The organism is Cyanobium sp. Morenito 9A2 (assembly GCF_024345575.1).
GTDB lineage: Bacteria > Cyanobacteriota > Cyanobacteriia > PCC-6307 > Cyanobiaceae > ATX-6F1.
Window position 1 is genome coordinate 1 of sequence record NZ_JAGQBJ010000007.1, and the last position, 56,448, is coordinate 56,448.

Genomic DNA, 56,448 nt, shown 5'->3' on the forward strand with positions numbered 1-56,448 from the left:
AGGACGCTCAGGCCCCACTCGGCCCTCCAGGGGCGTACGCCCCTGGAGGCAGCTCAACCAAGAGCTGCCGCATGACCAAGACCACCCACTCTCATAAGCACTGGACCGATAAAGGGGGTCACGTCACACCACATCTGCCAAGACTCTCTGCAAAACCAACAGAGAGGCGCAGATGGGATGGAATGGGCAGACCACCCGGGCCCAGGTTCGGCAGGGCCATCCCTACTGCCGCCTGGACCGGAATCTCCACTGGATGGAGCGCCCAGGCCGAAAGCCCAATGTCGAGAGAGTCGCCCTCGAGACTCAAGCCAAGGACAAACCCAAGACTTGCATGAGCCAAAAGAGATTATGCAGTCTGTCGATAGAGCTCCTTAAGCAACTGGTAGGCCTCGTTCAGCCGACGCATGGTCTCAACGGATCCACCGGCGTCAGGGTGATGGCTGACGGCCTGCTCCCGGTAGGCCTCGCGGATGGCCGCCAGGGTCAAGCGATGGCCCGCTGCGGTAGGCAACTTGAGCAATTTGAGGGCACCGTGGAGGGTCAGGGTGTTTTCCAGGGCCTGGAAGGATGTTCCCCGGGGACGGCGCCGGAAACGGTGCACGAAGCGGCGAATCAGGGTGGGGATGCGCAGGGTCAAGGTGTCGGCGCTGAAGGGATCCTCCAGCAGACCGGCTGCGACAACGACGCGGGCGAACGATGGCTCACAGGGCGTCCAGGCTGGGGCGAATTCCCTGACGATCTGCTCTGTGAGACTCCAGCTGAAGGGACGCCCTTCGCCCAGATCAGACTGCCTCCACAGGTCCTGGGCCAGCCACACCATGGCGGCCTCCAGCACCGCAGCGTTCGCGGGCTGGCCATACAGATTGATCCAGTGCTCCTCGGCGGCGCGCAGGGCATCCTCCAACTCGCGTCCCTGAACCAGAACCAACGACTCCGGCCCATGGCTGGTCTTCGGCGGGGGATTGAGACTGCGTTTCACCTGGGCCGTCTGGCTGCGCACGAAGCCAGGCAAATCGATGCCAGCCGGAGGCGTTCGGACACTCTGGCTTGATCGGGGCCCCACGGGACCATCAGCCCCAAGCCATGGGCTGTCATCGAGAGCAAAATCAAACGCCAGTTCGGCCTGGGAGTCGCGGCTGACGAGCACCAAAGCCCCCCGCTCATGAAAGCTTGAAGGGGGACTCTCGTCTTCTTCGGGCGCGTCCTGCTCCTGGCCAAGAAGCACCAGTTCCAGAAGCCGCTCAATCAGATCTCCGCGCTTGCGCAGACCCCACTCCTTCTTGAGCGCATCAAGCTTGGCGAGCATCGCGATCGGCAGCTCGACAGTCGTGCGTCGCCTGTCCTGATCACTGGGGTTGGCCAAGGAGAGCGGGTGCGGGGCTCAGCGGCCCATGAGGTTCTTGATGATGCGCTGCTGGGCTTCAACCGCTTGCTGGTACCGATCCATCAGGGTCTGACTCAGGCGAGCCGGTGGGATGAACGCCGGAGGCATCCCATTCACACCCGAGGACGGTGTTCCGATCAGGGCATTGTTGATCAACGGTGGGGGCGGCGGCGGCAACGGTTTGCGCCATGCGGAGGGAGGAAACGGCCGCGGTCGTTTCGACGCTGAGGATGCACGGGGACTCATTGGCGCCTTGACCTGCGCCGCCGGGATGCCGTTGGTGGCCACAGAGGGTGGAATGGGCGCCGCCGCAGCGGAACGGGCCGCCGCCGCGCGGGCGAGTGTCACCTGGCGCTCCCGTTCGAGCAACTGGGCCAGTTGCTCCTCGGGCACCACACTGAGCAAATGACCCGGGGTGCTGTCAGCGGGGTAGACGAGGCTCACTTTGACGGTGTTGGTGACCCCAGGACGGAGGTTCAAAGAGGCCAGCTGCAGGCTCTCACCGGAGCGCATGCCCACATGGACTTCCCGGTACCCCTCATCGGTCTCGATGCCGATCGAACCGCGGAAGGCCGTGAAGGTGCGGCCGTTCGGAGTGGGATGGCTGAGGGCCAGCGCGTAAGGACCGCTGCCGATCAGATTGAGCTGGACGTCAAAGCGAACCCCATAGGTGCCGACGTTGTCGAGGGAGGAATCCACCATGCGGCTGGCCAGTGGATTCACCTGAACCTCACGGGTGCCGAAGTTGTGACGGTTGGTGCTGGTCAGGGGCACGTGCAAGGCACCCTGGCGCAGGTCGTAGGACAGCGATGCCTGGTAGGCATCGCCATAGGCCACACCAGCAACCCTGGAGAACACCCGACCGCTGTCGATGTCCGCGAGCCTGTTGAGGTAAATCCGACCAGGGGCAAGAACACCCTGATCGAGAACGGCAACGATGTCGTAGTCATTCTCAGGGTTTTTAGCCGCGACCACGGCCATCTGGAACGGGCCATCGCTCCGCCCGCGCAACAGGCCGTTGGCGATGCCCTGGGCCGGAAGCTGCGTGCGGAACAGCACCATGCGGCTTCGGGGAGGCACCACCACCTCCGACGGCAGGCGCGCGTCCAACTTCCCTCGCAGCATCGTCACCGCCGTGGCATCACCGGGCCCGGTGTTCCAGGGGCGAGGCCCCAGGGGCTTGACCCCCATCAAATAGTTGGGTCGGTAGGGGGCCTCAAAACTATTGCTGAAGGCTCCCCGATCGAAGCGGATTCGTACCGGCTGATAACCGGGATTGATCAGGATCGTGGCCAGGGCGAGCTCAGAACGAACGCGGCCAGGGGTCGGCTCAGCTCCCGGCGGAGCTGCGTACTTGTGGTGGACATGCAGCCCGAAGTCACCGTTGAAGGTGAAAGCGGCGTTGGTGAGGGGTTGTCCGCTCTCGGAGGTGACCGCCGATCCTGGAGCGGTGTTCACCAGAATCCCAGGCCCGAAAACCTCTTCGGGCTGGTTGGAATGCAGCACGGGCACGTTGTTGAAACGACCGCTCAGGGGGCGAGCGGCTTGCCCTGCCATCAGGGGGACGTAGGCCCAGGCCATGGGCGCCTGAAGAAGAGCGCCGCCAAGGGCAGCCAACAAAAAAGACCGCCTGAGACCCGTGGGACCAACCATTCTCAAAACTTGTCTGATTCGCGAACAGCTGATGGGTCAATCCGTCGTCTTCGCCCAGAGCATGTCATGACTGTGCCGGGGAGGAGAGGGAAGTGATCGGGGCTCGGGTGGATCTCACCAGCGGTGGATCAGTCGCGCGTCTTCGGTTGGAAAACCGTTAGAAGCGTGCCGAACCGCATCATTTTCCCATGTTCCCCCCATTCCTCTGCCCCTCCTCCCCAGAGGAGGCCCGGAAGACGCGGCGGCGCTACCAGGAGCGCAAACTACGCACCCTCAGCTTCTGGCGTGACGGTCTGGAGCGTCAACTGGCCGCACTCCAGGCGGCCATCAGCACGCTCGAGCAGCAAATCGCCCGGGAGTGAGCTCCGGCTCTGCCCTGAGGACCTGACGCAGCTGATCCAAACCCCTGTGGAGAAGCCGATGGGCAGTCATGGGGCTCACCTCGAGCTCCCGCGCCACCTCTCGCAGGCTGGCCCCTCCCAGCACTACGGCGCGCACCACCCGTCCTTGGCGTGGCTCCAGTTCGGCCATCGCAAGCAGAGCCCGGGGCGGCTGCTCGGGTTCGCCAGGAGCGACAGGCTCCGCCGCAATCGCGGGATCGTGCTCCAGCAGCTCAACTCGCCTGAGGCAGCAGGCCTGCTCGAATCGCTGCCATTGCTGAACTGAGAGACCGAGCACCTGGCGCAGCTGGTCGTCGGAAGGCGTTCTGCCCAGTTCCTGGGTGAGCTGTCGACCGGTGGCCCGCACCCGATCGGCCAGCTCCTGCTGACGCCGTGGCAAGCGGACGCTGGGTGCAACATCCCGCAGATAGTGAAGGATCGCCCCGCGGATGTGGGGACGGGCAAAGGCCGCAAAAGGGATGGCCCGTTCCCGTTGGTAGAGCTCCGCGGCCCGGATCAGCCCCAGCAGACCCACCTGTTGAAGATCATCCGCCTGCTCGCTGCAGACCGAGGCGTAATGAAGGGCAATCGGGCGAACGATGCCGCGGTAGTGCTCAACGCGTTGGTTACGTTCCTGGAGAGCCCTGCTGAGGGGCCTGGCGGGACGACTTGAAGCGGACGAGAGGGTGGTCAGAATCGGAACCATGGAGCAGAACAGATCGGTCAAAGGAGGGGATGCAGGTGCTGCCCCTCTTTCAACAGAGGCCTGAACGACCTCGATCTGACAACCGTGAAAACACCGAATCTTCAGGCTACGGACGGTGCCGCCACCTCCTGGAGCAGGCGCAGGGGGCCGTTCGCCCTGAGCCAATCGAGATCGGAGCGACCGGTGAGCAGCAGATAGCCCGCGAAGCCGAGGGCATTGACGCTGAAACCAGCGCCATGTTCCCGAACGCGCCGAATCGTCAGGAACCAATCGTCGTCAAACAGAAGGTTGTAGGGATGCCGGGGCCTTGGATTCAGACCTGGGCTGCCCAGGCCGAGGCTGTGGCAGTGGCGCTCGTACAGCGCCCGTAGCGCACCACCTGTGAGACCCCCTCGCCGCTCCAGCCGATAAGCCCACGGCCAGGACGCGGACTTGCCCTCCAGCTGGGCGATCAACTCGGCCGCCAGCGGGCAGCTGGGTTGACCGCTGGGGCGCGGGAGCAGTTGCAGGTGGCGATGGGGCTGACTGGCCCCGGCGACCGATGAGCTGTTGAAGAACCAGAGGCCACCGGTATCAGCTGTCACATCGGCAACGGCCTGCCAATCGCAGGCGTTCAGCCAGCCGCTCTGGGGCCACCAGTTCTGGGTGATCAGCAGCAGATGACCTTCTTGGACGGGGTACTTGTTGAGCAGCAACAGGTGCTCCTCCCCCAGCCGGCTGACCTCCAGGGGCCGCTCCCAGGGCAGGAAGGGATTGGGGCGTGGTCCTGGTTCGCGCAGGTGGCGGGGGGGCAGGCCCAGGAGCCGCCTCAGCACGAAGGGCTCACAGCCAGGAAGCTCCAGCCGTTCGGTGCTCAGGGGCGCCAGATCACCGCTGGTGGCGGCCTGGCGGCTGCGATCCAGCGCCGCACGCCAGTACTGCTCAGCCCGCACCGGGCTTGAGCCGAGCGAGGGAAGCCCCCTGGTAGTAGCGGCCGAGAATGGCGTTGTACCGAAGGCCTTGGGAGGCCAGTGCCTGGGCACCTTCCTGGCTCATGCTGGCGCCCAGGTGCCCATGGGCTTCCAGGACAATCTGCTGATTGGCGGCATAGAGGCTTTCGACGATGCCCCCCTGATAGCTCAGGATCACGCCAGCGGTGCTGGCCGCCGCTCGCTGGGTGCGTTCATTGACCGATTCCAGCCCCCGATAGGCCTGCCAGCGCGTGGTGTTGCCCAGGTGCCAATGGGCGCTGGCGGGGCGGGCCATGTGAGCAACGGCATAGGAGCGGGCGGCGATCGCCTGGGCCCGGAGCGCCTCCATGTTCCAGGAGCTGGGCATCTCCGAGCCCACCACCGAGGCGATGTAGCGCTCCAGCGCAAGATGGTTGACCACCGTGTAGGTGCCCCCCTGACGCACCAGGCGCAGGCGGCCGTCATAGCGGCGGCCCTGCACACTCACCGGATCACCTCCCTGCGTTTCAAACCACAGCTCGGCGGGGAGATCAGCGCTCGGCGAAAGGTCAGGGCCAGCGCCGCCCCCCCCCTGGCGAAGGACATTGCCGGAGCGGTCCCGCAGCAGCCAGGGCCCCTCAGACCCCAGTTGAAGCGTGGTGGGTTGATTGAGCAGGGCCACCCGAATCTCCAGGGCGAGGGGCTCGCCAGGCTCTGGTTCGGCCAGGATCAACGGTCCGGCGCCGGTGGTGGGGGCACTGGCCCGGCGGGATTGGATCCCGCTCAGGGGGTCCGGCTCAACACCATCGCCACGGACCACGGCGGCGGCCCGGCGGGGCGGAGGGGGCGGCGCTTGGAGCATCGCGTCGATCAAGGGCGCATCGAGCGCCGGTGTGCTGGGTACCAGGCCCTGGGCCATGAATCCGACACCCAGGGCACCGAAACCCACGGGGGCGGTGAGCAAGATGGCCTTGAGCCGCGCCTGGCGCGACAAGCGACCGCGCCAGCGGCGCCCGAGGGCCAGCACGCGATGACGGAGCCTTTGCACGGGTCTGGGTTCCTTTCGCAACAGCCGGATCATGCCGGAAAACGGTGCCCTGGGCCCATCAGGGTTTCATTCATTCTTGAGGGCTCGATCCATCAGGGCTCTGACGGTCTCCCTGGGCTGGATGCGCTCGTTCACCAGGGCCGCCACCTGCTCACAAATTGGCAGATGCCATGCGCGCTGCAAGGCAAGACGAACCACCGCCGTTGCCGTTGATGCCCCCTCCACGGTGGCACCCACTTGAACCAAGGTCTTCTGGTGGCCCAGCCCACTGGCTCGCAGGGACCCGTAGCGGTAATTGCGGCTCAAGGGACTGTTGGCGGTGGCCAGCAGATCTCCCAGGCCCGCAAGGCCATAGAGGCTGCTGATCTGGCCCCCGAGGCCTTCGATCACCACCCCCATCTCCGCCAGGCCGCGGGTCAGCAGTGAGGCCTTGGCGTTGGCCCCCAGCCCCAGGCCATCACAGACCCCGGCGGCGACAGCCATCACATTCTTGAGGGCGCCCGCCACCTCTGTGCCGAGGGGGTCGTTGTTGGTGTATAAACGCAGGCCATCGCCACTCAATTGGCGTTGCAGGGCGCTGGCCAGGTGGGAATGCCGGGAAGCGAGCACACTGGCGGCCGGCAGACCCTGCTCCAGCTCAGCGGCCAGGTTCGGGCCGCTCAGCACCAGCACCGGAAGCCCCGGAATCATGCCCTCCCAGAGCTGGGACGGGGTGCAAAGCCGCATGGGGTCCAGTCCCTTGCTGCAACTCAGCAAGGGCAGCCCCGGGGGCCAGTGGGGGGCCAGCCGTTGGGCCAACTCACTCACTCCGGCCATCGCCACCGCCGCCAGCACCAACTCCTGGGCCGGCAACAGGGCGGCAGGATCACCGCCGCCCCCGCGGGACCAGGTCTGTACCCGGTGACCCTGGCGCTCCAGCAACGCGCCCAGGGTGCGACCCCAGGCCCCCTGACCCAGCACCACGACGCGCACACTCATGGCCGCGATCCGCGCCCCTCAGACGTCAGCCGCATTCTCCTCCAACAGCTTCAGGGGGATCAGCTCCAGGGTCGAGACCTCACAGGCCTTGAGCAGCACCGGCGGCGCCATGCCATCTTCATGGGCCTCAAGCCAGCGGGGAGCGCAAACGCACCAGTGATCGCCCGGGTGCAGACCGGGGAAGCCAAAGGCAGGCATGGGAGTGGAGAGGTCGTTGCCCTGGGCCTTGCTGTAGCTCAGAAAGGACTCGGTGATCACGCAACAGACCGTATGGCGGCCTTGGTCGCTGGGGCCGGAGCGGCAACTGCCATCCCGGGTCCACCCGGTGAGCGGTGCACAGCTGCAGAGCTCCAGCGGCTGGCCGAGCACGTTCAGGGACTGACTTTCAAAGGTGATAGGGCCCATGGAACGCAATGGTGCGAAGGCGATGCAGACAGGAGTCTGGCGAAGGTGTGGCACAAATTCGCCCCAAGAGGTTGACGGATTCGGGGGGTCAGGCGTTAAAGGTCATTCAGCAGATCGCCCTTCATGAGCTGGGACTTCAGAGAAGACGCGGCCTTCCTGGCGTTGTGCGACGCCTTCAAGGAAAGCGGTGAGGACTCAGCGATTGAGTTTCTGGCCAGCGGCGAAGGGGCATTCCATTTCCAGGAGCTCACCCAGAATGCCGCCGGCGAAGGCATCGATCTCAGCGACTCCACGGCCCTCCAAAGCTTCCAGCAGGAGGTGATCGACACCCTTGAAGAGCTCTGCGCCTAGGGGCCGTCCGTCTTCTACCCGACCCTTCCCCGTCGCCTCAGGGCTAGGGAGGGGCACAGAACAGCTCGAACTCAGCCGTAGAAAAAGGCAATCTCCCTGGCCTTCAGGCCCTCCCAGCCCGCAGCCTGAAGACGGGCATCGAGGCTGGCCTGATCCAGGTGCTTGGCCCCGGTGCGCACGATTCGGTTGCGCATCGACTTGCGCACACCGCTGCGGGCCCGCTGGGCCTCCAAGGCCATCACCTCGTTGTAGAGCTCCAGCATTGCCGCGGGCAGGGGTGATCCGTCGAGATCAAGGCCAGCGGCGATCGCCTCATCAACGCCACCGGGTCCGGCTATGGCCATGGAAAGTCAGGCAAACAGATTGCAAGCCTGCCATCCGAGCACCCCTGGCGGTTGGCCAGCCCCTCGAGAACGGTTGGATCAGACACTGAAGTAGCGGGCGCGGCTGTGCAGGGCCACGAGGGCCGTGGTGCTCTGCTCGGGCTCAAGCTGATCGCTCTCATCCATGCGCAGGCCGATCCGCTCGGCCCCCAACCAGACCAACTGCTGGCGTGAATCGGCCACGTTCGGGCAAGCTGGATAACCGAAGGAATAGCGGCTGCCGCGGTAGCGCTGGGCCAGTACATCACGCAACTCTGAGGGCTCCTCGGCCCCAAACCCCAGCTCCCGGCGGATACGGGCGTGGGTCCACTCCGCCAGGGCTTCGGCCAGCTGCACCGCCAGCCCATGGAAGTAGAGATAATCGCTATAGCGATCGGCAGCGAAGAGCTCCCGGGCAAAGGCACTGGCCTTCTCCCCCATGGTCACCGCCTGCATCGGCACCACATCCATGGGGTGCCCCTCCACCAGATCTCTGTAGAAATCCGCGATGCAGTAGCGGTTGCCGCCCCGCTGGCGGGGCAGATCGAAGTGGCCTAATGCGCGGCTGGAGGCAGCGGGATCAAACACCCGCAGGGCATTGCCCTCGCGGCCAGCGGGGAAATAGCCATAGGCCAGGCGGGGCGTCAGCAGGTTGCCTTCCAGGCAGCGCTGGGTCCAGTCGGCCAGCACCGGCTCGGCTTTTTCCTTTAGAAAGGCTTCATAGGCCTCACGGCTTTGGTCCTTGGCCTTGCGCAGCTGCCACTGACCAGCGAACAGGGCGTTGCGATCGAGGTACGCAAACACCTCCTCCAGGGAAATCTGTTCCTCCAGCAGCACCTGGCTGCCCCAGAAAGGTGGCGTCAGCGCGGGTTCTTCCGGTACGACCTCCGATCGGGCCTCGCTGGTCGCCGGCACAGGAGCATGGCTGAAATCGTCGAGGCTGCCTTCACCAGAACCATCAGCCGTGCCGTTGCTGACGGCCTCAAGGCCGGTGGCGCCATCAAGGCCCAGGCCAGTGGGGGCGCCCGCCAGAAATCCCCTTTTCGCCTCCCACTGGCCCGTGTCACGGGCCTCCACGTAGGCATCCATGAAACGCAGATCAGCGAAGGCGTCACGGCCGTAGATCACCTGGCCGTTGTAGACGGAGCGGCAATCCTTGTTCACAAACCTGGGAGTGAGCGCCGCGCCCCCGAGGATCACGGGAACGTCGATGCCGGCTGCGTTGAAGGCCTGCAAGTTATCTTTCATGAAGGCCGTGGATTTCACCAGTAGGCCACTCATGGCGATGCAATCGGCCTGATGAAGCCTCTGGGCTTCAATGATCGCTTCTACGGGCTGTTTGATGCCAAGATTGATAACCTCATAACCGTTATTTGTGAGGATAATATCAACAAGATTCTTGCCAATATCATGGACATCTCCCTTCACAGTGGCGATCAGGAATCTAGCCTTCGCCCGCCTCTGACCGCCCGCTTCATCTCCTTCCGCCCGATCCATCAGTGGTTCAAGAAAAGCCACAGCCGCCTTCATCGTTTCGGCGCTCTGGAGCACGAAGGGTAGTTGCATCTGGCCGGAACCGAACAATTCACCCACCACCTTCATGCCATCAAGCAGGAAGGTATTGATGATGTGCAACGGCGGGTAGCTCTCAAGGGCCTGTTTGAGCGAAGCCTCCAGGCCAATGCGTTCGCCGTCGATGATGTGCTGCTTGAGCCGTTCCTCCACGGGGAGGTCCGCCAGGCTGGGCCCTGAGGCGCGGGCCTCCCGCGCGCTCACCCCCTCGAACAGTTTGGTGAGCTCGGTGAGAGGGTCATAGATGCAGACCTCAGCGTCAAAGCGACGGGCATCGTTGATGAGGTCGCGGCACACCTGCTGATGCTCAGGGCTGATCTTGGCCAGGGGCAGGATCTTCGCCGGGCTGACGATCGCCGCATCCAGACCCGCTTGGCAGCAATCGCTCAGGAACACCGAATTGAGCACGATCCGGGCGGCTGGGGAGAGTCCGAAGCTCACGTTGCTGACCCCCAGCACCACATGCACGCCTGGCAACCGCCCGCGGATCAGACGGATGGCCTCAACCGTGGCCGAGGCGTTCTTGCGGTCTTCCTCGATACCCGTGGAAATCGGCAGGGCCAGGGGGTCGTAGAAGATTTCGTAGGCGGGTAGGCCAAACCCAAGGGCGTCGCGGTAGGCACGCTGGGCAATGGCAAACTTGCGCTCAGCGGTACGCGCCATGCCCTCCTCGTCAATGGTGCCGATCACCACACCGGCCCCATAGGACTTGGCCAGTTCAAGCACCTTGAAGAAACGCTCATCGCCATCTTCGTAGTTGGTGGAGTTGAGCAGACATTTTCCGCCGGACACCTTGAGACCCGCCTCCATCTTCTGCCACTCGGTGGAATCGAGCATCAACGGCAGGCTCACATTGGTGACGAGTCGGCTCACCATTTCATGCATGTCGCGCTCTCCGTCGCGACCCACGTAATCGACGTTGACATCGAGCACGTGGGCGTTCTCCTTCACCTGACCGCGGGCCACTGCCACCAGACCATCCCAGTCTTCGGCATTGAGCAGTTCTCGCACCTTCTTTGAGCCGCTGGCATTCAGCCGCTCGCCGATGATCAAAAAGGAGTTGTCCTGAAGGTAGGGGGTGACGCCGTAGATCGAGGCCACGGAAGGCTCGTAGGCCAAGGCTGGTCGCTGTTGCTGGAGCGCCGGGGTGCGTACCGCCCGTTGGTGCGGCTTGAGGCCCTTCGCCATCTCAGCGAGGGCGGCGATGTGGGCGGTGGTGGTGCCACAGCAGCCGCCGATCACCTGCACCCCCAGATCCTCGACGAAATGCAGCAATTGCATCCGCATCTCAAGGGGCGTGAGGCGGTAATGGGCCACGCCGCCAATATTCTCCGGCAGGCCGGCGTTGGGGATGCAGCTGACCACGAAGGGGCTGTGCTCGCTGAGGTAGTGCACGTGCTCCTTCATCTGCTCAGGACCCGTGGCGCAGTTGAGGCCGAGCACATCGATCGGGAATGGCTCCAGAATCGCCACCACGGCGGCGATGTCTGAGCCCACCAACATCGTGCCGGTGGTTTCCATCGTCACCGAGACCATGAGCGGCCGGCGTTCACCGGTGGCGGCAAAGGCCGCCTCGATGCCCTGAAGCGCTGCCTTGATCTGCAGCACGTCCTGGCAGGTCTCAACGATGAACAGATCCACATCGCCGGCGAGCAGGCCTTCGGCCTGCTCCCTGTAGGAGGCCTTCAGGTCGTCGAAGGAGACATGGCCCAGGGTAGGCAGCTTGGTGGTGGGGCCCATGGAGCCGGCCACGAAACGCGGCTGCTCGGGGGTGCTGAATTCAGCCGCCACCTCCCGGGCCAGCTCGGCCGCACGCCTGTTGATGGCGAAGGCCTGGTCCTGCAGGTCGTATTCGGCCAGCACGATCGAAGCCGCCCCGAAGGTGTCGGTTTCAATCACATCGCAACCCGCCTCCAGGAACTGGCGATGCACGGCCCTGACGGCATCCGGACGGGTGAACACGAGGTGCTCGTTGCAGCCCTCCAGGGCAGCCCCACCAAAATCATCAGCGCTGAGGTTCAGCTCCTGCAGCGAGGTGCCCGTGGCGCCGTCGAACACCAGCACCGGCCTCTCGGGGCTGTGGAGCCGCTCCAGGAAGCCGATGCGCCCAGTGGCGGTGGCCGGGCGTCCCGGAGTTGGAATCCCTGCCGCCTGGCTCACCGTGGAAACGCCCATCAGTCGCTCAAACGCACACGCGTCACCCAATGGTCATAGGCGGGATCTCGGCCCTCTGTGATCGTCGTAAGCCGATCGCGCAGGAGCTCCATCACCGGGCGATGGGTGGCCAGATCAGTGCTCTCGATCCTCCGCACCGGCGTCACCCGGGCCGCAGTTCCCGTAAGGAACACCTCATCCGCGATGAAAAGTTCGGTCTTGTCAACTGCCCGCTCCAGGGTGGGGATGCTCAGATCCCTGGCGAGCTCGAGCACGCTGGCGCGGGTGATGCCTTCGAGAATGTCCTGATCAACACCCGGTGTGATCAGCACCCCATCGCGCACGATGAACAGGTTCATGCCGCTGGCTTCACTCACCTTGCCGCGGCTGTTGAGCAACAGGGCCTCATCAAAGCCGCTCTTGACCGCCTCGGTTTTGGCCAGGGAACTGGTGATGTAGGCGCCACTGATCTTGCCGCGCAGGGGCAGGGAGCGGTCCTCCTGGCGCGCCCAGCTGCTGATGCGACAACTCACCCCCTCGGGTGAGAGGTAGTCCCCCAGCTCAATGCCGTAGATCAGAAAATCGGTCTGGATATCGTGCAGGCGCGGGGCGATGCCCAGATCGCTGGTGTAGACGAAGGGCCGCAGGTACACCGGCGTGGTGGGGCGGTTGGCCTGCAGGAACAGTTCGATCGAATCGTGGACGCGTTGCTCACTGAGCTCCGTGAGCAGCAGCCGGGCACTCTGGCTCAAGCGCCTGGCGTGGCGGTCGGCGCGGAACAGCAGGATCTCGCTGGGATCGGCGGGGTTGGGCAGAGCACGCATGCCACCAAAAGCCCCGGTGCCGTAGTGGAGGGCATGGGTGGCCACCGACAGGGTCGCCTCGGGAAAGGGAACAATCTGACCGCCGAACCAGGCGTAAGGAAGAAACTGATGCATCGGTTGGCGGGGCAGTCCGACGGGACAGGGGGCGGCGGCCCAGGGGCTCGGCGTAACCCGATCTTCTCACTGTCAGGCCCCAGGATGGGGCGATGCATCGGCTTGCGGCGGTCCCTGGCAGCGACGACGGCTTCGGCAGCCCCGCCTATGTGGAGCAGCCGACGGCTCCTGTGCTGGTGCTCAGCAGCGCCGACACAGACCTGATGGCTCTCGCCGGTGTGCTGGAGCGGGAGCCGGATCTGCTCGGCGTGGAGCTGCGTGGGCTCAACCTGGCGGCCCTGGAGCACCCGGCGGTGCTCGACCACTACATCGCGAGCACCCTCCGCCCGGCGCGACTGGTGCTGGTGCGGCTGCTGGGGGGGCGGGGGCACTGGAGCTATGGGCTGGAGCAGCTGGGGCTCTGGGCCACTGAGCCAGGCCGTCAACTGATCGTGCTGGCGGGCACCCCCGACCAGGACCTTGACCTGGCCGCGTTGGGAACCGTCGATCCGGCCCTGGCGGTGGCCCTGGGTCGCTGCCTGCGCGAGGGAGGAAACGCGAACTGGCGAGCGGTGCTGCTCAGCCTGCGGCAGCTGCTGGCGGGCCGGCAACCCACCCCGCCCGCCCCCGTGCCCTTGCCCGATCCCTTGCCCCACGACTGGCGCGACGACCCTGGCCCCCGCGTGGGTGTCGTGCTCTACCGGGCCCTGCTCCAGGCCGGTGATCTGGCCCTGCCGGAGGCGCTACTCACGGCCCTGCGCAACGGGGGGCTCTGCCCCCGCGCCCTCTGGGTGAGTGGACTGCGGGAGTTGGCGGTGCAGCGGGGCGTCGCCGATCTGCTCGGGCGCGAGCAGGTGCAGGCGGTGGTCTGCACCACCTCCTTTGCCTCGGTGCAGTTCGAGGAGGCGGGTCTGGGGGCACCGCTCTGGGAAGCCCTGGCAGTGCCCGTGCTGCAGCTGCTTTGCAGCACCCAGAGCCGGGCCCGTTGGGAGGCCAGCAGCATTGGCCTGGGGCCCCTCGACCTCAGCCTGCAGGTGGCCCTGCCGGAGCTCGATGGCCGCCTCACCACCCGGGTGGGGGCGTTCAAAGAATCGGCGGGGGCCGATGGGCGCCTGGCCAGCGCCACCATGCGCTACGTGCCGGAGCCTGAACGGCTCGCCTGGGTGAGCCGGCTGGTGAAGGGTTGGGCGGATCTGCGGCTCACCCCCATCAGGGAGCGGCGTCTGGCCCTGGTGCTGGCCAATTACCCCACCCGCAACGGACGGCTCGCCAACGGCGTCGGCCTCGACACACCCGGCAGTTGCGCCCGGATGCTCGGCTGGCTGCGCGGCAGCGGCCACGACCTGGGCGATGCACCCCTGCCGGCCGATGGCGATGCCCTGATCCACCGCCTGCTGGAGGGACGCACCAACGATCCGGAAAGCGGTCACCGCCCTCCCCTGGCGCATCTGACCTTGGAGGTCTACCGGCAGTGGTACCTCGAGCTGCCCGAGCCCGGCCGACAGCGGCTTGAGGCGCGCTGGGGACCGCCGGAGATGGACCCCTCCCTGGAGCCGGACGGCTTCCCCATCCGGGGGCTCCGCTTCGGCGCCGTGGTGGTGCTGGTGCAGCCGGAACGCGGCTATGACCGCGACCCCAGCCTCAACTACCACGCCCCCGACCTGCCCCCTCCCCACGCCTACCTGGCCCAGTACCTCTGGCTGCGCCAGCAGGCCCGCTGCCAGGCGGTGGTGCACGTGGGCAAGCACGGCAACCTGGAATGGCTGCCGGGCAAGGGGCTGGGCCTGTCTCCCTCCTGCTTCCCCGAGTGGGCCCTGGGGCCGATGCCCCACATCTATCCCTTCATTGTCAATGATCCGGGCGAAGGCTCCCAGGCCAAGCGCCGCGCCCAAGCGGTGATCCTCGACCACCTCACCCCCCCGCTCGCGCGAGCGGGTCTGTACGGACCCCTGCTGGAACTCGAGACCCTGCTCGATGAACACTGGGAGGCCCGCCAACTGGGCAGCGGGCGGCTCGACCTCTTGCGGGAGCGCCTGGAGCGCCGCTTGAAGGAGCTCCACCTGCCCCTGGATCTGGAGGCCGCCGACGGTTACCTCTGTGAGCTCAAGGAAGCCCAGATCCGCACGGGTCTGCACACCTTCGGAGCGCTGCCCGAGCCCGGTGCGCTGGCAGAACTACTGCTGGCCCTGGCCCGGCCCCCCGTGGCCGGTGGCCCGGGCCTGACCCAGGCCCTGGCCCGGGACCAAGGCCTTGAGCTGGATCCCTGGGCCGACCCTGAGGAGCAGCCCCTGGGCGCTGCCGACCGGCAGCGGCTGGGGCAGGGTGTGCGCCGGGTGGGAGATGGGGTGGCGCGGCTGGAGCAGGAGGCCCTGGCCCTGATGGAAGCCTTGCTGGCCCAGCGGCAAGGCCCAGTTCCGGAAGCAGGCGCGGCCACCACGGCGGTGCTCGAACGGGTGCGCGCGGGCCTGCTCCCCAACCTGCTGGCCTGCGGCGCGGCGGAGCGCTCTGCGTTCCTGGCGGCCCTGGCCGGCGAGCGCATCGCCGCCGGTCCCTCCGGTGCCCCCACCCGGGGCCGGCCCGACCTGTTGCCCACGGGGCGAAATTTCTACAGCGTCGATCTACGCGGCCTGCCCACCGAAGCCGCCTGGGACCTGGGTCGCCGCAGCGCTGAACTGTTGATCGAGCTGCACCTGCAGGAGAAGGGCGATGACCTGCGCCACCTGGCCCTTTCGGTGTGGGGCACGGCCACCATGCGCAACGGCGGCGAGGACATCGCCCAGGCCCTGGCCCTGATGGGGGTGAGACCGGTGTGGGATGGTCCCACCCGGCGGCTGGTGGAGTTGGAGGTGATCCCCTTGACCTTGCTGGGTCGGCCGAGGGTGGATGTGACCCTGCGCATCTCCGGGCTGTTCCGTGATGCCTTCCCCCAGCTGGTGACCTGGTTCAACCAGGCCACGGAGCGGGTGGCGGCCCTGGATGAATCCGAGGCCGACAACCCCTTGGCGGCGGCGGCCCGGCGGGAGGGGCAGTCGGCGCGGGTCTATGGCTCAGCGCCGGGGGCCTACGGCGCGGGGCTCCAGGGGCTGATCGACAGCGGCCAGTGGGAGAGCCGAGCCGATCTGGGAGAGGCCTATCTGAATTGGAGCGGCTGGCGCTATGAGGGAACGGGCTCCAGAGGCACCGAGGCGGTGGCGGATCGCCCCGGACTTGAGCAGCGCCTGCGCAGCGTGCAGGTGGTGCTCCATAACCAGGACAACCGCGAGCACGATCTGCTCGATTCAGACGACTATTACCAGTTCCAGGGGGGGATGAGCGCCGCCACCGAAGCGGTGCGCGGCAGCGCCCCGGCGCTGTGGTTCGGTGATCACTCCAGGGCCCAGCGGCCACGGGTGCACCGGTTGGAGAAGGAACTCGACAAGGTGTTGCGCTCCAGGGTGCTCAACCCCCGCTGGATTGAAGGCATGGCCGGCCACGGCTACAAGGGCGGTTTTGAGCTGGCCGCCAGCCTCGACTACCTCTTCGCCTACGACGCCAGCACCGGTCAGGTGCCCGATTGGAGCTACGGCGCCATCTGCGACCACTGGCTCAGCTCCGAAGCGGTGCTGGCCTTCCTGCGTCAATCCAATCCCTGGGCCCTGCGGGACATGGCCGAGCGGCTACTGGAGGCCCACAACAGAAAGCTCTGGGATGGGGCCACAGGGGATCAACTGGAGCACCTGCGTGGTCTCGTCCTCAGCAGCGAGCAGATGGTGGAGGGCTGAACGATCGGCTGGCTGGGCACACGACCGGGGGATCAGTTGTTAAGGTCCCGTGCCGCGTTCAGCCAGGCGTCGGCGGAGCCGGGCTTGGCGGTAGGCACGGAACTGGAGGGCTGGCTTCCCAGATCGTCGCTTTTGGCACGGCGTGGCGCCGGAGCGCCTGGCTGGTTGACACCGGCCACGGCGGAGCCGTTCATCCGCTTGGTGAGTTCGGAGGCGCTCAACCTCTGAGCGAAGGTCTTCTTGACTGCCTTCGGCACACCGCCGGTGAGGTCGAGACTGGCCTCCGCCCTTGCGGTGCCGGGAAGACCATCGGCCTTATCCACCCGAGCGGCCATGGAATCGACCTCCTGGACGAACTCCTTGCCGCCGGGACTATCGACATTGCCCGGGAAGGTGCGGCGGATCGTGTTCGGGCTGCGCATGAACTCGACGTTGCCCAGGCTGCTCGAGGCATCCGGGTCGAGGTAGTAGGTGGTCGTGTCTTTCTTGGGTTTCTCGTCGGTGCTCTTGCTCCAGGAACGGTTGCCCAACAAACGATCGAAGAGTCCCATCGAAAGGGTCAGGAAAACGTGACTGAACCCTAGCGGCCGTCGAGGGCCAGACCATGGGTATCCGTACCGCAACTACGCAAAAGTCCGAGATCCGCCAACTGCTGATCGATCGCGGCACAAACCACGGGTGTGGGGTTCCAGGCCCCGGCCATGCCGTAGTCGTACCAGGCCTCTGCCCCATCGAAACCCAGCGCCGCAACCGCCTTGATCAGGCGCTGGTGGGGCAGGCGATAGCGGGCGGGGTGGGCCAGCAGGGCCAGGCCGCCGGCCGAGGCGATCGCCGCACGCACCGCCTCGGCCCGCAGGGCCTTCCCCGCCACGGAATGTCCCTGGAGGTAGGGCTGCAGGGCCCCATGACCCGGGTCGAAGCCGAGGGCCAGCACATGCACCAGACACCCCTCCAGCAGGCAGCTGATCTCGACGCCTGTCCAGAGCACCGGCACCGGTCGCCCTTGCTGGCGTTCTTGATCGAACAGTGCCTGGATCGGGCCATGGGCCCCCAGGCTGTGGTGGTCGGTGACGGCAAGGTGCTCAAGCCCCCGGTCGAGCGCCTGGCGGGCCAGGCGCTCAGGCCGCAGGCTGCCGTCGCTGCAGGTGCTGTGGCAATGAAAGTTGAAACGCTGGGGGCAACTCTCGGCGGTGACCTGGGCCAGTACGGCTGCCAGGGGGTGAGGCACTCCAACACCATGGCCATGCTGATCTGACCGCCTCTGGGTAGCGCTGAGCGCAACAGCTGCGCGGGAGTCAGCCACCGGCCACCAGGGCATCCCGTTCAGCCCTCTGGCGCCGCCAGCGGGCGTAGAACTGAATTGAGGCTGCCATGGATATCACCAGGGCCACCAGGAACCAGGTGGCCGCCCCCGTGGGGAACTGGCCCTTGAACACCACCAGCATCACCACCAACACCAGCATCAAGGTGGGCAGCTCGTTGAGGGCGCGCAGTTGTTTGGCTCCCCAGCGACAGGTGCCCGCCCCCAGCTGGCCCATCAGCCGATAACAAACCGCGTGATAGGTCAGGAGGGCCACCACCACCGCCAACTTGGCGTGCATCCAGCTCTGGTGCAACCAGGCCGGTTGCAGCGCCAGCAGCCCCACCGCCATCGCCAAGGCGACCGCCATGCCAGGGGTGGTGATGATGTTCGCCAGGCGGCGCTCCATCAGGCCGTACTGGGCCTTGAACGCCCCCCGCAGCGGCTCGGCCAACTCCTCGGCTTCCACGTGATAAATGAACAGTCGCACCAGATAGAACAAACCCGCAAACCAGACCACCACGCCCACGATGTGGAGCGTTTTGAACCACAGGTAGGCCTCGGCGGGGAGGGCCAGCGGCATGGTCAAGGCATGATGAACAGACCTTCAAGGTAAAGCTCCCGCACCTCCGGCTGGGCGACCCCCTGCTGGACGAGAAACTGGGCTAGGGCGATCTGCAGCAACTGATCGACCTCGAGACCAGGCCGCCGGCGCAGGAAAGACTGCATGGCGTCCAGCAGATCGACAGGCAGCTCGATCTCCAGCCCCCAACGGCCGCTGGCATTGTCGGCACTACATGTGGTGGCAGGAGAGGCCATGGCCCAGATATCTGGTGGATGGACGCACAAGATCCACCGCCGGCGGGTCCCTGTCAAGGGACTGAAGCAGCCACCCCGGTGGCCCCAACTCGCCTGGTGCGCTCCCCTCCAGACCCGTGAGATGCTCAGCCCATCAAGGGGGCTGACGCCATGGCTGAACGCTGGGATCTGGTGGTCATTGGAGCGGGTTCCGGGGGCCTGGCAGCGGCCAAGCGGGCGGCGGCCCATGGGGCTCGGGTCGCCCTGATCGAAGGCGACCGCGTCGGTGGCACCTGCGTGATCCGCGGCTGTGTGCCCAAGAAGCTGTTGGTGTACGGATCGGCCTACCGCGAGACCCTGGCCAACGCCACCAGCTTCGGCTGGGAGCTGGGGGACGTGCGCTGCAAGCCCGCCACCCTGCTGGCCAACGTGCGCGCCGAGGTGGATCGCCTCGATGGGTTGCACGTTGGCTTGTTGGTGAAGGCCGGGGTCGAGTTGATGCGTGGCTGGGCCCGCTTTGAGAGCCCCCATGAGCTGCTGGTCACCAGCGCCGAGGGGGAGCAGCGGATCGACGCCAATCGGGTCCTGATCGCCGTGGGCGGAAGGCCCGTGCGGCCCGCGATTCCAGGGGCGGAGCTGGCCTGGGTGAGCGACGATCTGTTTCTCCAGGACGACCTGCCCGCGTCTGTGCTGATCGTGGGCGGCGGCTACATCGCCTGCGAGGTCGCCTGCATCCTCGTCGGCCTCGGGGTGGCCGTGACCCAGCTGGTGCGTCGGGATCACCTGCTGGCGGGCTTTGACCGGGAACTCTCCGACGCGGTGCAGGCCGGCATGGGGGAACTGGGGGTGTCCATCCGCTTCGGCGCCGCTCCGGTGCGCATCGATGGTTCGCCCGGGATCCTTAGCGTGGACGACACCGCCGCTGGTGTTCATCAAGCCGCCGCCGTCCTGCTGGCCACGGGCCGCGAACCATTCACGGCTGGGCTCAACCTCGAGGCCGCCGGTGTGCGCCAGGAGGGGGCCCGCCTCCCTGTGGATGCTGATCAACGCACCAACATTCCCCACATCTATGCGGTGGGGGATGTGATCGACCGCATCAACCTCACCCCCGTCGCGGTCGATGAGGGTCGCGCCTTCGCCGACTCGGTCTTTGGCGGCAAGCCCCGGCGCACCGACCTCAGCCTGGTGGCGAGTGCGGTGTTCACCCAGCCGGAACTGGCCAGTGTGGGGCTCAGCGAAGAGGAGGCTAAACGCACCCTGGGCGCTGAGGCTGTGCGCGTGCACCGGGCCCGCTTCCGCAGCCTGGCCCTCGCCCTGCCCCAGCGCGGCCCCCGCTGCCTGCTCAAGCTGGTGGTGGAAGACGCCACCGACCGGGTGCTCGGGGCGCACATGGTCGGGGAGCACAGCGCCGAGATCATTCAGATGGCGGCGATTGCCCTGGGCATGGGGGCCACCAAGGCCGATTTTGATCGCACCATGGCCCTGCACCCGAGCGTGGCCGAAGAATTTGTGACCATGGCCTGAAGCGGGTTCGGGCAACACTGGACTGGCCTGCCTGCCCTGAACCCGGCTGACTGGAACCTGGCTGGCCTGGGCTTAGCTGGCCTGGACCTGGTCGAGCTCATCAACCTGACTTCCCTCGTCGTCATCGGGGTGGAAGTAGGACCTGATCTGGCGCGCCAGGGCCGGCCCCACGCCTGGTGCCGCGACGATCTGCTCCACACTCGCCAGCTGAATCGCCTCGATCGAGCGGAAGTGGCCCAGCAGATCCTTCACCCGCCTCGGACCGAGACCGGGGATCTCGCTCAGCCGCGAGCGCTTCATGCGCTCGCCCCGTTGCTGGCGGTGAAAGCTGACGGCGAATCGGTGGGCCTCATCGCGCAGGCGCCTCAGGAGCATCACTCCCAACTGATCGGGTTCGCTCTCCAGGGGTTGGCTGGCCCCGGGCAGGAACACCTCCTCCCGCTGCTTGGCCAATGAGCAGACCACTAGCTCCCCGTGCAGATCCAGCTCCCGCAGGGCCTCCATCACGGCCGAAAGCTGACCCTTGCCGCCATCGATCATGACCAGATCGGGCCAGTCGCCCAGGCCTCCGGTGTGCAGGGCACTCTGGCTGGACCGCCGCAGTTCGGCCAGGTTGGCTCCCTCGGCCTTGGCCTGGGCCCAGCGGCGGAAGCGGCGGCGCATGATCTCGGCCATGGCCATGAAATCGTCGCTATGGCCGGCGCCGATGCTGCTGCTCTGGATCTTGTACTTGCGGTAGTGCTGGCGGGCTGGCAAGGCATCGATGAACACCACCTGCGAGGCGACCGCATCGCTGCCCTGGATGTGGCTGATGTCGTAGCCCTCGATGCGCCGCGGTGGAACGGGCAACTCCAGCAACTGGGCCAGGTCTTCGGTGGCCAACTGATGCTGCTCAGCGCTGCGCTGGGCGCGGCTGAGCTCGAATCCGGCGTTGCGCTCCACCAACTCCACCAGATCGGCCTTCTGCTGCCGTTTGGGGTGCTGCAGGCTCACCTTGCGACCGCGGCGCTCCCCCAGCCACTCGGCCACCAGTTGCTGCTGGGGCAAAGCGTGCTGCACCAGCACCTCGGGCGGAATCTCCACGGGCTCCACCTGGCCGTAGTGTTCCTGCACCACCCGCTGCAGAATCTCCCCGGGCGTGGCGATACTGGCGTCGGCGGTGTAACCCAACCGGCCCACCAACTTGCCGGCACGCATCTGAAACAGCTGCACCGCCGCCACGCGCTCGTCGGAGGCCAGGGCGATCACATCTCGCGACACGGAGCTGTCTCCCAGGCTCATCTTCTGATCTGCCGTGAGGTTTTCAAGTCCCTGCAGCTGATCGCGCACCAGGGCCGCCTGCTCGAAGTCAAGGCGCTCGGCGTAGCGCACCATCTGGGCCGTGAGGAGCTCCAGCAGCTCGTCGTTGCGCCCCTGGAAGATCATCGCCACCTTGCGCAGCAGGCGCTGGTAATCGTCGGGACTGATCTTCTCCTGGCACACCCCAGGGCAACGGCCGATGTCGAAGTTGAGGCAGGTGCGCTCCCGGTAGAGGGGCTGGGGCCTCTGGCGCATCGGAAACACACGTTTGACCAGCGAGAGGGTGCGCCGCAGCAGCCCCACATCCACGTAGGGGCCGTAAAAGCGATCAAGGGGCTTGCGGAAGCGCCGCTGGCGGGTGATGAAGATGCGCGGGTAGGGCTCGCTCCAGGTGATGCAGAGGTAGGGGTACTTCTTGTCGTCCTTCAGCAGCACGTTGAAGTGGGGCTGATGGGCCTTGATCAGGTTCGACTCCAGCGCCAGCGCTTCCGCCTCGCTGTCTGTGACGATGAACTCGATCTCCACCACCTGCCGCACCATCAGGGCGATGCGGGGGCTCAGGTCATGGGAATCTCGAAAGTAACTGCGCACACGGCTGCGCAGGAGCTTCGATTTACCGATGTAGAGCATGCGGTCTTCGCCATCGCGCATCAGGTAGCAACCGGGCTCCGCCGGCAGCTCCTTCAGCCGTTCCTCCAGCCGCTCAGGATGCAGCACCAGCGGCCGGCGTGCGTCGCTGCGGGCAGCCCTCGTCGAAACAGGCTCGCTCGAAGTAAACTCGCTCGAAAGAGCCTCAGTGACATCCGGCTCAGGGGTGGACCCGGCCACGCTCAACCGCCGTAGGACCAGCCCGTGGCGGACAGCTCCAGGGCCTCGCCCTCGCGGTGCAGCACGGCACTTTTCACCTCGCCGACGAACACCGTGTGGTCGCCATGGGCCACCTGACCGACCAGCTCGCACTCCACGGCTCCGAGGGCATCGTCGAGGATCGGAAGCCCAAGCTCCCCCAACTGGAACGGGGCCGCCTCGAAGCGGCCGCCGATGCCCTGCTGGGGCTTGAAGAACACAGCGGCCAAGTCTTTCTGCTCGGCGGAGAGCACGTTCAGGGAAAAGCGGCCCGTGCGCTGGATGATGCCGTTGCTGGTGGAGTCGGAGCGCACCCCCACGACCACCAGTGGCGGCTCAAAGGAGCCCTGGGTCACCCAGCTGGCGGTGAAGCCATTCACCTGGTCTCCCTCGGCCACGCCACAGATGAACAACCCGTGGGGAATCTTGCGAAGCAGGGATTTCTTGGCGGCGGCATCGAGGCCCATGGCAGCGAGAGCAAGGGGAGAGATCAACTTTAGGCAGCGAGAGCGAGGAGCCAGGTCCAAGCCCCTCCATAGGATCCCTGCCATGAAGGTGCTCTATCCCGGCAGTTTCGACCCCCTCACCCTGGGGCACCTCGACCTGATCGAGCGCTCGGTGCGCCTGTTCGGCGGCGTCGTGGTGGCGGTTCTCCAGAACCCCGGCAAGACCCCCAGCTTCCCGCTGGGGCAGCGGCTCGAGCAGATCCACCTGGCCACGCTTCACCTGAAGGGGGTGGAGGTGAGCAGCTTCGATGGCCTCACGGTGGAGTTTGCACGCCGCAGCGGCGCTCTGGTCATCCTGCGGGGCCTGCGGGCCCTGAGCGACTTCGAGTTCGAGCTCCAGATCGCCCACACAAACCACAGCCTCGACCCGGCTGTCGAGACCCTCTTCATGGCCACCTCGGTCCATCACAGTTTTCTGAGCAGCTCAGTGGTCAAGGAGGTGGCGCGTTTCGGCGGCGACGTCCGTCACATGGTGCCGGCGGGAGTGGCGGAAGATCTCACCAGGCTCTTTAATCAAACAGCCCCGCCCACCTGAGATGACCGAGATCCGGTTGACCGTGCTGGATCAACTTGACCAGCTCGAGGAGGTGGTTCTCGATGGGAGCCGCATCCCCTTCAGCGGTGGTCGGCTGGTGAACGAGCAGGAGGCGATCGAGGTGATCGACGCGCTTCGGGAAGCCCTGCCGTTGCAACTCACCCAGGCCGACGAACTGATCCGCCAGCGGGACAGCTTCATCGGCCAGGCCCGTCAGCAGGCCGATGAAATCCTCAGCCAGGCGCGCCTGCAGAGGGAGCAGCTGATCAGCTCGGCTTCCGTGCGCCAGGAGGCCGAGCGCCAGGTGGGTGAACTGCGGGAGCAGGCCCGCCAGCAATGCGAGCAGTTGCTGCTCCAGACCCGTCAGCAGGTGGCCCAGGCGGAACAGGACCATCAGACCCGCCTGGCCCAGATGGAGCAGCAGTTCGGCGCCCGGCGCCAGCAGATCGAGCAGGAGGCGCTCCAGCGGCGCCAGCAACTCGACCAGGACCACGTCGAGATCAAGCGTCAGCTGGTGGAGCAACACGAGCGCGCCCGCCAGCAGAGCCTCCACGAGTTGGAACAGGTGCGCCAGGAAAGTGGGCGCGTTCAGCGGGAAAGCCAGGCTGAGGCGGAACGGCTCCATTCCGACGCCCTGCAGTTCCGCCAGCAGACACAGCAGCAGTGCGAAGCCTTGATCAGCCGCTCTCGCCAGGAGGCCGCCACCGTGCAGGAGGGGGCCAACCGCTATGCCGAGCAAGTCCTTGGCGAATTGGAGGGGCGCCTGCAAGACATGAGCAAAGTCGTGATGGCGGGCCGCAGGGAACTGGTGCGTCTGCAGTCCACCGACCCCACCGCCATGGGCCCGGCGGCGGAGGAGCGCCCCACCAAGCCCGTGCCGATCAGCCGGGCCCGTCGTGCCGCCGAGCGCCTCAGGCAGGCGGCTGGCAAAGGCTGACGTTCTGCACCTGGGTGAGAATCCGCCCGATCGTGGTGTTGGGGGCCGAGGCCCCGTTGGAGATCGTGCTCACATAGCGGGGCCCATCGCTGGTGTCGAGCACCCCACTGATGGAGCGTACGCCTGAGATCGTGCCGGTCTTGCCTCGGAAGCGTCCCTCAAGGGAGGTGCCCTTGTAGAGATTTCTGAGCGTTCCCCGGCGCCCGGCAATCGCCATGGAGGCCTGGTAATTGGCCGCATAGGGGTGCTGGGCCATGCGCACCAGCAGCGCGGCCAACAAGCGGCTCGTGAGCCGGTTGGCTCGGTCGAGGCCACTGCCGTCAGCCACCGTTACTCCGGCCATGGGGAGCCCCTGCTGGTACAGCCACTGGGTCTCCAGTTGTCGGGCCGTGGGCAGGTTCCAACTGCCACTGGCGGAGCGAAGCAGGACCTCTGCGGTGAAGTTGTGGCTCTCGGTGTTGGCCAGGCTGAGCAGGTCGTGCATGGGTGCCGATGGCTCCTCATGCAGCAGAACCATGTCGGCGCTGACGTTGGCCTGGGCGGGCACCAGGGAAATCTGTACGGATTTGCCGCCCTGGCGAGCCATTTCCTGCTGCAACAGGCGCTGGAGACGGCCGACGGGATTGGGGATCGCCATCTCGATGGCATTGCTGGTCAGGGCGAGGCGGGTGATCGGAGCCCCGTAGGCCTCGGCACGATCCCCCAAGCCCCACCCCTGGGGCCACCAACTCGGTTGCGGTTCCTCGGCAAGCTGCAGGCGCACCAGAGATGGTGCCGGGCTGGAGCTGCCGCCGGACCCCAGGGCGAGCTTGGCAAACCGCTGCAGTTGGGCCAGACCAAGATCGGGATCCCCCGATCCAGTGAGCCGCAGGGTGCCGTCGCTCAGGCGCCAGAGCTGGGTCTTGAGGCGGAAATCAGGGCCGAGCCGATCCAGGGCATAGGCCGTGCTGATCAGCTTCTGATTGGAAGCGGGAATGCGCGGTCGCGCGCCGTTGACGTCAGCCAGCAGGCGGCCGTTGCCGTCGGCGACCGTGACGCTCCAGACCGGTGCTTCAGAACCGATGGTGGCCAGGAGACGCTGTTGCAGCCCAGGACAGCTGGCGGAGCTCTGCAGCTGGGGCAGGCCCACCGGGGGAGGGGCGGGGGGCAAGGACGCCAGGGGAACAACACCATCCTGAGCGCGCAGGGGTGTCGCCGTCAGGGCGATCAGGGCCGTGGTGCAGGTGGCCCGGAGAGCTGGTCGCAGCGTGTGCTTCATCTCAGGACCCCACCTTCACACTGGTGACAGTCCCCGACACCCGGAACTGGTTGTCGTCGAGTTCGATGGGCGTGCCCACCTTCAGCCCCTGCCCCCCGAACTCCACACCCTCTTTGGTCAGCTGCCCCTGGCCCTCAAGAACGAAGCGGGCGTCGAGGGTGCTGAACACCTTCTGGTTGGGATCCTCCACCGTGATCACCCGACCGGCGGGGGTGATGGTGGAAATGCGGCGGGGCAGGGGAATCACGTCCTTGACGGTGACCCTGCCGTGGGGCTGATTGCGGATCACGATCTGGAGGCTGCCCTGGCCCTTGGCGCCAGCGATCAGCGTGGCGGGGTCGGCCGCCGGAATGCCCCGGACATCCACCGTGACCGTGACGGGCTTGAGGGCACCAGTGGCCTTGGCCACCGCACCGCTGAGCTTCGGACTCCAGATCACCCCCACCAGGGCCAGCAACACGGCCGCACCGGCGCCGATGTCGACCCATCCGATGGAGCGGCCGTTGGAGTGCGATGCAGCCATGGCGGTTGAGCAGTCGCTGAAGTGTAAGGAGACTCTCCCGGCCGCACCAGGGGTTCCCCCCTGGCGGTGCTCAGTTGCGCAACCCTTCGATGAAGCGGTCGAGGGCACCGAGGCCGGCGCCCACATTCACGCCTTGCCCCTCCAGCGCCAGCGCCTGCTCCAGGGTCTCTGTGTCGGGTTTGGTCTCGAATTGGCTGGCCAGGCGGTAGCCGTCAGGGTCTTGGCGGTAAAGCTCCCAGGGCTCCGGAAACGCACGCCGCAGGGCGGAGGCGTCCCTGGGGATCAAGGCATAGGCCGCTTCCCAGGTGGAGAGAAACCCCCGCCGGCGTTCACGGGCGACGCTGCCGATGCCGATGGCGGCATCTTCGAGCCTGCTGTTGAGCAGCACCACGGCTCCGCGGTGGCCCTGGCAGATCTGCTCCACGTCGGTGTAGTCGGCCTGGGCAGGCTCGACGAGCACCAGCACCCCGGGGTCGGCGGGATCAGGGAAGGCGGCGGCCTCTTCAGCGGAGACTTCCCCCAAGGCAGGTTGGGCCTCCCGCTCCAGCAGGCGCTTTCGGTCCCCCAGGCTGGAAAGCCAGCCCGCTTGCTCGGGGGAATCCCGCCGGGCCAGGGCCGCGGCACCGGCATCGGGGAACACCAAATGGGCCCGGGACTCCGTTTTGTTCAGGGCCGCCAGCAAGCGCAACGCCACCGGCAGCAGCCGCAGACCTTCAAAACGCAGCTCCACGGTCCAGCGACCGGCGCTGCGGGCGGCCAGAGCCGAACGCACGGCCTCAAGAGCTTGCCCTTCGGCGGTGCGCAGATCGGCGGGAAGCACCATGAAACGTAGCTCCAATGACGGGTGAGCCCCCAAAGTGGAGCCCTGCCGGGGACCCTACGCAGCAGCGACGGCTCTCTGGGCCCGCCCCAGGGCCGCCGTAAAGCCGATCAGATCCTGGTCCGTCAGCCAGGGCCCGAGGCTGATGCGCAGGGCCGAGGCCGCCCGCTGCGGCTCCACTCCCATGGCCAACAACACCGGGCTGGCGCTGGCCTGGCCACGACTGCAGGCCGTTCCGCTGCTGACGGCAAAGCCCTCACGCCACAGCGCCTCCACCAGGCGCCGACCGCTGAGGGGCTCACCGCGTTCGGAACTCACCAGCAGGCTGATGTGGTGGGGCAGGCGCTCAGTGGGGGAGCCGGTCAGCTCGATGCCGGGTCGAGCCAGTAGTTGCTCCAACAGCTGATCCCGATGCGGCTGAATCGGATCGCCCCGATGGGCCGCCAGGCGCTGACCCGTCAGGGTGAGCGCCGCAGCAAAGCCCGCCGCCAGGGCCACCGCTTCGGTGCCACCGCGCCGTCCCCCCTCCTGGCCACCCCCGTCCAGCAGGGGGGTGAACGGCAGCTCCGATGAAGCCACCAGGGCGCCAATGCCCCGCGGGCCCTGGAGCTTGTGGGCCGTGAAGCTGAACAGATCCACCGGCAGGGCGGCCAGGTCGATCGGCCGATGGCCCACCACCTGCACGGCATCGGTGTGGAACAGCACCCCTGCGGCGCGGCAACGCCTGCCGATCGCCTCGATCGGCTGCAGGGTGCCCACTTCGCTTTGTCCCCAGATCACCGACACCAGACGGGTGGGGGGCTCCAGCAGCAGCTCCAGGGCCCCCAGGTCCACCCGCCCCTGGCGATCCACGGGCAGCAGCGCCAGCTCCCAGCCCTGGCGCTGCAAGCGCCGGGCGGCGGCCACCACGGCGGGGTGCTCCACCGCCGAGAGCACCAACCGCCCGGGCTTCAACGGGGCGGTGACCCCGAGAATGGCACTCTGGGCCGCTTCGGTTCCGCCCGAACAGAAGGTGATCGCCGAGGGCTCACAACCCAGCTCACGGGCGATGGCCATGCGGCTGCGCTCCAGCCGCTCAGCAGCCGCTAGGCCGAACCCATGCAGGCTCGATGGATTGGCCCAGGCCTCGTCCTGGGCCCGGGCCATGGCCTCCAAGACGGTGGTGGCTGGCGGTGCCGTGGCACAGGCGTCCAGATAGACGCCCACTGGTTCAGCCAAGGGGTTCGGGCCTGGCCCCGCGTTCCTGCTGACGGATGCGGCTGCGGGACTCCAGCGAGCTGCTGGCCAAGGAGACCAGGTCGTCGAGGGAGCGTTCGCTCAGCAGGGCTGCCACCCGTGAGCGGGCTTCGGCGCTGACGCAGGCCTCGGGGCGAACGCAGCCGCGCGCGCAGGCCACCGCACAATTGATCTCCGGCGCGACCGCTGCCGCAACCGGGCCAGGGTCGAGCGCGGGCTCAGGGCGGCGGGGGGGCCTTTTAGCCGGGGCGAAGGGCAGGGAAGGAGCGGCTGCGGCCTCTGCTTCAGCCGCCTCCGGGGCCTCCCTCGGCTGGTGCCGCTCGTTCTCCTCGGTGGCGAGGACACCATCAAAGACCAGCTCGGCAGGACCGGTCATGAACAGATGGTTGCTGGAGGGGTCCCAGGCGATCTGCAGGGGGCCGCCGGGCAGATCGAGTCGGGCCTTGGCCTCGCACAGGCCCAGGCGATGCATGGCCACCAACGTGGCACAGGCGCCCGTCCCGCAGGCGAGAGTGGGTCCGGCCCCGCGCTCCCACACCCGCAGGCGCAGGTGCGTGGGGCTGAGGACCTGCACGAAATGGACATTGGTGCGGGCCGGAAAACTGGGATGGTGCTCCAGAAAAGGGCCATAGCGCTCCAAGGGGATAGCAGCCACATCGGCCACGGGCACGACCACGTGGGGGTTGCCCATGCCAGCGGCCGCCACCGGAAAACGCTCACCCTCCAGGTCCACCTCCCCCTGGGGCAGACCGGCGGGGCCCACCGGCAGCAGAGTGGGCACCTGGGCGGGATCAAGGACAGGTTCACCCATGTCGACGCGGACGCTGCCATCGGCCCGCAACTCGGGCACGATCCGGCCCGCCAGGGTTTCCACCTGCCAGGTGCGGCCAGGGGCGTCACCGTCGCTGTCGGCCAGGAAGCGGGCCAGGCAGCGGATGCCGTTGCCGCACATCTCTGGCTCGGTGCCATCGGCGTTGAAGATGCGCATCCTCAATTCACCATCCTCGGCGGGTGGCAGGGCCAGGATCACGCCATCGGCGCCGACGCCGAAGCGGCGATCACAGAGTTGGCGGACCAAGGCGGGGGTGAGGCCGAAGCAGAAGTCGGAGTCGCTCTCGGTGCGGCCATCCAGCAGCAGAAAGTCGTTTCCTAGGCCTTGGTATTTGCTGAACTGGAGCACTGAACCCGCCCTGGCATCCAAGGAATGCCATCTTAGGAACGTGCTCGCCGTACCAGCCTTGGCCCAACTGGACACCTCCCTGCCGGGTGTGCGGCAGATGCAGAAGTGGATTCGAGCCAAGACAGCCGTACGCGTTCAACTCAGGGATGGCAGCAAACTCGATGGTGTGCTCGATTGGCAGGACGTGGAATTCCTGGCCCTGCGCTTGCCTAACGATGTCGAACCTGTGCTGATCCTGCGCCAGGCCCTTTCGGTCATCCGCTCCCTGAATTGAGGGCCAGGTCCTGGGAGAAGCGGATCAAGTCCCGCTCCGGGGGTGTGGCACGATCACGGGCGTGCGCCGCGGTCTGATCCAGGCGACCGCCGCCGAGCCATGGCCGTGACCGACCCTTCCCGCTACCAGCCCCAGGCGATCGAGGAACGCTGGCAGGCCCTCTGGCAGGAGCAACGGCTGCATGCCACGCCTGAGCCCGGTGCGGCCCCCTTCTACGCGCTCTCGATGTTCCCCTACCCATCGGGGAACCTGCACATGGGCCATGTGCGCAACTATGTGATTACCGATGTGATCGCCCGGGTGCAGCGGCTGCGCGGCCGCCAGGTGCTGCATCCCATGGGGTGGGATGCCTTCGGTCTGCCGGCGGAGAACGCCGCCATCGAGCGTGGGATCGATCCGGGGGATTGGACCGACCGCAACATCGAACAGATGCGCACCCAGTTGCAGCGCCTGGGGCTCTCGATCGACTGGGACCGGGAAGTGGCCACCTGTCATGCCGATTACTACCGCTGGACCCAATGGCTGTTCCTGCAGTTGCTCGATAGCGGCCTGGCCTACCAGAAAGACGCCACGGTCAACTGGGATCCGATCGATCAGACCGTGCTCGCCAATGAGCAGGTGGATGGCGAAGGCCGCTCCTGGCGCTCCGGGGCCCTGGTGGAAAAACGCAAGCTGCGCCAGTGGTTCCTGAAGATCACCGCCTACGCCGACGCCCTGCTCGACGACCTCAGTCTGCTGGAGGGCTGGCCTGAGCGGGTGCGAACGATGCAGGCCAACTGGATCGGCCGCTCGGTGGGGGCCGAGTTGCGCTTTGCCGTTCTCGATGCGGCCGCTCAGGAAACCGGCGCGGCGATCACGGTGTTCACCACCCGCCCCGACACGGTCTACGGCGTGAGCTACCTGGTGCTGGCCCCCGAGCATCCGCTGGTGCCCTCGCTCACTGTTCCGGAGCAGGAGCTGGCGGTGGTTGCCTTCCGGGATCGGGTCAGCCACCAGAGCGAGCAGGAGCGCACCGCCGAGGACCAACCGAAACAGGGCACGCCCCTGGGGGTCTCGGTGCGCAACCCCTTCAACGGCGAGGCCATCCCCCTGTGGATCGCCGACTACGTGTTGGCCGAGTACGGCACCGGCGCCGTGATGGGAGTGCCGGCCCACGACCAACGGGATTTCGTCTTCGCCCGTCGCTATGAGCTGCCGGTGCGGCAAGTGATTGTGCCCGCCGGCGCCGATGAGCACGCTTTCGAGGGCGGAGCCTGGACCGAGGCCGGTGTCTTGATCCATTCCGGTCCCTTCAACGGGCAACCTTCGGCCGAGGCCAAAGCCGGGATCATTGCCCTGGCCGAAGACCAGGGCTGGGGGCAGGGCCGGGTGCAGTTCCGGCTACGGGACTGGTTAATCTCCCGGCAGCGTTACTGGGGCTGCCCGATCCCAGTGATCCATTGCCAGCACTGCGGCGTGGTGCCCGTGCCCGAGGAGCAGCTTCCGGTGGAGCTGCCCCGGAACGTGGCCTTCAGCGGCAAGGGCGCCTCACCCCTGGCCCAGCTCAAGGAGTGGGCCGAGGTGCCCTGCCCGAACTGCGGCGCCCCCGCCCGGCGGGAGAGCGACACCATGGACACCTTCATCTGTTCGTCCTGGTACTACCTGCGCTACAGCGACCCCCACAACACATCCCTGCCCTTCGGGCGCGAGGCCGCCGACCGCTGGTTGCCCGTGGATCAGTACGTGGGCGGCATCGAGCACGCCATCCTGCACCTGCTTTATTCCCGCTTCTTCACCAAGGTGCTGCGGGACAGGGGCCTGCTGGGCTTCGACGAGCCCTTCTCGCGCCTGCTCACCCAGGGCATGGTGCAGGGGATCACCTACAAGAATCACCACACCGGCAAGTACATCCCTCCGGCGGAGGTGGCCGACCCCAGCGACCCCCGCGACCCGCTCACGGGCGAGGTGCTGGAGGTGTTCTACGAAAAGATGTCGAAGTCGAAGCACAACGGCGTCGATCCGGCCGTGGTGATCGACCGCTACGGCGCCGACACGGCCCGCATGTTCATTCTGTTCAAGGCACCTCCCGAGAAGGATCTGGAGTGGGATGACGCCGACGTGGAGGGTCAGTTCCGCTTTCTGCAACGGCTCTGGCGGTTGGTGGACGGGGCCGTGGAACGCGGCCTGAGCCTGGAGGATGCACCCCGTCCGTCGGGTCCAGGCCAGCTCGGATCAGCCGATCTGACCCCCCAGGAACAGGAGCTCCGCCGGGCGGTCCACACCGCCATTGCCGCCATCGACCATGACCTGGCCGATGGCGCCTACCAGCTGAACACCGCCGTCTCGGAGCTGATGAAGCTCAGCAATGCCATGGCGGGGGCCCTGGAAAGCGTGGGTGAACCCGTGGCCCAGGAAGCCCTCCAAGCCTTGGTGGTGCTGCTGGCCCCCTTCGCCCCCCACCTGGCCGAGGAGCTGTGGTTGAGGCTGGGGGGCGGCGGCAGCGTGCACCAGCAACGCTGGCCCAGCGCCGATGCCAGCGCCCTGGTGCGCGACAGCCTTGAACTGGTGATCCAGGTGAAGGGCAAGGTGCGCGGCAGCCTCACCGTGCCGGCCGATGCCGATGCCGCCACCCTGGAACGGCTGGCCCTCGGCAGCGACGTGGCGCTCAAATGGCTGGAGGGTCAGCCCCCCCGCCGGGTGATCGTGGTGCCCGGCAAACTCGTGAACCTGGTGCCCTGAGGGTCCAGGGACGTCTCCTGGTTCAGAGGTCGTAGCGAATCACCGTGCGGATGCTCTGGCCGGAGTGCATCAGCTCAAAGGCCTCGTTGATCGCCCCCAGCCCAAGGGTGTGGGTGATGAACAGCTCCAGGGGGATCTCCCCCCGCTGGGCCATCTCCACATAACCCGGCAATTCCGTGCGCCCACGCACCCCACCGAAGGCCGAGCCGCGCCAGACCCGCCCCGTCACCAGCTGGAACGGCCGCGTGGAGATCTCCTGGCCGGCGCCGGCCACGCCGATGATCGTGGATTCGCCCCAGCCCTTGTGGCAGCTCTCCAGGGCGGCGCGCATCACCTCGACATTGCCGATGCACTCAAACGAGTAATCGACACCGCCATCGGTGAGATCGATCAACACCTGCTGGATCGGAGCGTCGTAGTCGCGGGGGTTGAGGCAATCGGTGGCCCCCAGCTGGCGGGCGATCGCGAACTTCTCGGGATTGGTGTCGATGGCGATGATCCGTGAGGCCCGGGCCATCACCGCGCCGATCACCACCGCCAGCCCGATGCCCCCCAGGCCGAACACGGCCACCGTGCTGCCGGGTTCCACCTTGGCGGTGTTGCGCACGGCGCCGATGCCGGTGGTGACCCCACAACCGAGCAGACAAACCTGCTCCAGGGGCGCCTGGGGATTGATCCTGGCCACGGCGATCTCCGGCACCACCGTGTATTCAGAGAAGGTGGACGTGCCCATGTAGTGGAAGATCGGCTGGCCGTTCTTTGAGAAGCGGCTGCTGCCATCGGGCATCAACCCCTTGCCCTGGGTGGTGCGGATCGCCTGGCAGAGGTTGGTTTTTCCCGAAAGGCAGTACTTGCAGCGCCGGCATTCCGGCGTGTAGAGGGGGATCACGTGGTCGCCCACCGCCACCGAGCCCACCTCGGCTCCGATCGCCTCCACCACGGCGCCACCCTCATGGCCGAGGATCACCGGAAACAGTCCCTCGGGGTCAGCACCGGAGAGGGTGTAGGCATCGGTGTGGCAAACCCCCGTGGCCACCACCCGGAGGAGCACTTCTCCTGGACCCGGCGGGGCCACATCGATCTCGGTGATCTCGAGCGGTTGGCCCGGCCCCCAGGCCACCGCAGCGCGGGAGCGGATCATCGCGTTTCAGCTCCGCTGGAAGGTCAAGGTGGAGGGATCAGCCCAAGCGCCCACGGCGGTGTAGCCCCGCCCGGTGAGGCTCAAACGGCGCAGGATCCAGAACGGCTGCTCGGGGCTCTCCAGGGCGAGGCTGGCCTGAATCGTTTCGAGACTACGGGCGACCCCATCGGCCAGCAGGGCCTCCAATCGAACCTGGAGCGCCAGCACCTCGGCGGCGGCCTTTTTGCCGGCTTCCACCCCAGGCTGGTGATAGGCATTGACGTCGATGAGTTCGCCGTAGAGGCCCACGGCCCGCTCGAACAGAGCGACCAGAGCCCCAAGGCTGCGGGCATCGAAGCGGCGCAGGGTCAGGGTGAGGCTCTGGCGGCCGCCTTCGCTGAGGGCGGCGCGGGTGCCCTGGAAGAAGCCGTCGAGAAAATCACCCGGGTGTTCGCCGCCGATCGGAGCGATGTCGGCAGGATCCTCGAGCACCTCGATGAAGGTGACGAAGAAGTTGTCGAGGCCATCGCGCAGCTGCTGAACGTAGGCGTGCTGGTCCGTCGAGCCCTTGTTGCCATAGACCGCCAGCCCCTGGTGGACCACCTCACCCTGGCGGTTGAGGCGCTTGCCGAGGGATTCCATCACCAGCTGCTGCAGATAGCGGCTGAACACCTCCAGCCGATCGCGGTAGGGCAGCACCACCATGTCGCGGCGACCCCGACCCTCCCCGGCCCCATACCAGGCGGCCGCCAGCAGGGCGGCGGGGTTAGCGCGCAGATCGGGCACACGGGTGGCCCTATCCATGCGGGCCGCACCCTCGAGGAAGGCGCGCAGATCAGCGCCGATCAGGGCCGCCGGCAGCAACCCCACGACGCTGGTGATGCTGGTGCGCCCCCCCACCCAGTCGAACAGATCGAAACGCTCCAACCAGCCCTCGGCTGCGGCTTTCAGGTCGAGGGCACTGCCCGCCATGGTCACCGCCACGGCCTGGGTGGCCCAGGTCCCGCCATGGGCTTCCAGGCGGGCCTGGGCCTGCTCCTGGCCGATGCGCGGCTCCGGGGTGCCCCCGGACTTGCTCACCACGATCACCAAGGTGGTGAGCAGCTTGGTCCCCAGACCCGCAAGCACACGGCTGAAGCCTTCGGGATCAACGTTGTCGAAGAAGTGGAAAGGAAGCCCCCGCCCCTGCTGGCCAAGGGCCCGCAGGATCAACAGGGGTCCGAGGCCCGATCCCCCGATGCCGATCCAGAGCACGTCAGTGAACGGCACGCCCCCCGGGGCCCGCAGCCGTCCCTCGAGAACAGCGCCGCCAAAGGCCTCGATCCGATCGATCTCAGTACTGATCTGGGCCGCCGTGGCCGCGTCTGGAGCCAGGCTGGGGTCCCGCAACCAGTAGTGCCCCACCTGACGGTCTTCGTCAGGGTTGGCGATCGCCCCGGCCTCCAGGGCCTCCATGGCGATGAAGGCACGGTCGAAAGCAGGCCCCAGCACCGCAAGCTCTTCCCCGTTGAGGGCCGTGCGGCTGGGATCGAGCCAAATCCCCAGGTCGTCGTGGTGCCAGAGCAGAGAGCAGAAGCGGTGCCAAGGCGTCGAAAGCGACGCGCTGCTGGAATCCGGAGGCAAGGTCATGTCGACGGAACGACGTCCTGTATCGGCGCACCCACCGAACCTATCCACGGACCCCGTGAATGAACGGTTCCAGGCGGGGGCCGGCACAGCAAACCGGCACAGGCAACCGGCCAGGGACAGGAAAACGCCCAGGATTGCTTAAAGTTTTCTCACTTCTTCCCCAGCTTTTGATCCAACGACTGCCCAAAGGCCCTTCTCCGGTGGTCCGGCGACGGTTCTTGCTGGGCTTCAGCGTTGGCCTCGCCCTGGCCATCGGCTTGGATGTGGCCCCGCGGATGAACCGCTGGTCCAGTTCCGTGATCGTGAGCGAGCCTGGTCTGACCGCCAGTGTCGGCATCGACAGCAGCAGCAGTCAGGCCCTGATCAATGAGGGCCAGCGCTCCGACCCCACCAACTTCAGCCCCCAGGAACTGAGGGAACTCCAACGCCGATTCGGCGTGCATGGGCCCCAAACGCCACTCGCCCAGCTCTTCACCAAGGGCCTCGACGAGCTCACCCCTCTGCGCGCCCATACGGTGAGTCGCCTGGAAGAGTTACGGCCCACAATTCTGATCGAGAGCCGACGCCGCGGCGTCAACCCCATGCTGGTGGCGGCGATTCTCTTCGATGAGATGCAGCACGCCAAGCCCGGAGAAAACCTGCCCCTGGCGGCCCACTCCGGCCTGTTCAGCACCCATGGGCCCGCCCAGCTGGGCCTGAGTGAAATGGTCAAGCAGGGGCTCCTCGGCCCCGAGGCCAGCGAGGCGGAGATTCAGATCGCGCGCGACCAGCTCCTTGATCCAAAGCGCAACGTCCAGTTGCTGGTGGGGCAGCTGGCCCGCCAGAAGAAACTCCTCGGCATCTCCACCCAGAGACCCCTCAACGCCAGCACTCGACCACGTGATGCCAAGGCGATGGCCACCCTCGCCTACCTGCACAACGGCAAGCTCGATTACCCGACCCGGATCCTGCGCTACATGCAGGACCCTGAACTGCATGCCCTGATCTACTCTGCCCGCAAGACGCCGGTTTCAGGGTTGATCTGAGCCTGTCAGCCGGTGCGCAGCCCCGATCAGCACAGCGACCCAAGGGCGGCCAGCCGTTCTTGAAGGCCACTCCAATCGAAGCTGCGGGGATCCTGCCGTTCACCCCCGAGGTCCACCGCCCGGTGGGTGGTGATGGACTGGGGAGGGATGGGGAAGCGCTTCATCCAGTCCGCCAGCACCACGGCGGTGGCATCCAACTGGGCTTCGGTGTAGCCACTGTGTTCGGGGCCGTCGTTTTCGCCATCAAGGGGCGTTTCCAGGCTGAGGTGGAGAGCAAAGTTGTTGACCGAGCCATTCAACTTCGGATTGGTGACCACCCATTGACCGTTGAAGGCCGAATTCCCAGCCCCGAAGGCCCGACGGACAGGATCGAGCACCTGAACCACCTCCCCCTGGAGCCCCACCAGGGTGTGATAGCTGACCTGGTCTTCGTCGCGGGGATGGGGGGTGATGAAGGTGTTGATCGCCGAGGTCAAGCCATACACCGTTTCATGCAAGACGATCACCCGCGGCGTCGGATCAAGGGGTTGGCCGAAGGCATCCTGGTTGAAGCGTTCGCCGAAGTTCGTGGGGTCCGTGGGCAACTGGACCGTGCGCTGCTGCAAGACCGCCCCCAAACGCTTCAGGCGCTGCTTCAAAGCCGGGTCGCTGCTCAGGCACTGACGGCGCAGGGGGCTGCGCCAGGGCTCGGCAGGCGGCGGACCGGGCGCACGGCGAAACAGATCCCCTGCCTTGGAGGTTCCCTGAACACCATCCCTCAGAAAGGACATCAGGGTGGGGTCACCCCGGCTGGTGGTGCTCTCCCCGATCGTCCGCCCCAGCCAAATCAGACCCAGCAAGCACCCCAGTCCCCCGAGACCGAGGCCCACGAGCAATGCCGGTCGCTCCTGGCGCCAGCGCTGGAAGGACTTGCGTTCAGGGGGCCTCAACATCGGACATCCCGGGAGGAAAGCCCGCTGGCCGGCTTCGACTCCAGCGCGGACCCGTCCTCCGGCTCCAGGGCAAGCCATCGCCGGCGGCGCTCGTGGGCAGCGGCGGGGGCCTGGGGGTGGGGCTTCAGGCTCCAGCGCTCGATCGCGGCGGCTGCACTCGTGAGCGTCAGCTCGATCAACTGGCCGCGCCGGGCCACCAGCAGCGATTGGGGCTGCTCCGCCCTCAGCTGGGCTGAGAATTCATCCGGCTGATGCAGCCGCCTCCGATCAAGGGCCAGCAGCTCATCGCCCACCTCCAGACCCGAGCGCACCCCAGGACCGTCGCGCCGCAACTTGCGCACCACCAGGCCCTGCCGGGACTCCACTTGGCAGACAAGGCCTCCATCAGGATGGGCTGCGGATGCAGGGACCAGTTCCAGGCCCACGTCGGCCAGGTAGGCCGCGAAGGGTGGGTCCTCGGTGGAGCCCAGCCAAGGGGGCAGCAACAGCTCCAGTTCAGGAGAGCGCCGGGCGAATGCGGCGATCAGATCGGCTTCGGAGTAGCCCCGGCCCGCTCGTCCGAACTGCCTCCACAGGTCCCGCACCACATCGGCGAGGGTGGAACCGCCGCGGCGCAGGTGCAGGTCGAGCACCAAGGCCAGCAGAGCACCTTTGAGGTAATAACTGATCTGGTTGTCGTCGCTGTGGGCGTCACGCTTGTAGAGCTTCACCCAGGCCTGTTCGCTGCTCTGGCGCAGGCTTTGCACATGCCTGCCAGGGGTGAGCAGGTAGCGGCTGAAGTCAGCGCCGAGGTCATCGAGGGCGGCCGCCTCATCGGTCAAACCCGCGGCGAAAGGCAGCAACTGATCGACGTAGCTGGTGATTCCTTCGGCGAACCAGAGGCTGGGGACCACCGCGCTCTGGTGGTAGTCGATCGGAGTCAGCTCGGCCGGCCGCAGCCGGCGCACGTTCCACTGGTGCAGGTATTCGTGGCCCACCAGCTGCAGGAGCTTGCGCAGGCCATCGGGTCGCCCCAGGGCCTTGCGGCCGAACTGGAGCACCGTGCTGGAATCGTGCTCAAGGCCTCCATAGCCCTCCTCGAGCAAGTGCAAGACGAAGAGGTAATCCGGCGCCGCCGGTGCCTCCTCGCCCATGAACCGGCAGCAGGTGCGGCCAATGGCCGCCACCTGCTCCAGCCACTGGGGCTGCAGCTCCAGCAGGGGCTGCCCCGTCTCCCAGCTGACCCAGCGGTGGGGAACCCCCAGCACCGCGAAGCTGTGGCTCACGTGGGGACCCACCTCCACCGGCGCATCCACCAGGGCATCAAACGAGGGGGCGATCCAGCAGCCATCCGCCTCGCGGGGCAGGGGCACGAAGGGCTCCCAGCCCTCGGGCAACTCCAGGCGCAGGCGGTGGGGGGACCAGCGCTCCCCCTCCACCTGCAGAGCGATCGCCGCCAGGGCCAGAAAGCCATGCTGGCCATTGAGGTGGCAGGTGCGCACACTCAGCTCGGTGGCCAGGGTCTGGGTGCGGATCTCCACCGGCTGATGTCCCGTGGCTTGCACCTCCCAGGCGGCGGGTGCCACGGTCCTGACCGCGAGGGAACGCCCCCCCTGCCACACCTCCAAGCGTTCCAGATGGCGGACGTAGTCACGGATCAGATAGGAGCCCGGAGTCCAGGCGGGCAAGCGGAAACGCAGCAACCGCTCGGGGGAAGGCAAGGTGAGCGTGGCCCCCACCAGCTGCTGCTGTGTGGCCGTCAGGTTCAGCGTCAGCTCGGGCACCGGGGCAGGGGTCAGCGACTGAGCTGGACACTGGCCGTGGGCAGGAGCCGGCCGGCGTCCCGCAGGGCCGAACGGGCGGCGTAGCTACGGGTGAGCCGCCCCAGCAGCGGGCCCACCTGGTGGCTGCGGCTGAGGCGCTGCAGATCGCCCACCAGGGCCAGTTCGCCGTTGGGCTGACGGCGCCAGCCGAGGGCCAGATCGCTCCCGATCCACACCTGCAGCTCCACCGCCTCGGTGTCACCGGCAAATCCCGAGAGGGCACCGCCCCAGTGGGGCTCGAAGCCCAGTTCGACCAGACTCGCGGCCAGCAGCCTGGTGTCCCGGAGCACGGTGGGCAGGATGGAGAGGTGGGACATGGAGCCGATGCCCGAGTTCGCAGACCCTAGCGATCCGGCGCTGGGCTTCCAGTGGCCGTTGTCACAGGCCTGGCCGTGCTTCGACAGGCCCCTGCGGCTCGGGGTGATGGCCTCTGGGGCGGGCAGTAACTTCGAGGCCCTGGTGCGGGCCTGCCGCCAGGGTCCCCTCGACGCGGAGCTGGCGTTGCTGGTGGTCAACAACCCCCACTGCGGCGCCCAGGTGCGCGCCAGGCGACTGGATGTGCCCTGGCAACTGCATGACCATCGCCAGCACGGCAGCCGTGCGGAGTTGGATGGGGCCCTGGTGAGGACCTTCGGCGAGGCGCGGGTGGATCTCGTGGTGATGGCTGGCTGGATGCGGATCGTCACCCCAGTGCTGATCGAGGCCTATCCCCAGCGCCTAGTGAACATCCATCCCTCCCTGCTGCCCAGCTTTCGCGGCCTGGATGCCGTCGGACAGGCCCTTGCCGCCGGTGTGACCCTGAGCGGCTGCAGCGCTCATCTGGTCACAGCTGAGGTGGATGCGGGACCAATCCTGGTGCAGGCGGCGGTGCCCGTCCTCCCCGGAGACGACCGCAGGCGCCTGACGGAGCGCATCCAGGAGCAGGAGCACCGCATCCTGCCCCTGGCGGTGGCCCTCGCCGGCCTACGGCTTCAGCAGGAAGCCGCTTGAGCTCAGGGATAGAACGGCAGCAGCGGCAGGCCGGTGCCGGCGGGCAGACCGGCCAGCAGGTTCAGGCACTGCACCCCCTGGCCAGCCTGGCCTTTGATCAGATTGTCGATCGCGCTCATCACGATCAACTGACCCGTGCGTGCGTCCACCTGCACCGACAGCAGAGCGCGGTTGGTCTGACGCACCCACTTGGTGGAGGGGTAGGTGCCCACCGGCAGCACCTCCACGCTGGGGCTATGGCGGTAGGCCGCCTGCAGCAGCGTTGTGCAGTCGTCGGCGGTGAGCCCGGGATCCCGCAGCCGCCCGTAAACCGTGGCCAGCAGGCCCCGCACCATCGGCATCAGGTGGGGAGTGAACTGGAGCTGGATGGCCCGCCCCAGGGCCTGGCTGGCCGCTTGCTCGATCTCACTGGTGTGTCGGTGACCAACCACGGCGTAGGGCGCCACGGCCTCGGAGGCCTCGGCCAGGAGCAGGTTCTCCTTGGCGGCCCGACCGCCACCGGAGGTGCCGGTCTTGGCATCGATCACGATGCCCCGGGCCTCGATCAGCCCCTGCTGCAGAAAGGGCAGGAGCGCCAGCAGGCTGGCGGTGGGGAAGCAACCTGGCGACGCCACCAGCCGGGCCTGGGCGATGCGCTCCGCCTCCCACTCCACCAGCCCGTAGACAGCCTCCTGACAGAGGTCATCATCGGATCGGGGGAACTGGCGCGCCTCACTGGCATAGACCTCGCGCCATTGGGCCAGGGAGCGATAGCGGTAATCAGCTGAGAGGTCCACCACCTTGACGCCCCGCTCCAGCAACTCGGGCACGAGGGTGGAGGCGAGGCCGTTGGGAAGGCTGAGCACCGCCAGGTCGGCTGCCGCGGCGATCGCCTCCGGGTCGGGCCGCTGGATCACCAGATCCTGGGGAAGGGGCAGGAAAGGCACCAGCTCGCTCCAGCGCTTGCCTGAACTCCGCTCACCCCCCAGGAACGTGACCGTCAGGGTGGGATGGTCCTGGAGCAGCCGCAGCGTCTGCAGACCGCCGTAGCCCGTCGCCCCGATCACGGCCACGGCGCGCACGGCGGCACCCGCCGGTGCGCTGGGCTCGATTGCCGATGGGCTGGCCATGCCGGTGGGACAGGAACGCCAGATCGTACCGGGCTCTATAAAAGTGGATTGCCCCAAGGCCGCCGGCCTCCCCTGCCCTGAGCCAGCCTGACGCGATCCGCTTTGATTCCATCGCCGACGCCCTCGCCGCCATCCGCAACGGCGACATGGTTGTCGTCGTCGATGACGAGAACCGCGAAAACGAGGGCGACCTGATCTGTGCCGCCCAGTTCGCGACGCCGGCCCAGATCAATTTCATGGCCACCGAAGCCCGCGGCCTCATCTGCCTGGCGATGGAGGGTGAGCGGCTCGACGCCCTCGATCTGCCGCTGATGGTGGATCGGAACACCGACAGCAACCAGACCGCCTTCACCGTCAGCGTCGATGCCGGCCCTGAGAACGGTGTGAGCACGGGCATCTCCGCCGATGATCGCGCCCGCACCATCCAGGTGGCGATCCAGCCCAGTTCCCGCCCCGCCGACCTGCGTCGGCCCGGCCACATCTTTCCCTTGCGCGCCCGGCAGGGCGGCGTGCTCAAACGCGCCGGTCACACCGAAGCCGCCGTCGATCTCGCCCGCCTCGCCGGGCTCTATCCCTCTGGTGTGATCTGCGAAATCCAGAACGCGGACGGCTCCATGGCGAGGCTGCCCCAGCTGGCGGACTATGCCCGCCGCCATTGTCTGCGCCTGATCAGCATCGCGGACCTGATCCGCTACCGCCTCGACACCGAGCGCTTCGTCAAGCGCCTCGCCGAAGCCCGGCTGCCCAGTGCCTTCGGAACCTTCCGCGCCATCGGCTTTCGCAATGAGCTCGACGGCAGCGAGCACATCGCCATCGTGAAAGGCCATCCCGAAAATGCCCCTGGGGCGGTGCTCGTACGCGTGCATTCCGAGTGCCTCACCGGCGATGCCTTCGGCTCCCTGCGCTGCGATTGCCGGCCCCAGCTTGAGGCGGCCCTACGCATGATCGAGGCGGCCGGTGAAGGCCTGGTGATCTACCTGCGTCAGGAAGGTCGCGGCATCGGCCTGATCAACAAGCTCCGCGCCTACAGCCTCCAGGACGGCGGCCTCGACACGGTGGAGGCCAACGAGCGCCTGGGCTTTGGCGCTGACCTGCGGAACTACGGGGTTGGTGCCCAGATCCTCAGTGATCTGGGGGTGCAGCGACTGCGGCTGATCACCAACAACCCCCGCAAGATTGCCGGCCTCGGGGGTTATGGCCTCCAGGTGGAAGACCGCGTCCCCCTCGTGATGGAGGCCGGCGAATTCAACGCCCGATACCTGAAGACCAAGCAACTCAAGCTCGGGCATCTGCTCAAGGGCCCCCAGGGTCCCTCGGTGGTGCTGGCCTGGACAGGGAGCCCCCAGGGCACCCGGCCTGGGCCCAACCAAGCGCCGGTCTCCGTCGAGCAGCGCACCCAGCTATGGCAGGAGTTGCAGCAGTGGGCGGGTGGGCTTGATCTGGAGCTGCAGCTGGAGGAGCATCCGCGCCTGCTGGCCCTATTGAACCAACCCGACCTGGCGGTGCTGCTGGGGCCGCTCACCCGTTCACCAGGGGCCGAGGAGGACCAGAGGGCACACAAAACCAACGCCGCCAGCCCAGAGCAGGAGCTGCCCTTGCAGCGGCTGGGTGAAGGACTGCAGGCCTTGGCCCGCTGGCCGGGTACGCGGGTCGTCAGCCTTCTGCTGGCTCCCGATGCCCAGCGCACAGCTCACCCCAGCGCCACCTTGGAGCCCGAGCAGCGGCCCCTGGTGGAACTCCTCCAGGCGCAACCGGGTCTGCGCCTGCAGCCCGGTGCCCTGTTGCGTTGGAGCTGAACGCAGAGCCCGCGTTCAGCGATCAAGCAATCATCCGGTCATGCGCTGATCGTCACCTTGTTGATCTTGGTGCCCTTCTGAATCGCCAGCACCACCTCCACGTTGGCCACCTGGCCAAACACCGTGTGCACCCCATCGAGATGGGGCTGGGCGTCGTGGCAGAGGAAGAACTGACTGCCGCCGGTGTTCTTGCCGGCGTGGGCCATCGAGAGCGTGCCGGCCTGGTGCTTGCGGCTGTTGATCTCGCAGGGAATCGTGTAGCCCGGGCCGCCGGTGCCCGGCGCTCCCTTGGCCCCGGCGCGCGTGTTGGGGCAACCGCCCTGGGCCATGAACCCACCGATCACCCGGTGAAACGCCAGACCGTCATAGAAGCCGTCTTGGGCCAGCTTGACGAAATTGGCCACGGTGCCAGGGGCATCGGCATCGAAGAGCTCAATCTCGACGCTGCCGGCATCGGTGTCCATCAGGGCTTTGGTCACGGGCAAGGGAAGGCAAAGGCGGACTGTATCCGTTCAGGTAGAACGGTCGCGCAGGAGCGCATCGGCCATGAGCAGCACCACCGGCCTCGATCTCGCCAACGCCCGCCTCGGAGTGCTGGGCGGCAGTGGTCTCTATGCCATGGAGGGCCTTGAGAACATCCAAGAGCTGCAGGTGAAGACCCCCTTCGGCACGCCCTCCGATGCCCTGCGCCTGGGCCGCATCGGCGATCTGGAGGTGGTGTTCCTGGCCCGGCATGGCCGCCACCACACCTACACCCCTTCGGAGGTGCCGTACCGGGCCAACATCTGGGCCCTTCGCTCCCTCGGCGTGCGCTGGATTCTCTCCTGCTCCGCCGTGGGCTCCCTGTTGGAGGAGGTGCGCCCCCTGGACATGGTGGTGCCCGACCAATTCATCGACCGCACCCACCAACGCCCGATCAGCTTCTTTGGGGAAGGCGCCGTGGCCCATGTGGGCTTCGCTGATCCCTTCTGCCCCGCCCTCAGTCGCCTGCTGGCCGATGTGGCCGACAGCCTGATGCCCGATGGGCGCCGTCTGCACCGGGGCGGCACCTACCTGTGCATGGAAGGCCCCGCCTTCTCCACCCGGGCCGAATCGCGCTTCTATCAAAGCCTCGACTGCGCGGTGATCGGCATGACCAACCACACCGAAGCGCGCCTGGCGCGGGAGGCGGAGATCGCCTACACCACCCTGGCCATGGCCACCGACTACGACTGCTGGCACGCCGACCACGACGCTGTGAGCGTGGAGATGGTGATCGGCAACCTGCAGGCCAACGCGGCCCTGGCCCAAACGATCATCAGGACGGCCGCTGATCGCATCGCTGCCCAACGCCCCCTCAGCAGCGCCCACAGCGCCCTCCGTCATGCACTGATGACCCCCAAGGAGCAGGTGCCCGCGGTCACCCGCGCCCGACTCGATCTGTTCACCGCTCCCTACTGGGGTCCCCCGGGGGCGGCGACGGCCTGAGATGCAGGGCCTGGCGGAGGCGACCTCCCGCCTGCCTCAGCCGAGCGGCCGCCTCGGTCGCGGAAATGTCATGCTGGGCCATCAGCAGCGCCCGCTTCACCGAGCCGCCGGCCTCCTGCAGCATCCGCGACCCCAGGGCCCGCTCCACCCCAGCCAGGTCGCGGAGGATGCGCAAAGCGCGGTCTTCCAGCTTGCTGTTGGTGACGGCCACATCGACCATGCGGTTGCCGTGCACCTTGCCCAGCCGCACCATCACCCCGGTGGAGAGGATGTTGAGCGCCATCTTGGTGGCGGTGCCGGCCTTGAGCCGGGTGGAGCCGGTGAGCAATTCGGGGCCGGTGAGCAGCCGGATGTCGATCTCACAGGGCATCGGTGCCTGATCGGCGGGCACGCAGGCCAGGGCGATCGCCAGGGCGCCCAACTCCTGCGCAAGTTCCAGGGCGCCGAGAACGTAGGGGGTGGTGCCTCCAGCAGCGATCCCCACCAGGGCATCGGCGGCCGAAAACCCCCGCTCGAGAAGATCGGCGCGGCCGGCCCCACGGAGATCTTCGAGGCCCTCGGAGCTGCGCAGCAACGCCGGCGCCCCCCCGGCCAGCACTCCCTGCACCAGCTCCGGCTCCGAGCAGAAGGTGGGCGGGCACTCGGCCGCATCCAGCACCCCCAGGCGCCCGGAGGTGCCAGCACCGATGTAGAACAAGCGCCCTCCCTGGCCCAGGCGGGCGCTGATCGCGTCCACCGCCTGGGCCAACTGGGCGGCGGCGGCGGCCACCGCCTGTTGGGGCTTGCGGTCTTCCTCGCAGAACAGTTCCACCAGGGCAAGGGTGTCCAGCTGATCGAGCTCAGCGCTGGCGGGGTTGGGTTGCTCCGTGAGCAAGGCGCCCCGATCGATCGCCGGGTCGCTCACAGCAGCCCCTCCAGCCGGCGGCGAAAGTTCTCCAGCTCGGGGTCACTGGAGGTCAAGGGTTCAACGGAAGCCGGGGATTCCGGTTCACCGTCAGCGCTGCGGCGATCGGCCTGCTCCTGCCAACTGGAAACGTCCATGTTGGCCTCCGGCGGCGCAATCAACAGCCGTTCTTCTGCCGACTGGGGCAGGAACCCACTGGGCACCACCCGAGCCTGGTAGCCCGATTCAACGCAGAACAGCTCCATCTCCTCCCGGTCGAGGGACTCCACTGTGGGGGTGGGGAAATCCTGGGCCTCCAGCAACCCTGCGTAACGCTCGGCGTCGTCGCGATCCTCGAACAGCAGCACCACCGTGGTGCCGTTCAGCTCGAGGGAGTGGATCCCCTCGTTTTCGCTTCCGGCATCAAAGAGGAGCACGTGGACCGGCATCGAGCGGAGGGGAAGCGCACTTGCCAGTTTCTCACTCCTGTTCGAGGCCGAGCTGCTGCAGGCGGCGGTAGAGCGCTTCCTCGGCTTCGCTGAGCTGGTCGGGCACCACGATGCGGATTTCCACCAACTGGTCGCCCCGTTGCTGATCCAGCTCCAGCCCCCGACCACGCAGCCTCAGCAAACGGCCGCTGGAGGACCCGGCCGGCACCCGCAACTTCACCGGCCCCGCCAAGGTGGGGACCACCACCGAGCAGCCCAGGGCGGCATCGGCGGGCAGCAGCTCCAGGGGGTAGCTCACCCGCAGGCCATCGACCCGCAGGCCCTCATCGGTGCGGACGCGCAGCTGCAGAAAGTGGTCGCCGCCGCCGGGGGTGACCCCCGCCAGGCGCAGGCGCCAGCCGTCCCCGGCCAGGGGTGGTGTCCAGACCTCCACAGTGGTGCCATCGCTGAGCTCCAGCTCGATCCGCTCCCCAGCCAGGGCCTGCTCCGGGGTGAGCTCCACCAGGGTTTCCTGGTCAGACGCCGCGTGAACGGGCGGGGGCGACGCCGAAGCAGCGGTCACCTCACCGGGGCCGCCAGGCGGCTCAGGGGCCCGCTGCTGCCAACCCCCTCTGGCCGGTTCTGGAGGCGCTTGAGCCTGCTCGGAAGGACGGCGGCGAGCGAACAGACTGTCCAGATAGGTGTCAAAGTCGGGAAATCCGGTGGCAAAGGGATCTGAGGCGTTGCCCATCGCCGGATCGCCCCCCGACTCCCAGGCCTGACGCCGCTTCGGGTCGGTGAGCACCGCGTAGGCCTCATTGACGAGCTTGAAGCGCTCCTCGGCCACCGGATCGTTGCCGTTGAGGTCCGGGTGCCAGCGGCGGGCCAGCTGGCGGAAGGCGCGCTTGAGGGCAGGACCATCGGCACCGGGCTCCAGGCCCAACACCGCCCAGTAGTCGGAGCCGGCGGTGGCGGCGGTGCGGGTCACGCGGCTCAGACCTCCGACCAGGGGTCGTCGTCGTAGGGACGGCTACGAGGCAGGGGCGCACTGGATCGGCGCGGGGGGGCCTCGTCCCGCTCGTAACGACGGGGCGCCGCCGGGGTGCGCTCGCGGCCATAGGTGGGCTCAAGCCAAGGGTCGCGTCCGTAGCGGGGGGAACCGCCCGGACGGTCCCAGTCATCCCAGTCATCGTCCGAGAACAGCTCATCCTTGAGCGAGCCCAGGGTGTTCTTGAGGCCCTGCAAGGGATTGGAGTCCTGCTTGCGCTCACTGCTCAGACGCCGGTTGAGTCCATAGATCGCCTCCTGCAACTGGCTCACGGCCAGATCGAGTTCCTGCAAGTTGGCGGCTTCGCCCGGGGCGAGCAGATCCTGCACTTCGCGCAGGGCCATCTCCACCGAGCGCTGCTGGCGTTCGGCGCCATAGGGCCCCAGTTCAAGGGCGGCATCCCGCAGCCGGCGCTCCGCCTGGGCCACCAGGGTCTGGGCGCGGTTGCGGCGATCGATTTCCGCGCGCTTGCGCCGGTCGTCGCCGGCCTTGCGCTCCGCCTCCTCCAGCAATCGGGCGATCTCCTCCTCGCTGAGGTTGGAACCGCCCTGGATCGACACGCTCTGCTGGCGGCCCGTGGTGCGATCGGTGGCCGAAACCTGGAGCAGCCCGTTGGCATCGATGTCGAAGGACACCTGGACCTGGGGGACACCGCGGGGTGCCGGGGGGATGCCCGCCAACCGGAAACGACCGAGCGACTTGTTGCCCTCCGCCATCTGCCGCTCCCCCTGGAGCACGTGCACCTCCACCGAGCTCTGGTTGGCCTCGGACGTGCTGAACAGATCGGACTTGCGCACCGGAATCGGGGTGTTGCGCGGGATCAGCACCTTCATCACCCCGCCGATCGTCTCCAGGCCCAGGGAAAGAGGGGTGACGTCGTTGAGCATGAGGTCGCGAAGTTCGCCGGTGAGGATGCCGGCCTGCACCGCCGCCCCGATCGCCACCACCTCATCGGGGTTCACCGACTGGCAGGGCTCCAGGGGAATCAAGGTGCGCACCATCTCCTGGACCATCGGCATGCGGGTGCTGCCCCCCACCAGCACCACATCGTCGATGTCCTCCGCCGCCAGGCCCGAATCCCGCAGGGCGCGCTGGACGGGCCGCAGCAGGCGGTCGAGGAGGTCGGGGCAGAGTCCTTCGAACACTCTCCTCTCCAGGGTGGTCTCGATGTGCAGGGGGCCATCGGGACCGGTGGCGATGAACGGCAGGGACATCGGGGTGCTGGTCACCCCGGAGAGCTCCTGCTTGGCCTTCTCCGCCGCCTCGGTGAGCCGCTGCAAGGCCTGGCGATCCCGACGCAGATCGAGGCTGTGCTCGGCCAGAAACGCCTCCGCCAGCCAGTCGACGACGCGCCGGTCCCAGTCGTTGCCTCCCAGCTGGGTGTCGCCGCTGGTGGCCTTGACGTCAAAGACGCCATTGGCAATGCGCAGCACCGAGACATCAAAGGTGCCCCCCCCCAAGTCAAACACCAGCACCCGTTTGACCGTGCTGCGATCGAAGCCGTAGGCCAGGGCCGCGGCGGTGGGCTCATTGAGGATGCGCTCCACGGCAAGGCCCGCCAGACGGCCCGCATCCCGGGTGGCCTGGCGTTGGGCGTCATTGAAGTAGGCGGGCACGGTGATCACCGCCGCCTCCACCGGCTCCCCCAGATAGGTGGAGGCGTCATCGACGAGTTTGCGCAGGATGCTGGCCACCAGCTCTTCAGGGGCGTACTCCCGCTCGGTGGCCGGGCAGACCACACGCACATTGCCCTGGTCGTTGGCGCGCACCGTGAAGGGCACTGAAAGGCTGTTGTCCTCCAGCTCGTTCCAGCCACGGCCAACGAAGCGCTTCAAATTGGCAAAGGTGTTGCGGGGGTTCAGCACCAGCTGGCGGCGGGCCAGCTGACCCACCAGCAGGTCCTGATCACGGCTGAAGCCCACGACCGAGGGCGTGGTGCGCCCGCCTTCGGCGTTGGCGATCACCTGGGGTCGCCCACCCTCCAGCACCGCCACCACAGAATTGGTGGTGCCAAGGTCGATGCCGACGATTCGCCCCATACAGCCCGCCGCCCCAGGAATCCGCCAACGGAGCACCCAAGGTAACGGGGCCAAGGGCCGCATCCAAGGGAGGCCTTAATCCGTCCTTAGTGACGGGTGAGGGCGACCACACCTAGGTTTCTGGCGCCGACCGAGCCTGCATGACCACCAGTTCGAATGGGGATCTGTTCACGCTGAAGCGCCGGCCGCCCAGCGAAAAATTCCTTGATATCGGCTTTCGACAACTGGTTATTGTGCTCGCCTCCCTGGTGGCGATCGTTCTCCTCGGGATCCTGCTGACTGTGGTGCATGGCTCGGAAGAGGCCTTCAAACAATTTGGCTTCAGCTTTCTGGTCAAGTCAAGCTGGAATCCGGTTAATGAAGAATACGGAGCCTTCACGGCCATCTACGGCACCATTGTCACATCGCTGCTCTCGTTGTTGATCGCCGTTCCCCTGGGCGTCGGCACGGCAATCTTCATCACCGAGAATCTGATCCCACTCAAACTCCGCAATCTGATTGGGTTGATGGTGGAGCTGCTGGCGGCGATTCCGTCGGTGGTGCTGGGCCTCTGGGCGATTTTCGTGATGGAGCCCTTCCTCAGACCGATTCTTAACTGGCTCTACGAGGCCTTGGGCTGGCTGCCGATCTTCAGCACCCAGCCCTTGGGCCCCGGCATCGCCCCGGCCATCTTGATCCTGGTGGTGATGATCCTGCCGATCATCACGGCGATCGCCCGCGACTCCCTCAATCAAGTGCCCCCGGAACTGCGCCAGGCGGCCTACGGCATAGGCACCACCCGTTGGGGAGCGATCCTGCAGGTCATCCTTCCAGCGGCTGTATCAGGAATCACCGGAGGCGTGATGCTCGCCCTGGGAAGGGCGATGGGCGAAACAATGGCCGTGACAATGATCATCGGCAACTCCAATAATTTCAGTCTCTCGCTGCTGGCTCCGGGCAACACGATTGCCTCGATGCTGGCCAACCAGTTCGGTGAGGCCGATGGCTCCCAGGTGTCCTCTCTTATGTATGCGGCGCTGGTCTTGATGGTACTCACCCTTGTGGTGAACATCTTTGCCCAGTGGATCGTCAAACGCCTCAGCCTGAAGTACTGAACAGATCCCATGACGATCGCCACCCAGAGCCTCTTCGAGCGCCAATCGCTCCATAGGCAGCCCAACCTTCCCCGCAACCGCTGGAACGTTTTTTTCACCGTTCTCGCCGGCTTCTTTGCTCTGATCGCCGTACTCCCCCTCCTCCTGGTCCTACTCTACGTCCTGATCAAAGGCGGTTCGCTCATCAGCCTCGGTCTTCTGACCCAGCTCCCCCCCGCCCCCGGCACCAGCGGCGGTGGCATTGGCAACGCCATCCTGGGCACCTTTCTGGTCACCCTGGTGGCCTCTTTGATCGCCATCCCCGTGGGTGTTGGTGGTGGCATCTATCTTGCTGAATACTCCCGTGGCGGCTGGTTCCAGAGCTTCGTGCGCTTTGGCACCAACGTGCTGGCTGGAGTTCCCTCGATCATCTGCGGCGTTTTCATCTATGGCCTGATCGTCGCCACCCGACTCCTATTCGGTGAGAGTTACAGCGCCGTGGCCGGAGGCATTGCCCTGTCTGTGCTGATGCTGCCCACGGTGATCAAAACCACGGATGAGGGGCTGAAACTCGTGCCCCAGGAACTGCGCTGGGGGGCGATTGGTGTCGGTGCTTCCAAGTTTGTGACCGTGACCCGCATCACCCTTCCAACCGCCTTCACCCCGATCGCCACCGGTGTGGTCCTCGGCATCGCCCGCGCGGCCGGAGAAACAGCACCTCTGATCTTCACGGCGCTCTTTTCTCCCTTCTGGCCGGAGGGTCTGCTCAAGCCGATCGCCACCATGTCGGTGTTGATCTTCAACTTCGCGATCATGCCCTACGAGGCCCAGAACGCCCTGGCCTGGGCGGCCTCCTTCGTGCTTGTGATGCTGATCCTGGGGGCCAATCTCTTCGCCCGCTGGCTGAGCCGCTTCGCCTCCTCCACCTGAGCAAGGCACCAGCGCAACCCACCCGCCACCACCTCTCCCCTCCATCGGCATGACCAACTCCACCCTCACCTCAACGAAAACGGCCTCCTCCACAAGCTGCCTATCCCTGGAGAACGTGTCGATCAGCTACGGCAGTTTCGAGGCCGTTCGCAACGTCTACATGGAGATCCCCAAGGGCCAGGTGACGGCCTTCATCGGTCCCTCCGGTTGCGGGAAGTCGACGGTGCTGCGCGGTCTCAATCGCATGAACGATTTGATCGAGGGCTGCAGCCTCAAGGGGCGAGTGGTGTTCGATGGCCATGATCTTTATGCGCCCAACGTCGATCCAGTAGAGGTGCGCCGTCGCATTGGCATGGTGTTTCAGCGTCCGAACCCGTTTCCGAAATCGATCTACGAAAACATTGCCTTCGGTGCACGCATTAACGGCTATAGGGGGGACATGGATGAATTGGTAGAACGTTCCTTGCGCAAGGCCGCGATCTGGGATGAAACCAAGGACAAGCTCAAGGCGAGTGGCTATTCCCTCTCCGGCGGACAACAGCAACGCCTCTGCATCGCCCGGGCGATCTCCGTGGAGCCAGAGGTGATCCTGATGGATGAACCCTGCTCGGCCCTCGATCCGATCTCCACACTGAAAATTGAAGAACTGATGCATGAACTCAAGAAGAATTACACGATCGTGATCGTGACCCACAACATGCAGCAGGCCGTACGTGTGTCCGATCAGACGGCCTTCTTCAACGCCGAGGCTGTAGAAGGTGGCACCGGCAAGATCGGCTACTTGGTAGAGTTCAACGAAACAGAAACGATCTTCAACTCCCCCGCGCAACAGGCCACCCAGGACTACGTCAGTGGCCGGTTCGGCTGACGATTGAGCTCTTTCCTTCGGGCGTACAGGCAATATCTGCGTGCAGAAAGTAGCCCTATGAGACGGATTTCATCAGGACAAACTATCCTATTTACTTAGGCTGCCCATCCATGGCGTGTGCCATCGGGCACGTACCCATGGCCAGTGGAAAATGCAACAATCTCGTCCCCCACGTTGGAGGCGAGCTGGAACAATTCGCCACTCCGAGCAGCAACCGAAAGCGGGCCATTCAAGCCCCTAGGCATCGCCATAAAAAAACCGGCCCTGGGGCCGGTTTTCAACGGAGAGGGAGGGATTCGAACCCTCGATAGAGTTGCCCCTATACAGCATTTCCAGTGCTGCGCCTTCGACCACTCGGCCACCTCTCCAGGGGCTTAAATGGGGCAGGAGGCAATGTAGCAGCAGCACCCCCAACCCTCCAGCGCCCGCAGAGCATTCAGCGCCATGACCCAGGCTCCGACCCTCCGGCGATTTCCGATCACCGTGCACCATCGCCAGCGCGGGCGCACGATCCTGTTGGAGGTGCCGGAAGGTGAGTACATCCTGCGCAGCTTCGAAGCCCAGGGTGAGGCTCTCCCCTTCAGCTGCCGCAACGGCTGCTGCACGGCCTGCGCCGTGCGCGTGCTCAGCGGCACGATCGACCAAAGGGAGTCCCTGGGGATTTCCAAGGAGCTGCGCGCCAAGGGCTACGGCCTGCTCTGCGTCGCTAGGGCCCTGGGGCCCCTGGAGGTGGAAACCACCGACGAGGACGAGGTCTACGAGCTTCAATTCGGGCGCCACTTCGGCCGTGGCAAGGTGCGGACCGGCCTGCCGCTCGACGACGAATGAGTCATTCGGATCAGGCGGCGGCGGCGGCCGGACTTTCCACTGCCGACATCGAGCGGCTTGTGGAGGTGGCCCGCAGTGCCGCTGGGGCAGGTGCCTCCGCCCTAGGGGAACACATCGGACGACTGGAGTGCATCCGAGAAAAGGGGCGGGCGGGGGATCTGGTCACCGAGGCTGATGAAGCCGCCGAGGGGGCCGTGCTGGCGGTGCTCAGTGCCCAAACCCCCGAATTCGGGGTGCTCGCTGAGGAAACCGGGCAGAGCTCCCTGAGGAGCGAGCTGCAGTGGTGCGTCGATCCCCTCGATGGCACCACCAACTTCGCCCACGGCTTTCCCTTCTTCGCCACCTCGGTGGGTCTCACCTGGCGCGGCCAGCCCCTGCTGGGGGCCCTGGCGGCCCCGGCCCTGGAACAGTTCTTCTGGGCGGCCCCGGGGCTGGGGGCCTGGTGCAACGGCAGCCGCCTGACGGTGAGCCGTTGCGAAGCACTCGCAGCTTCCCTGCTGGCCACGGGGTTCCCCTATGACCGCCAGATCCGCCTCGACAACAACTACGCCGAGTTCGCCTGGTTCACCCATCGCACCCGCGGGGTGCGCCGGGCCGGCGCCGCCGCCCTCGATCTGGCCTATGTGGCCGCCGGCCGCCTCGATGGCTTCTGGGAGAGCGGCCTCTCCCCCTGGGATCTGGCGGCGGGGGTGGTGCTGGTGGAACAGGCCGGTGGAGTGGTCAGCCGTTATGACGGCAGCCCACTGGAACTCGGCGAGGGCCGCTTGATCGCCTGCACCCCCAAGCTCCAGGGGGCGCTGGTGGAGGGCCTTGCTGCCATTGGGCCCCTCAGGGGGGCCAGCTTCGGGGCCCCGGAACTGGACGCTCCATAGGATCCCCCCACACCCCCCGAAAGGTCCTTCCCCCATGGCCCTGCAACCTGCCGCCGGTGCCAGGGACCTCAATCCACTGGAGGTCGATGGCAACCGCCGACTGCGTGAACGCCTGGCCGCGGTCTACCGGCTTTGGGGCTACCAGGAAGTGGCACCGCCAAGCATCGAGCGCCTCGACACGCTCGAGGCGGGGGGCGCCATCGACGACAGGGAGGTGGTGCGCCTGGTGAGCGACGAGCCCCTGGGGCTGCGGCCGGAGATGACCGCCTCCATCGCCCGCGCCGCCTCCACCCGCCTGGCTGGTCGCCCCCGGCCCCTGCGCCTCTGGGCCAACGGCACCACCTTCCGTAGCTTCATCGGCGATGCCGGCAGCCAGCGCGTGCAGGAACAGCTCCAGAGCGGTGTGGAGTTGTTGGGGGTGGCCTCCGCGGCCGCCGACGCCGAACTGCTGCGGCTGCTCCTGGCCTGCACCGAAGCCCTGGGCCTGGAGGCGCACCATCAGCCCCGGCTGCTGCTGGGCCACCACGGGGTGCTCAGCGCCTTGCTGGAGCGCGTGCCCTGCGCGCAGCGCACCGCTGCACGCCAGGCCCTCACCGGCTTCGATCCCCTCGCCCTGGAGGCCCTGCCCCTGGAGGCCGCCGACCGCCAGGCCCTGCAACAACTGATGCGCCTGCGGGGAGAACCCACGGCGGTGCTCTACCAACTCGAGCAACTGCTGGGCCCTGTTGGACTGGTGCAGGATCTGGGCGCCGTGCTCAGTTGCCTCGCCCCCACGGCCGAGCGTCTGGGGGTGGCCGTGCAGCTCGACCCCAGCTTTCAACCCCACTTCGACCTCTACGACGGATTGGTGCTCAAACTGGTCTGCCGCGGTGACGCGGCGCCCGTGGAGATCGCCAGCGGTGGCCGCTACGACGCTTTGGTGGGGAGATTCGGAGGACGCCCGGCGGCGGGGGTGGGCTTCAGCTTTCAGATCGAAGAGGTGCGGGAGTTGCTCGGGGCCGACAGCGAGCCTCACCGCTCCAGCGCTCCTGTGCTGGTGGCCTATGGGGAACCCGCCCTGCTGGGTGCCGCCCTGGATCAATTGCAGCAGCTCCACGGCGAGGGCCAGATGGCCGAATTGCTCAGTGAGCCCTGCCCCAGCCAGGTGGAAGCCGAAGCCCTGGCGGCTGAGCGTGGCGCCAGCTCTTCCCTTTGGCTTGCTGCCTAGGATCGGCGACCTTTGCCCCCCTCTTTGATGGCCCACACGATCCTCACCGATGTCTGCGAGGGTGTGGCCGACTGCGTGGATGCCTGCCCGGTGGCCTGCATTCACCCCGGCAGTGGCGCCAACCGCAAGGGGACAGGCTTCTACTGGATCGATTTCGACACCTGCATCGACTGCGGCATCTGCCTGCAGGTGTGTCCGGTGGAGGGGGCGATCGTGCCCGAGGAACAACCGCAGCTGCAGCGCCGGGGCTGAGGCGGTCGAGGCCGACCGCGGGTGGTCACGGGGGTGGTTCGGTGACCCGTCCCTGGCCGCCCTTGAGCGCCAGCGGGGCCGCTCCGTAGGGTCGCCTCACCACAGAGCGGAAACGCTGCAGCCATGGCCGTTCTCCAGGAACAGGGTCAGATCCAGATCCACACCGAGAACATCTTCCCGATCATCAAAAAGGCCGTCTATTCGGGCCATGAGGTGTTCCTGCGGGAGCTGGTGAGCAACGGGATGGATGCGATCAGCAAGCGGCGCATGGCCGCCATGGCCGGCGACTGCAGCGAGGGCGAGGAGGGCCGCATCGCCATCAGCATCGACCGCGAGGCGAGGACCCTCACCATCAGCGACAACGGCATCGGCATGAGCGCCGATGAGGTGAAGCGCTACATCAACCAGGTGGCCTTCTCCAGCGCCGAGGAGTTCCTCGAGAAGTACAAGCGCGAGGACGACGCGATCATCGGCCACTTCGGCCTGGGCTTCTACTCCAGTTTCATGGTGGCCGCCCGGGTGGAGCTGGTGAGCCTGAGCGCCAAGCCAGGCGCCGAGCCCGTGCGCTGGAGCTGCGACGGTTCCCCCAACTTCAGCCTCGATGCGGGCGAGCGCAGCGAAGCGGGCACCGACGTGATCCTGCACCTGCAGGAGGAGGAGCTGGAGTACATCGAGCCGGCCCGGATCCGCGCCTTGATCACCACCTACTGCGACTTCATGCCCGTGGAGGTGCAGCTCGAGGGGGAAACCGTCAACAAGCGTCTGGCTCCGTGGCGTCAGAGCCCCCGCGACCTCACAGACAACGACTACATCGAGCTCTACCGCTACCTCTACCCGTTCCAGGGAGACCCCCTGCTGTGGGTGCACCTGAATACCGACTATCCCTACACCCTGCAGGGCATCCTGTTTTTCCCCAAACTCACCGGCCGCGGTGACTGGGAGAAGGGCGAGATCCGTCTGTATTGCAACCAGGTGTTCGTCAGCGACTCGATCAAGGAGGTGGTGCCCCGTTACCTGCTGCCCCTGCGCGGCGTGATCGATTCCCCCGACATCCCGCTCAACGTGAGCCGCAGCGCCCTGCAGACCGACCGCCGGGTGCGCTCGATCGGCGGATTCGTGGCCAAGAAGGTGGGGGATCGGCTCAAGGAGCTGCACCGCGACGATCCCAGGCGCTACGCCGAGATTTGGGAAGGCCTGGCCCCGTTCATCAAGATCGGCGCCCTGGAAGACGACAAGTTCGCCGAGCAGGTGGCGGATCTGGTCCTGTTCGGCACCACCGCACCACTGCAGGAACGGCCCGCCCAGCCCGAGGCCAACGGCGACACCGAAGGCGCCCCAGACAGCACAGGCGATGCCTGGGGCGATCAGGCGGACCAGCCCATCGATCCGATCCCAGACGGCCGAGGCAAGGCCTACACCACCCTGGCCGGCTACCGCAGCAGGCTCCCTGAGGCCAACGCCCAGCGCATCCTTTACTGCACCGATGAGGCGGGCCAGGCCGGTGCCCTGGCGCTCTGGAAGGGCCAAGGGGCCGAGGTGCTCCTGGCCGACACGGTGATTGACGCCCAGTTCATCCCCTGGCTGGAAGACCGCCACGGGGAGCTCAAGTTCCAGCGGGTGGACGCCGAGCTCGACAGCAGCATCCAGGAGCAGGACAGCGAGCTGGCCGACGCCGACGGCAAGGAGGGCTCCGAGAAACTTCGGGACCTGTTCAAAACGGCCCTGGCCAACGACAAGGTGACCATCCAGGTGCAGGCCCTCAAGGGCGAGACGGCCCCGGCGGCCCTGATCCTGTT

52 protein-coding genes and 1 tRNA gene (1 of these 53 only partly in view) are annotated in these 56,448 nt (G+C 66.8%); 20 read left to right on the forward strand and 33 right to left on the reverse strand.

Features of this window, described 5'->3' with window-relative positions; all coding sequences use genetic code 11:
* Positions 1–346 precede the first annotated feature (346 nt).
* Both KBY88_RS09630 and KBY88_RS09635 read right to left on the reverse strand, forming a co-directional pair.
* A complete protein-coding gene (locus KBY88_RS09630) occupies positions 347–1,363 on the reverse strand; it encodes a molecular chaperone DnaJ (protein ID WP_254939723.1) in 1,017 nt (338 codons plus the stop codon).
* A gap of 18 nt (positions 1,364–1,381) precedes the next feature.
* Positions 1,382–2,965, reverse strand: coding sequence for a DUF3370 family protein (locus KBY88_RS09635; RefSeq protein ID WP_254939724.1), 1,584 nt, complete (start codon positions 2,963–2,965; stop codon positions 1,382–1,384).
* A gap of 260 nt (positions 2,966–3,225) precedes the next feature.
* Between KBY88_RS09635 and KBY88_RS09640 the strand changes: the two genes are divergently transcribed.
* Entirely contained in the window at positions 3,226–3,399 is a 174-nt protein-coding gene (locus KBY88_RS09640) for a sigma factor SigF (RefSeq protein ID WP_254939725.1), read from the forward strand.
* On the opposite strand, the gene KBY88_RS09645 is transcribed toward KBY88_RS09640, so the two are convergent.
* The 5 genes from KBY88_RS09645 to KBY88_RS09665 form a co-directional block, all read right to left on the reverse strand.
* Positions 3,365–4,123, reverse strand: coding sequence for a sigma-70 family RNA polymerase sigma factor (locus tag KBY88_RS09645; RefSeq protein WP_254939726.1), 759 nt, complete (start codon positions 4,121–4,123; stop codon positions 3,365–3,367). The two genes, KBY88_RS09640 and KBY88_RS09645, sit on opposite strands and share 35 nt — an antisense overlap.
* Positions 4,124–4,224: 101 nt before the next feature.
* Positions 4,225–5,055, reverse strand: coding sequence for an ATP adenylyltransferase family protein (locus tag KBY88_RS09650; RefSeq protein ID WP_254939727.1), 831 nt, complete (start codon positions 5,053–5,055; stop codon positions 4,225–4,227).
* Positions 5,045–6,100, reverse strand: a complete 1,056-nt coding sequence (locus KBY88_RS09655; RefSeq protein ID WP_254939728.1) for a SpoIID/LytB domain-containing protein — start codon at positions 6,098–6,100, stop codon at positions 5,045–5,047. Before KBY88_RS09655 ends, KBY88_RS09650 begins: the two co-directional genes overlap by 11 nt.
* Positions 6,101–6,166: 66 nt before the next feature.
* Positions 6,167–7,078: an NAD(P)H-dependent glycerol-3-phosphate dehydrogenase gene (locus KBY88_RS09660; protein ID WP_254939729.1), complete on the reverse strand. Its 912-nt coding sequence runs from the start codon at positions 7,076–7,078 to the stop codon at positions 6,167–6,169.
* Positions 7,079–7,096: 18 nt separating this feature from the next.
* On the reverse strand, positions 7,097–7,483 hold the full coding sequence (locus KBY88_RS09665; protein WP_254939730.1) for a DUF2237 family protein: 387 nt from the start codon (positions 7,481–7,483) through the stop codon (positions 7,097–7,099).
* 123 nt (positions 7,484–7,606) lie between these two features.
* On the opposite strand from KBY88_RS09665, the gene KBY88_RS09670 reads away from it, so the two are divergent.
* Positions 7,607–7,834, forward strand: coding sequence for a DUF8667 family protein (locus KBY88_RS09670; RefSeq protein ID WP_254939731.1), 228 nt, complete (start codon positions 7,607–7,609; stop codon positions 7,832–7,834).
* A 71-nt stretch (positions 7,835–7,905) separates the two neighbouring features.
* Here KBY88_RS09670 and KBY88_RS09675 read toward each other — a convergent pair whose 3' ends face one another.
* From KBY88_RS09675 to KBY88_RS09685, 3 genes are all read right to left on the reverse strand, one after another.
* On the reverse strand, positions 7,906–8,178 hold the full coding sequence (locus KBY88_RS09675; RefSeq protein ID WP_254939732.1) for a small RNA NsiR4-regulated ssr1528 family protein: 273 nt from the start codon (positions 8,176–8,178) through the stop codon (positions 7,906–7,908).
* Positions 8,179–8,256: 78 nt separating this feature from the next.
* Positions 8,257–11,943, reverse strand: coding sequence for a methionine synthase (gene metH, locus KBY88_RS09680; protein WP_254939733.1), 3,687 nt, complete (start codon positions 11,941–11,943; stop codon positions 8,257–8,259).
* Positions 11,943–12,860, reverse strand: coding sequence for a branched-chain amino acid transaminase (locus tag KBY88_RS09685; protein WP_254939734.1), 918 nt, complete (start codon positions 12,858–12,860; stop codon positions 11,943–11,945). Before KBY88_RS09685 ends, metH begins: the two co-directional genes overlap by 1 nt.
* 92 nt (positions 12,861–12,952) lie before the next feature.
* On the opposite strand from KBY88_RS09685, the gene cobN reads away from it, so the two are divergent.
* Complete coding sequence (gene cobN, locus KBY88_RS09690) at positions 12,953–16,600, forward strand: cobaltochelatase subunit CobN (protein ID WP_254939735.1); 3,648 nt, start codon at positions 12,953–12,955, stop codon at positions 16,598–16,600.
* Positions 16,601–16,632: 32 nt separating this feature from the next.
* Here the strand turns inward: cobN and KBY88_RS09695 are convergent, their stop codons facing one another.
* From KBY88_RS09695 to KBY88_RS09710, 4 genes are all read right to left on the reverse strand, one after another.
* On the reverse strand, positions 16,633–17,151 hold the full coding sequence (locus KBY88_RS09695) for a hypothetical protein (RefSeq protein ID WP_254939736.1): 519 nt from the start codon (positions 17,149–17,151) through the stop codon (positions 16,633–16,635).
* 29 nt (positions 17,152–17,180) lie between these two features.
* Entirely contained in the window at positions 17,181–17,828 is a 648-nt protein-coding gene (locus KBY88_RS09700) for a PHP domain-containing protein (RefSeq protein ID WP_254939737.1), read from the reverse strand.
* 67 nt (positions 17,829–17,895) lie between these two features.
* Positions 17,896–18,483: a protoporphyrinogen oxidase HemJ gene (gene hemJ, locus KBY88_RS09705; protein WP_254939738.1), complete on the reverse strand. Its 588-nt coding sequence runs from the start codon at positions 18,481–18,483 to the stop codon at positions 17,896–17,898.
* A 2-nt stretch (positions 18,484–18,485) separates the two neighbouring features.
* On the reverse strand, positions 18,486–18,719 hold the full coding sequence (locus KBY88_RS09710; protein WP_254939739.1) for a DUF2811 domain-containing protein: 234 nt from the start codon (positions 18,717–18,719) through the stop codon (positions 18,486–18,488).
* A gap of 150 nt (positions 18,720–18,869) precedes the next feature.
* Here KBY88_RS09710 and gorA point away from each other — a divergent pair, with 150 nt between their 5' ends.
* Positions 18,870–20,222: a glutathione-disulfide reductase gene (gorA, locus tag KBY88_RS09715; RefSeq protein ID WP_254939740.1), complete on the forward strand. Its 1,353-nt coding sequence runs from the start codon at positions 18,870–18,872 to the stop codon at positions 20,220–20,222.
* A gap of 72 nt (positions 20,223–20,294) precedes the next feature.
* Here the strand turns inward: gorA and uvrC are convergent, their stop codons facing one another.
* Positions 20,295–22,235: an excinuclease ABC subunit UvrC gene (gene uvrC / locus KBY88_RS09720; protein WP_254939868.1), complete on the reverse strand. Its 1,941-nt coding sequence runs from the start codon at positions 22,233–22,235 to the stop codon at positions 20,295–20,297.
* A gap of 116 nt (positions 22,236–22,351) precedes the next feature.
* Positions 22,352–22,834 (reverse strand): flavin reductase family protein, encoded by a 483-nt coding sequence (locus KBY88_RS09725; protein ID WP_254939869.1) that lies wholly within the window; start codon positions 22,832–22,834, stop codon positions 22,352–22,354.
* Positions 22,835–22,916: 82 nt separating this feature from the next.
* Between KBY88_RS09725 and coaD the strand changes: the two genes are divergently transcribed.
* Together coaD and KBY88_RS09735 are read left to right on the forward strand one after the other, a co-directional pair.
* The gene (gene coaD / locus KBY88_RS09730) at positions 22,917–23,408 is read left to right on the forward strand and encodes a pantetheine-phosphate adenylyltransferase (protein ID WP_254939741.1); all 492 of its coding nucleotides are present in this window, start codon (positions 22,917–22,919) and stop codon (positions 23,406–23,408) included.
* A gap of 1 nt (position 23,409) precedes the next feature.
* Positions 23,410–24,345 carry a coiled-coil domain-containing protein gene (locus tag KBY88_RS09735; RefSeq protein WP_254939742.1) on the forward strand — a complete coding sequence of 312 codons (936 nt, stop codon included), beginning with the start codon at positions 23,410–23,412 and terminating at the stop codon, positions 24,343–24,345.
* Here the strand turns inward: KBY88_RS09735 and dacB are convergent.
* The 5 genes from dacB to dapF all read right to left on the reverse strand — a co-directional run bounded on the left by dacB (position 24,320) and on the right by dapF (position 29,362).
* Positions 24,320–25,603, reverse strand: coding sequence for a D-alanyl-D-alanine carboxypeptidase/D-alanyl-D-alanine endopeptidase (dacB, locus tag KBY88_RS09740; protein ID WP_254939743.1), 1,284 nt, complete (start codon positions 25,601–25,603; stop codon positions 24,320–24,322). The genes KBY88_RS09735 and dacB overlap by 26 nt on opposite strands.
* Position 25,604: 1 nt before the next feature.
* Positions 25,605–26,126, reverse strand: coding sequence for a DUF4330 domain-containing protein (locus KBY88_RS09745; protein ID WP_254939744.1), 522 nt, complete (start codon positions 26,124–26,126; stop codon positions 25,605–25,607).
* 70 nt (positions 26,127–26,196) lie between these two features.
* Positions 26,197–26,949: a DUF1995 family protein gene (locus tag KBY88_RS09750; protein ID WP_254939745.1), complete on the reverse strand. Its 753-nt coding sequence runs from the start codon at positions 26,947–26,949 to the stop codon at positions 26,197–26,199.
* A 54-nt stretch (positions 26,950–27,003) separates the two neighbouring features.
* Complete coding sequence (locus tag KBY88_RS09755) at positions 27,004–28,152, reverse strand: cysteine desulfurase family protein (protein WP_254939746.1); 1,149 nt, start codon at positions 28,150–28,152, stop codon at positions 27,004–27,006.
* 4 nt (positions 28,153–28,156) lie between these two features.
* Entirely contained in the window at positions 28,157–29,362 is a 1,206-nt protein-coding gene (dapF, locus tag KBY88_RS09760) for a diaminopimelate epimerase (protein ID WP_254939747.1), read from the reverse strand.
* Between the two features lie 40 nt (positions 29,363–29,402).
* On the opposite strand from dapF, the gene KBY88_RS09765 reads away from it, so the two are divergent.
* Both KBY88_RS09765 and leuS read left to right on the forward strand, forming a co-directional pair.
* Positions 29,403–29,636: an Hfq-related RNA-binding protein gene (locus tag KBY88_RS09765; protein WP_254939748.1), complete on the forward strand. Its 234-nt coding sequence runs from the start codon at positions 29,403–29,405 to the stop codon at positions 29,634–29,636.
* Between the two features lie 99 nt (positions 29,637–29,735).
* Complete coding sequence (gene leuS / locus KBY88_RS09770) at positions 29,736–32,354, forward strand: leucine--tRNA ligase (RefSeq protein ID WP_254939749.1); 2,619 nt, start codon at positions 29,736–29,738, stop codon at positions 32,352–32,354.
* 22 nt (positions 32,355–32,376) lie between these two features.
* Here leuS and KBY88_RS09775 read toward each other — a convergent pair whose 3' ends face one another.
* Complete coding sequence (locus KBY88_RS09775; protein ID WP_254939870.1) at positions 32,377–33,492, reverse strand: S-(hydroxymethyl)glutathione dehydrogenase/class III alcohol dehydrogenase; 1,116 nt, start codon at positions 33,490–33,492, stop codon at positions 32,377–32,379.
* A gap of 9 nt (positions 33,493–33,501) precedes the next feature.
* Entirely contained in the window at positions 33,502–35,103 is a 1,602-nt protein-coding gene (locus KBY88_RS09780) for a glucose-6-phosphate isomerase (RefSeq protein ID WP_254939750.1), read from the reverse strand.
* Between the two features lie 200 nt (positions 35,104–35,303).
* Here KBY88_RS09780 and KBY88_RS09785 point away from each other — a divergent pair, with 200 nt between their 5' ends.
* A complete protein-coding gene (locus KBY88_RS09785; protein WP_254939751.1) occupies positions 35,304–36,128 on the forward strand; it encodes a helicase DnaB in 825 nt (274 codons plus the stop codon).
* 26 nt (positions 36,129–36,154) lie between these two features.
* On the opposite strand, the gene KBY88_RS09790 is transcribed toward KBY88_RS09785, so the two are convergent.
* The 3 genes from KBY88_RS09790 to KBY88_RS09800 are packed head-to-tail and all read right to left on the reverse strand — an operon-like array spanning position 36,155 to position 39,179.
* Positions 36,155–37,060, reverse strand: a complete 906-nt coding sequence (locus KBY88_RS09790) for an N-acetylmuramoyl-L-alanine amidase (RefSeq protein ID WP_254939752.1) — start codon at positions 37,058–37,060, stop codon at positions 36,155–36,157.
* Positions 37,054–38,823 carry a M61 family metallopeptidase gene (locus KBY88_RS09795; protein ID WP_254939753.1) on the reverse strand — a complete coding sequence of 590 codons (1,770 nt, stop codon included), beginning with the start codon at positions 38,821–38,823 and terminating at the stop codon, positions 37,054–37,056. The genes KBY88_RS09790 and KBY88_RS09795 overlap by 7 nt, the downstream gene beginning before the upstream one ends.
* Before the next feature lie 11 nt (positions 38,824–38,834).
* Positions 38,835–39,179, reverse strand: coding sequence for a DUF1257 domain-containing protein (locus KBY88_RS09800; protein ID WP_254939754.1), 345 nt, complete (start codon positions 39,177–39,179; stop codon positions 38,835–38,837).
* Positions 39,180–39,186: 7 nt separating this feature from the next.
* Between KBY88_RS09800 and purN the strand changes: the two genes are divergently transcribed.
* Positions 39,187–39,852 (forward strand): phosphoribosylglycinamide formyltransferase, encoded by a 666-nt coding sequence (gene purN / locus KBY88_RS09805; RefSeq protein ID WP_254939755.1) that lies wholly within the window; start codon positions 39,187–39,189, stop codon positions 39,850–39,852.
* Between the two features lie 2 nt (positions 39,853–39,854).
* Here the strand turns inward: purN and argC are convergent, their stop codons facing one another.
* Positions 39,855–40,961, reverse strand: coding sequence for an N-acetyl-gamma-glutamyl-phosphate reductase (gene argC / locus KBY88_RS09810; RefSeq protein WP_254939756.1), 1,107 nt, complete (start codon positions 40,959–40,961; stop codon positions 39,855–39,857).
* A gap of 146 nt (positions 40,962–41,107) precedes the next feature.
* Here argC and ribBA point away from each other — a divergent pair, with 146 nt between their 5' ends.
* Positions 41,108–42,757 (forward strand): bifunctional 3,4-dihydroxy-2-butanone-4-phosphate synthase/GTP cyclohydrolase II, encoded by a 1,650-nt coding sequence (gene ribBA, locus KBY88_RS09815; protein WP_254939757.1) that lies wholly within the window; start codon positions 41,108–41,110, stop codon positions 42,755–42,757.
* 38 nt (positions 42,758–42,795) lie between these two features.
* On the opposite strand, the gene KBY88_RS09820 is transcribed toward ribBA, so the two are convergent.
* Complete coding sequence (locus KBY88_RS09820; protein WP_254939758.1) at positions 42,796–43,236, reverse strand: peptidylprolyl isomerase; 441 nt, start codon at positions 43,234–43,236, stop codon at positions 42,796–42,798.
* A 67-nt stretch (positions 43,237–43,303) separates the two neighbouring features.
* Between KBY88_RS09820 and mtnP the strand changes: the two genes are divergently transcribed.
* The gene (gene mtnP / locus KBY88_RS09825) at positions 43,304–44,224 is read left to right on the forward strand and encodes an S-methyl-5'-thioadenosine phosphorylase (RefSeq protein ID WP_254939759.1); all 921 of its coding nucleotides are present in this window, start codon (positions 43,304–43,306) and stop codon (positions 44,222–44,224) included.
* Here the strand turns inward: mtnP and murQ are convergent.
* From murQ to dnaK, 4 genes are read right to left on the reverse strand one after another with little or no spacing between them, the layout of a single operon-like run.
* The gene (murQ, locus tag KBY88_RS09830; protein ID WP_254939760.1) at positions 44,181–45,128 is read right to left on the reverse strand and encodes an N-acetylmuramic acid 6-phosphate etherase; all 948 of its coding nucleotides are present in this window, start codon (positions 45,126–45,128) and stop codon (positions 44,181–44,183) included. The two genes, mtnP and murQ, sit on opposite strands and share 44 nt — an antisense overlap.
* On the reverse strand, positions 45,125–45,556 hold the full coding sequence (locus KBY88_RS09835; protein ID WP_254939761.1) for a DUF3110 domain-containing protein: 432 nt from the start codon (positions 45,554–45,556) through the stop codon (positions 45,125–45,127). Before KBY88_RS09835 ends, murQ begins: the two co-directional genes overlap by 4 nt.
* A gap of 31 nt (positions 45,557–45,587) precedes the next feature.
* Positions 45,588–46,532 (reverse strand): DnaJ domain-containing protein, encoded by a 945-nt coding sequence (locus KBY88_RS09840; RefSeq protein ID WP_396102949.1) that lies wholly within the window; start codon positions 46,530–46,532, stop codon positions 45,588–45,590.
* Positions 46,529–48,622: a molecular chaperone DnaK gene (gene dnaK, locus KBY88_RS09845; protein WP_254939871.1), complete on the reverse strand. Its 2,094-nt coding sequence runs from the start codon at positions 48,620–48,622 to the stop codon at positions 46,529–46,531. The genes KBY88_RS09840 and dnaK overlap by 4 nt, the downstream gene beginning before the upstream one ends.
* Positions 48,623–48,762: 140 nt before the next feature.
* Between dnaK and pstC the strand changes: the two genes are divergently transcribed.
* The 3 genes from pstC to pstB are packed head-to-tail and all read left to right on the forward strand — an operon-like array spanning position 48,763 to position 51,493.
* Positions 48,763–49,716: a phosphate ABC transporter permease subunit PstC gene (gene pstC, locus KBY88_RS09850; RefSeq protein WP_254939763.1), complete on the forward strand. Its 954-nt coding sequence runs from the start codon at positions 48,763–48,765 to the stop codon at positions 49,714–49,716.
* Between the two features lie 9 nt (positions 49,717–49,725).
* On the forward strand, positions 49,726–50,625 hold the full coding sequence (gene pstA, locus KBY88_RS09855; RefSeq protein WP_254939764.1) for a phosphate ABC transporter permease PstA: 900 nt from the start codon (positions 49,726–49,728) through the stop codon (positions 50,623–50,625).
* Between the two features lie 49 nt (positions 50,626–50,674).
* Positions 50,675–51,493 carry a phosphate ABC transporter ATP-binding protein PstB gene (gene pstB, locus KBY88_RS09860; RefSeq protein ID WP_254939765.1) on the forward strand — a complete coding sequence of 273 codons (819 nt, stop codon included), beginning with the start codon at positions 50,675–50,677 and terminating at the stop codon, positions 51,491–51,493.
* A gap of 281 nt (positions 51,494–51,774) precedes the next feature.
* On the opposite strand, the gene KBY88_RS09865 is transcribed toward pstB, so the two are convergent.
* Positions 51,775–51,861: transfer RNA gene (locus KBY88_RS09865), tRNA-Ser, on the reverse strand.
* A gap of 76 nt (positions 51,862–51,937) precedes the next feature.
* Between KBY88_RS09865 and KBY88_RS09870 the strand changes: the two genes are divergently transcribed.
* The 5 genes from KBY88_RS09870 to htpG form a co-directional block, all read left to right on the forward strand.
* Positions 51,938–52,321 carry a 2Fe-2S iron-sulfur cluster-binding protein gene (locus KBY88_RS09870; RefSeq protein WP_254939766.1) on the forward strand — a complete coding sequence of 128 codons (384 nt, stop codon included), beginning with the start codon at positions 51,938–51,940 and terminating at the stop codon, positions 52,319–52,321.
* Positions 52,318–53,193: an inositol monophosphatase family protein gene (locus KBY88_RS09875; RefSeq protein WP_254939767.1), complete on the forward strand. Its 876-nt coding sequence runs from the start codon at positions 52,318–52,320 to the stop codon at positions 53,191–53,193. Before KBY88_RS09870 ends, KBY88_RS09875 begins: the two co-directional genes overlap by 4 nt.
* A gap of 34 nt (positions 53,194–53,227) precedes the next feature.
* Positions 53,228–54,400 carry an ATP phosphoribosyltransferase regulatory subunit gene (locus tag KBY88_RS09880; RefSeq protein WP_254939768.1) on the forward strand — a complete coding sequence of 391 codons (1,173 nt, stop codon included), beginning with the start codon at positions 53,228–53,230 and terminating at the stop codon, positions 54,398–54,400.
* A gap of 27 nt (positions 54,401–54,427) precedes the next feature.
* Positions 54,428–54,652, forward strand: a complete 225-nt coding sequence (locus KBY88_RS09885) for a ferredoxin family protein (protein WP_254939769.1) — start codon at positions 54,428–54,430, stop codon at positions 54,650–54,652.
* Between the two features lie 123 nt (positions 54,653–54,775).
* Positions 54,776–56,448 carry the 5' portion of a molecular chaperone HtpG gene (gene htpG / locus KBY88_RS09890; RefSeq protein ID WP_254939770.1) on the forward strand. Its footprint extends 313 nt past the window's final position, so only the first 1,673 of its 1,986 coding nucleotides appear in the window; its start codon is at positions 54,776–54,778; the stop codon falls past the right edge of the window.

Bases quoted from the DNA above. Each gene is read 5' to 3' on its own strand.
- pstC (WP_254939763.1), top strand. From the start codon at position 48,763: ATGACCACCAGTTCGAATGGGGATCTGTTCACGCTGAAGCGCCGGCCG.
- cobN (WP_254939735.1), top strand. From the start codon at position 12,953: ATGCATCGGCTTGCGGCGGTCCCTGGCAGCGACGACGGCTTCGGCAGC.
- leuS (WP_254939749.1), top strand. From the start codon at position 29,736: ATGGCCGTGACCGACCCTTCCCGCTACCAGCCCCAGGCGATCGAGGAA.
- dacB (WP_254939743.1), bottom strand. From the start codon at position 25,603: ATGAAGCACACGCTGCGACCAGCTCTCCGGGCCACCTGCACCACGGCC.
- argC (WP_254939756.1), bottom strand. From the start codon at position 40,961: ATGGCCAGCCCATCGGCAATCGAGCCCAGCGCACCGGCGGGTGCCGCC.
- KBY88_RS09875 (WP_254939767.1), top strand. From the start codon at position 52,318: ATGAGTCATTCGGATCAGGCGGCGGCGGCGGCCGGACTTTCCACTGCC.
- KBY88_RS09665 (WP_254939730.1), bottom strand. From the start codon at position 7,483: ATGGGCCCTATCACCTTTGAAAGTCAGTCCCTGAACGTGCTCGGCCAG.
- coaD (WP_254939741.1), top strand. From the start codon at position 22,917: ATGAAGGTGCTCTATCCCGGCAGTTTCGACCCCCTCACCCTGGGGCAC.
- KBY88_RS09735 (WP_254939742.1), top strand. From the start codon at position 23,410: ATGACCGAGATCCGGTTGACCGTGCTGGATCAACTTGACCAGCTCGAG.
- KBY88_RS09790 (WP_254939752.1), bottom strand. From the start codon at position 37,060: ATGTTGAGGCCCCCTGAACGCAAGTCCTTCCAGCGCTGGCGCCAGGAG.
- gorA (WP_254939740.1), top strand. From the start codon at position 18,870: ATGGCTGAACGCTGGGATCTGGTGGTCATTGGAGCGGGTTCCGGGGGC.
- KBY88_RS09870 (WP_254939766.1), top strand. From the start codon at position 51,938: ATGACCCAGGCTCCGACCCTCCGGCGATTTCCGATCACCGTGCACCAT.
- KBY88_RS09750 (WP_254939745.1), bottom strand. From the start codon at position 26,949: ATGGTGCTTCCCGCCGATCTGCGCACCGCCGAAGGGCAAGCTCTTGAG.
- dnaK (WP_254939871.1), bottom strand. From the start codon at position 48,622: ATGGGGCGAATCGTCGGCATCGACCTTGGCACCACCAATTCTGTGGTG.
- purN (WP_254939755.1), top strand. From the start codon at position 39,187: ATGCCCGAGTTCGCAGACCCTAGCGATCCGGCGCTGGGCTTCCAGTGG.
- mtnP (WP_254939759.1), top strand. From the start codon at position 43,304: ATGAGCAGCACCACCGGCCTCGATCTCGCCAACGCCCGCCTCGGAGTG.
- KBY88_RS09635 (WP_254939724.1), bottom strand. From the start codon at position 2,965: ATGGCCTGGGCCTACGTCCCCCTGATGGCAGGGCAAGCCGCTCGCCCC.
- KBY88_RS09745 (WP_254939744.1), bottom strand. From the start codon at position 26,126: ATGGCTGCATCGCACTCCAACGGCCGCTCCATCGGATGGGTCGACATC.
- KBY88_RS09780 (WP_254939750.1), bottom strand. From the start codon at position 35,103: ATGACCTTGCCTCCGGATTCCAGCAGCGCGTCGCTTTCGACGCCTTGG.
- KBY88_RS09670 (WP_254939731.1), top strand. From the start codon at position 7,607: ATGAGCTGGGACTTCAGAGAAGACGCGGCCTTCCTGGCGTTGTGCGAC.
- KBY88_RS09695 (WP_254939736.1), bottom strand. From the start codon at position 17,151: ATGGGACTCTTCGATCGTTTGTTGGGCAACCGTTCCTGGAGCAAGAGC.
- KBY88_RS09660 (WP_254939729.1), bottom strand. From the start codon at position 7,078: ATGAGTGTGCGCGTCGTGGTGCTGGGTCAGGGGGCCTGGGGTCGCACC.
- KBY88_RS09800 (WP_254939754.1), bottom strand. From the start codon at position 39,179: ATGTCCCACCTCTCCATCCTGCCCACCGTGCTCCGGGACACCAGGCTG.
- KBY88_RS09880 (WP_254939768.1), top strand. From the start codon at position 53,228: ATGGCCCTGCAACCTGCCGCCGGTGCCAGGGACCTCAATCCACTGGAG.
- ribBA (WP_254939757.1), top strand. From the start codon at position 41,108: ATGGTTGTCGTCGTCGATGACGAGAACCGCGAAAACGAGGGCGACCTG.
- metH (WP_254939733.1), bottom strand. From the start codon at position 11,943: ATGGGCGTTTCCACGGTGAGCCAGGCGGCAGGGATTCCAACTCCGGGA.
- hemJ (WP_254939738.1), bottom strand. From the start codon at position 18,483: ATGCCGCTGGCCCTCCCCGCCGAGGCCTACCTGTGGTTCAAAACGCTC.
- pstB (WP_254939765.1), top strand. From the start codon at position 50,675: ATGACCAACTCCACCCTCACCTCAACGAAAACGGCCTCCTCCACAAGC.
- KBY88_RS09725 (WP_254939869.1), bottom strand. From the start codon at position 22,834: ATGGGCCTCGATGCCGCCGCCAAGAAATCCCTGCTTCGCAAGATTCCC.
- KBY88_RS09685 (WP_254939734.1), bottom strand. From the start codon at position 12,860: ATGCATCAGTTTCTTCCTTACGCCTGGTTCGGCGGTCAGATTGTTCCC.
- KBY88_RS09645 (WP_254939726.1), bottom strand. From the start codon at position 4,123: ATGGTTCCGATTCTGACCACCCTCTCGTCCGCTTCAAGTCGTCCCGCC.
- KBY88_RS09885 (WP_254939769.1), top strand. From the start codon at position 54,428: ATGGCCCACACGATCCTCACCGATGTCTGCGAGGGTGTGGCCGACTGC.
- pstA (WP_254939764.1), top strand. From the start codon at position 49,726: ATGACGATCGCCACCCAGAGCCTCTTCGAGCGCCAATCGCTCCATAGG.
- KBY88_RS09710 (WP_254939739.1), bottom strand. From the start codon at position 18,719: ATGGCCTCTCCTGCCACCACATGTAGTGCCGACAATGCCAGCGGCCGT.
- KBY88_RS09835 (WP_254939761.1), bottom strand. From the start codon at position 45,556: ATGCCGGTCCACGTGCTCCTCTTTGATGCCGGAAGCGAAAACGAGGGG.
- KBY88_RS09675 (WP_254939732.1), bottom strand. From the start codon at position 8,178: ATGGCCATAGCCGGACCCGGTGGCGTTGATGAGGCGATCGCCGCTGGC.
- KBY88_RS09640 (WP_254939725.1), top strand. From the start codon at position 3,226: ATGTTCCCCCCATTCCTCTGCCCCTCCTCCCCAGAGGAGGCCCGGAAG.